56 protein-coding genes and 1 tRNA gene (2 of these 57 running past the window's edge) are annotated in these 57,671 nt (G+C 30.7%); 50 read left to right on the top strand and 7 right to left on the bottom strand.

Annotated elements, in window-relative coordinates:
• From AYC61_RS05670 to yihA, 7 genes are all read left to right on the top strand, one after another.
• Positions 1-805: the 3' portion of a M20 family metallopeptidase gene (locus tag AYC61_RS05670; RefSeq protein WP_066498041.1), read on the top strand. The gene continues 359 nt to the left of window position 1, outside the view; only the last 805 of its 1,164 coding nucleotides appear in the window; its start codon lies beyond the left edge, outside the window; its stop codon occupies positions 803-805.
• 214 nt (positions 806-1,019) lie between these two features.
• Positions 1,020-1,103, top strand: a tRNA-Leu gene (locus AYC61_RS05665).
• A 692-nt stretch (positions 1,104-1,795) separates the two neighbouring features.
• The gene (tig, locus tag AYC61_RS05660) at positions 1,796-3,094 is read left to right on the top strand and encodes a trigger factor (RefSeq protein ID WP_066498039.1); all 1,299 of its coding nucleotides are present in this window, start codon (positions 1,796-1,798) and stop codon (positions 3,092-3,094) included.
• A gap of 52 nt (positions 3,095-3,146) precedes the next feature.
• On the top strand, positions 3,147-3,731 hold the full coding sequence (gene clpP, locus AYC61_RS05655) for an ATP-dependent Clp endopeptidase proteolytic subunit ClpP (RefSeq protein ID WP_066498037.1): 585 nt from the start codon (positions 3,147-3,149) through the stop codon (positions 3,729-3,731).
• Positions 3,732-3,752: 21 nt separating this feature from the next.
• The gene (gene clpX / locus AYC61_RS05650; RefSeq protein WP_066498033.1) at positions 3,753-5,027 is read left to right on the top strand and encodes an ATP-dependent Clp protease ATP-binding subunit ClpX; all 1,275 of its coding nucleotides are present in this window, start codon (positions 3,753-3,755) and stop codon (positions 5,025-5,027) included.
• 507 nt (positions 5,028-5,534) lie between these two features.
• A complete protein-coding gene (lon, locus tag AYC61_RS05645; RefSeq protein WP_420806807.1) occupies positions 5,535-7,871 on the top strand; it encodes an endopeptidase La in 2,337 nt (778 codons plus the stop codon).
• Positions 7,861-8,457: a ribosome biogenesis GTP-binding protein YihA/YsxC gene (gene yihA, locus AYC61_RS05640; protein WP_066498030.1), complete on the top strand. Its 597-nt coding sequence runs from the start codon at positions 7,861-7,863 to the stop codon at positions 8,455-8,457. Before lon ends, yihA begins: the two co-directional genes overlap by 11 nt.
• A 109-nt stretch (positions 8,458-8,566) precedes the next feature.
• Here yihA and AYC61_RS05635 read toward each other — a convergent pair whose 3' ends face one another.
• Positions 8,567-8,728 (bottom strand): rubredoxin, encoded by a 162-nt coding sequence (locus AYC61_RS05635; RefSeq protein ID WP_066498023.1) that lies wholly within the window; start codon positions 8,726-8,728, stop codon positions 8,567-8,569.
• A 174-nt stretch (positions 8,729-8,902) separates the two neighbouring features.
• On the opposite strand from AYC61_RS05635, the gene AYC61_RS05630 reads away from it, so the two are divergent.
• The 4 genes from AYC61_RS05630 (at position 8,903) to AYC61_RS05615 (ending at position 11,894) form a co-directional block, all read left to right on the top strand.
• Entirely contained in the window at positions 8,903-9,292 is a 390-nt protein-coding gene (locus tag AYC61_RS05630; protein WP_066498020.1) for an ATP-binding protein, read from the top strand.
• Between the two features lie 72 nt (positions 9,293-9,364).
• Complete coding sequence (locus AYC61_RS05625; protein ID WP_066498018.1) at positions 9,365-9,955, top strand: nitroreductase family protein; 591 nt, start codon at positions 9,365-9,367, stop codon at positions 9,953-9,955.
• A gap of 184 nt (positions 9,956-10,139) precedes the next feature.
• Positions 10,140-11,498 (top strand): 23S rRNA (uracil(1939)-C(5))-methyltransferase RlmD, encoded by a 1,359-nt coding sequence (gene rlmD / locus AYC61_RS05620; protein ID WP_066498016.1) that lies wholly within the window; start codon positions 10,140-10,142, stop codon positions 11,496-11,498.
• 60 nt (positions 11,499-11,558) lie between these two features.
• Complete coding sequence (locus AYC61_RS05615; protein ID WP_066498013.1) at positions 11,559-11,894, top strand: tyrosine-type recombinase/integrase; 336 nt, start codon at positions 11,559-11,561, stop codon at positions 11,892-11,894.
• Positions 11,895-12,086: 192 nt separating this feature from the next.
• Here the strand turns inward: AYC61_RS05615 and AYC61_RS05610 are convergent, their stop codons facing one another.
• A complete protein-coding gene (locus AYC61_RS05610; RefSeq protein WP_066498011.1) occupies positions 12,087-12,512 on the bottom strand; it encodes a GNAT family N-acetyltransferase in 426 nt (141 codons plus the stop codon).
• 215 nt (positions 12,513-12,727) lie between these two features.
• Here AYC61_RS05610 and AYC61_RS05605 point away from each other — a divergent pair, with 215 nt between their 5' ends.
• From AYC61_RS05605 to AYC61_RS05570, 8 genes are all read left to right on the top strand, one after another.
• The gene (locus AYC61_RS05605; RefSeq protein ID WP_066498009.1) at positions 12,728-12,955 is read left to right on the top strand and encodes a hypothetical protein; all 228 of its coding nucleotides are present in this window, start codon (positions 12,728-12,730) and stop codon (positions 12,953-12,955) included.
• Between the two features lie 877 nt (positions 12,956-13,832).
• On the top strand, positions 13,833-14,615 hold the full coding sequence (locus AYC61_RS05600) for a GNAT family N-acetyltransferase (protein WP_066498006.1): 783 nt from the start codon (positions 13,833-13,835) through the stop codon (positions 14,613-14,615).
• 106 nt (positions 14,616-14,721) lie between these two features.
• Positions 14,722-14,910, top strand: coding sequence for a hypothetical protein (locus AYC61_RS05595; protein WP_066498000.1), 189 nt, complete (start codon positions 14,722-14,724; stop codon positions 14,908-14,910).
• A gap of 119 nt (positions 14,911-15,029) precedes the next feature.
• A complete protein-coding gene (locus AYC61_RS05590; protein ID WP_066497998.1) occupies positions 15,030-16,049 on the top strand; it encodes an ABC transporter permease family protein in 1,020 nt (339 codons plus the stop codon).
• 4 nt (positions 16,050-16,053) lie between these two features.
• On the top strand, positions 16,054-17,337 hold the full coding sequence (locus AYC61_RS05585; protein ID WP_066497996.1) for a hypothetical protein: 1,284 nt from the start codon (positions 16,054-16,056) through the stop codon (positions 17,335-17,337).
• An 18-nt stretch (positions 17,338-17,355) separates the two neighbouring features.
• The gene (locus AYC61_RS05580) at positions 17,356-18,015 is read left to right on the top strand and encodes an ABC transporter ATP-binding protein (RefSeq protein ID WP_082759801.1); all 660 of its coding nucleotides are present in this window, start codon (positions 17,356-17,358) and stop codon (positions 18,013-18,015) included.
• 203 nt (positions 18,016-18,218) lie between these two features.
• The gene (locus AYC61_RS05575; RefSeq protein ID WP_156456364.1) at positions 18,219-18,500 is read left to right on the top strand and encodes a hypothetical protein; all 282 of its coding nucleotides are present in this window, start codon (positions 18,219-18,221) and stop codon (positions 18,498-18,500) included.
• An 857-nt stretch (positions 18,501-19,357) separates the two neighbouring features.
• Positions 19,358-19,906 carry a P-loop NTPase family protein gene (locus tag AYC61_RS05570; protein WP_066497989.1) on the top strand — a complete coding sequence of 183 codons (549 nt, stop codon included), beginning with the start codon at positions 19,358-19,360 and terminating at the stop codon, positions 19,904-19,906.
• A gap of 361 nt (positions 19,907-20,267) precedes the next feature.
• Here the strand turns inward: AYC61_RS05570 and AYC61_RS20615 are convergent, their stop codons facing one another.
• Positions 20,268-20,411, bottom strand: coding sequence for a macro domain-containing protein (locus AYC61_RS20615; RefSeq protein ID WP_242866753.1), 144 nt, complete (start codon positions 20,409-20,411; stop codon positions 20,268-20,270).
• A gap of 112 nt (positions 20,412-20,523) precedes the next feature.
• A complete protein-coding gene (locus tag AYC61_RS05565; protein ID WP_066497988.1) occupies positions 20,524-20,928 on the bottom strand; it encodes a pyridoxamine 5'-phosphate oxidase family protein in 405 nt (134 codons plus the stop codon).
• Between the two features lie 205 nt (positions 20,929-21,133).
• Here AYC61_RS05565 and AYC61_RS05560 point away from each other — a divergent pair, with 205 nt between their 5' ends.
• From AYC61_RS05560 to AYC61_RS20610, 3 genes are all read left to right on the top strand, one after another.
• A complete protein-coding gene (locus AYC61_RS05560; RefSeq protein WP_066497986.1) occupies positions 21,134-21,457 on the top strand; it encodes a winged helix-turn-helix transcriptional regulator in 324 nt (107 codons plus the stop codon).
• Positions 21,458-22,212: 755 nt separating this feature from the next.
• Positions 22,213-22,590: a VOC family protein gene (locus tag AYC61_RS05555; RefSeq protein WP_066497979.1), complete on the top strand. Its 378-nt coding sequence runs from the start codon at positions 22,213-22,215 to the stop codon at positions 22,588-22,590.
• Positions 22,591-22,814: 224 nt separating this feature from the next.
• Positions 22,815-24,266: a (2Fe-2S)-binding protein gene (locus AYC61_RS20610; RefSeq protein WP_082759800.1), complete on the top strand. Its 1,452-nt coding sequence runs from the start codon at positions 22,815-22,817 to the stop codon at positions 24,264-24,266.
• 465 nt (positions 24,267-24,731) lie between these two features.
• On the opposite strand, the gene AYC61_RS20605 is transcribed toward AYC61_RS20610, so the two are convergent.
• Positions 24,732-24,902 (bottom strand): DUF1413 domain-containing protein, encoded by a 171-nt coding sequence (locus tag AYC61_RS20605; protein ID WP_082759799.1) that lies wholly within the window; start codon positions 24,900-24,902, stop codon positions 24,732-24,734.
• A gap of 748 nt (positions 24,903-25,650) precedes the next feature.
• On the opposite strand from AYC61_RS20605, the gene AYC61_RS05530 reads away from it, so the two are divergent.
• The 12 genes from AYC61_RS05530 to AYC61_RS21085 all read left to right on the top strand — a co-directional run bounded on the left by AYC61_RS05530 (position 25,651) and on the right by AYC61_RS21085 (position 40,432).
• A complete protein-coding gene (locus AYC61_RS05530; RefSeq protein WP_156456363.1) occupies positions 25,651-26,160 on the top strand; it encodes a hypothetical protein in 510 nt (169 codons plus the stop codon).
• Positions 26,161-27,211: 1,051 nt separating this feature from the next.
• Complete coding sequence (locus AYC61_RS05525) at positions 27,212-28,351, top strand: YkvI family membrane protein (protein WP_066497971.1); 1,140 nt, start codon at positions 27,212-27,214, stop codon at positions 28,349-28,351.
• 31 nt (positions 28,352-28,382) lie between these two features.
• A complete protein-coding gene (locus tag AYC61_RS05520) occupies positions 28,383-29,510 on the top strand; it encodes an acyl-CoA dehydrogenase family protein (RefSeq protein WP_066497969.1) in 1,128 nt (375 codons plus the stop codon).
• A 15-nt stretch (positions 29,511-29,525) separates the two neighbouring features.
• On the top strand, positions 29,526-30,323 hold the full coding sequence (locus tag AYC61_RS05515; RefSeq protein WP_066497967.1) for an electron transfer flavoprotein subunit beta/FixA family protein: 798 nt from the start codon (positions 29,526-29,528) through the stop codon (positions 30,321-30,323).
• A 12-nt stretch (positions 30,324-30,335) separates the two neighbouring features.
• Complete coding sequence (locus AYC61_RS05510; protein WP_066497962.1) at positions 30,336-31,346, top strand: electron transfer flavoprotein subunit alpha/FixB family protein; 1,011 nt, start codon at positions 30,336-30,338, stop codon at positions 31,344-31,346.
• A gap of 95 nt (positions 31,347-31,441) precedes the next feature.
• Positions 31,442-32,677, top strand: coding sequence for a CaiB/BaiF CoA transferase family protein (locus AYC61_RS05505; protein ID WP_066497955.1), 1,236 nt, complete (start codon positions 31,442-31,444; stop codon positions 32,675-32,677).
• A 261-nt stretch (positions 32,678-32,938) separates the two neighbouring features.
• Complete coding sequence (locus AYC61_RS05500) at positions 32,939-34,552, top strand: class I adenylate-forming enzyme family protein (RefSeq protein ID WP_066497954.1); 1,614 nt, start codon at positions 32,939-32,941, stop codon at positions 34,550-34,552.
• Positions 34,553-34,762: 210 nt separating this feature from the next.
• The gene (locus AYC61_RS05495; RefSeq protein WP_066497952.1) at positions 34,763-35,560 is read left to right on the top strand and encodes an acyl-CoA dehydratase activase; all 798 of its coding nucleotides are present in this window, start codon (positions 34,763-34,765) and stop codon (positions 35,558-35,560) included.
• On the top strand, positions 35,557-36,795 hold the full coding sequence (locus AYC61_RS05490; protein WP_082759797.1) for a 2-hydroxyacyl-CoA dehydratase subunit D: 1,239 nt from the start codon (positions 35,557-35,559) through the stop codon (positions 36,793-36,795). The genes AYC61_RS05495 and AYC61_RS05490 overlap by 4 nt, the downstream gene beginning before the upstream one ends.
• Before the next feature lie 15 nt (positions 36,796-36,810).
• Positions 36,811-37,932, top strand: a complete 1,122-nt coding sequence (locus AYC61_RS05485) for a 2-hydroxyacyl-CoA dehydratase subunit D (protein ID WP_066497950.1) — start codon at positions 36,811-36,813, stop codon at positions 37,930-37,932.
• A 959-nt stretch (positions 37,933-38,891) separates the two neighbouring features.
• Complete coding sequence (locus AYC61_RS05475) at positions 38,892-40,223, top strand: sigma-54 interaction domain-containing protein (RefSeq protein WP_066497944.1); 1,332 nt, start codon at positions 38,892-38,894, stop codon at positions 40,221-40,223.
• A gap of 62 nt (positions 40,224-40,285) precedes the next feature.
• The gene (locus tag AYC61_RS21085; RefSeq protein WP_156456361.1) at positions 40,286-40,432 is read left to right on the top strand and encodes a hypothetical protein; all 147 of its coding nucleotides are present in this window, start codon (positions 40,286-40,288) and stop codon (positions 40,430-40,432) included.
• A 162-nt stretch (positions 40,433-40,594) separates the two neighbouring features.
• Here AYC61_RS21085 and AYC61_RS05470 read toward each other — a convergent pair whose 3' ends face one another.
• Entirely contained in the window at positions 40,595-41,155 is a 561-nt protein-coding gene (locus AYC61_RS05470; RefSeq protein ID WP_066497942.1) for a cupin domain-containing protein, read from the bottom strand.
• 626 nt (positions 41,156-41,781) lie between these two features.
• Complete coding sequence (locus AYC61_RS05465; protein WP_066497940.1) at positions 41,782-43,167, bottom strand: NAD(P)H-dependent oxidoreductase; 1,386 nt, start codon at positions 43,165-43,167, stop codon at positions 41,782-41,784.
• A 204-nt stretch (positions 43,168-43,371) separates the two neighbouring features.
• Between AYC61_RS05465 and AYC61_RS05460 the strand changes: the two genes are divergently transcribed.
• The 16 genes from AYC61_RS05460 to AYC61_RS05390 form a co-directional block, all read left to right on the top strand.
• Positions 43,372-43,959: a TetR/AcrR family transcriptional regulator gene (locus AYC61_RS05460; RefSeq protein WP_242866747.1), complete on the top strand. Its 588-nt coding sequence runs from the start codon at positions 43,372-43,374 to the stop codon at positions 43,957-43,959.
• A gap of 351 nt (positions 43,960-44,310) precedes the next feature.
• Positions 44,311-44,631: an AbrB/MazE/SpoVT family DNA-binding domain-containing protein gene (locus AYC61_RS05455; RefSeq protein WP_066497936.1), complete on the top strand. Its 321-nt coding sequence runs from the start codon at positions 44,311-44,313 to the stop codon at positions 44,629-44,631.
• Entirely contained in the window at positions 44,609-45,343 is a 735-nt protein-coding gene (locus AYC61_RS05450) for an ABC transporter ATP-binding protein (protein ID WP_066497935.1), read from the top strand. Before AYC61_RS05455 ends, AYC61_RS05450 begins: the two co-directional genes overlap by 23 nt.
• Positions 45,340-46,077, top strand: a complete 738-nt coding sequence (locus AYC61_RS05445; protein ID WP_066497934.1) for an ABC transporter permease — start codon at positions 45,340-45,342, stop codon at positions 46,075-46,077. Before AYC61_RS05450 ends, AYC61_RS05445 begins: the two co-directional genes overlap by 4 nt.
• A gap of 991 nt (positions 46,078-47,068) precedes the next feature.
• Positions 47,069-47,638: a PadR family transcriptional regulator gene (locus tag AYC61_RS05440; protein WP_066497933.1), complete on the top strand. Its 570-nt coding sequence runs from the start codon at positions 47,069-47,071 to the stop codon at positions 47,636-47,638.
• A gap of 33 nt (positions 47,639-47,671) precedes the next feature.
• On the top strand, positions 47,672-49,045 hold the full coding sequence (locus tag AYC61_RS05435; RefSeq protein ID WP_066497931.1) for a S41 family peptidase: 1,374 nt from the start codon (positions 47,672-47,674) through the stop codon (positions 49,043-49,045).
• Between the two features lie 415 nt (positions 49,046-49,460).
• Positions 49,461-49,592 carry a hypothetical protein gene (locus AYC61_RS21985; RefSeq protein WP_156456360.1) on the top strand — a complete coding sequence of 44 codons (132 nt, stop codon included), beginning with the start codon at positions 49,461-49,463 and terminating at the stop codon, positions 49,590-49,592.
• A gap of 231 nt (positions 49,593-49,823) precedes the next feature.
• On the top strand, positions 49,824-51,452 hold the full coding sequence (locus AYC61_RS05430) for a DUF4153 domain-containing protein (RefSeq protein WP_242866746.1): 1,629 nt from the start codon (positions 49,824-49,826) through the stop codon (positions 51,450-51,452).
• Between the two features lie 271 nt (positions 51,453-51,723).
• Positions 51,724-52,479 carry an IclR family transcriptional regulator gene (locus tag AYC61_RS05425; RefSeq protein WP_066497927.1) on the top strand — a complete coding sequence of 252 codons (756 nt, stop codon included), beginning with the start codon at positions 51,724-51,726 and terminating at the stop codon, positions 52,477-52,479.
• Positions 52,480-52,646: 167 nt separating this feature from the next.
• The gene (locus AYC61_RS05420; protein WP_066497922.1) at positions 52,647-52,844 is read left to right on the top strand and encodes a 4Fe-4S binding protein; all 198 of its coding nucleotides are present in this window, start codon (positions 52,647-52,649) and stop codon (positions 52,842-52,844) included.
• 16 nt (positions 52,845-52,860) lie between these two features.
• Complete coding sequence (vorB, locus tag AYC61_RS05415; RefSeq protein ID WP_066497920.1) at positions 52,861-53,937, top strand: 3-methyl-2-oxobutanoate dehydrogenase subunit VorB; 1,077 nt, start codon at positions 52,861-52,863, stop codon at positions 53,935-53,937.
• Complete coding sequence (locus tag AYC61_RS05410; RefSeq protein WP_066497918.1) at positions 53,938-54,669, top strand: thiamine pyrophosphate-dependent enzyme; 732 nt, start codon at positions 53,938-53,940, stop codon at positions 54,667-54,669.
• 16 nt (positions 54,670-54,685) lie between these two features.
• Positions 54,686-55,225, top strand: coding sequence for a 2-oxoacid:acceptor oxidoreductase family protein (locus AYC61_RS21665; RefSeq protein WP_066497916.1), 540 nt, complete (start codon positions 54,686-54,688; stop codon positions 55,223-55,225).
• Between the two features lie 6 nt (positions 55,226-55,231).
• Positions 55,232-56,296, top strand: a complete 1,065-nt coding sequence (gene buk / locus AYC61_RS05400) for a butyrate kinase (protein ID WP_338026020.1) — start codon at positions 55,232-55,234, stop codon at positions 56,294-56,296.
• Between the two features lie 15 nt (positions 56,297-56,311).
• Positions 56,312-57,208, top strand: a complete 897-nt coding sequence (locus AYC61_RS05395) for a bifunctional enoyl-CoA hydratase/phosphate acetyltransferase (protein ID WP_066497911.1) — start codon at positions 56,312-56,314, stop codon at positions 57,206-57,208.
• 11 nt (positions 57,209-57,219) lie between these two features.
• Positions 57,220-57,671, top strand: the beginning of a protein-coding gene (locus tag AYC61_RS05390) for an aminotransferase-like domain-containing protein (protein ID WP_066497910.1). It continues 733 nt past the right edge of the window; the window shows 452 of its 1,185 coding nt (coding positions 1-452); the start codon lies at positions 57,220-57,222; its stop codon lies off the right edge, out of view.

The raw sequence follows: 57,671 nt of genomic DNA, 5'->3' as shown, positions 1-57,671 counted from the left end.
GTTTGGTACACCGGCAGAAGAGACTAACGGTGCTAAGGTTGATATGGCTAATAATGGAGCTTTTGATGAAGTAGATATAGTGCTTATGGCACATCCTGCTGATGAGTACTATAAAAGCGGTAAATCATTAGCAATGGAGGCTATTGAGTTTACATTTAAGGGGAAGACTGCACATGCTGCTTCAGAACCTGAAGAAGGGATTAATGCATTAGATGCAGCTATAAATACATTTAATAATATAAACGCTTTGAGAGAGCATATAAAGTATGATTCGAGAATACATGGTATTATTAAAGAGGGCGGAAAGGCAGCAAATATAGTGCCTGATTTAGCAATAGCACAATTTTATGTAAGAGCTACAACTAAAACGTATTTAACTAAGTTAGTAGAAAAAGTCAAAAACTGTGCAAGAGGAGCTTCATTAGCTGCTGGTACTGAATTAGAAATAACAAACTATGAAGCATCATATGATAATCTAGTAACAAATAATATATTAAATAATTTGTTTGAAGAAAAAATTAAAGATATGGGTATAAAAAATATTTTTGAACCTAAGGAAGGATTTGGTTCAATAGATGCAGGTAATGTAAGTCATGTATGTCCAACAATTCATCCATATTTCAGCATTAGTCCAAGGAAAGTTGTAGGACATACGGTAGAATTTGCAAAAGCTGCAGTATCTACATATGCTTATGAACAAATGTGTAAGACTATAGGAGCATTAGTTTTAGTTGCTGTTGATATAATAAAGGACAAGCAGTTACTAGCTGATATAAAAAATGAATTTGTTAATGCACATAAGTAAGCGTAGAGAACAGAGAACTATTATTTTTTGTGAATTCACTTATTCCTACGAATGAAAATGAGTTACAATTTAAGCTTACTGATAGGAACAAGTGAGTAGGATAAAATATTTTCAAAAAAAATGAAAAAAAATGAAAAAATATAAAAAAACTATTGACAAAGCATATAAATAAACGTATAATATTCATTGTCAGTATTGGCAAACAATAATTTTCGCGGGAGTGGCGGAATTGGCAGACGCGCTAGACTTAGGATCTAGTGCCAAAAGCGTGGGGGTTCGAGTCCCTTCTCCCGCACCATAACATTTTAAAGCCAATGGTTATACCATGGGCTTTTTTTCTAATATACAGAGAATATATGTAATGTGTATATTGAGAAATTTTGGTTTACATTTGTAGTGTTACTTTTAAGTCATCTTTTATATATTACTAAAGGAGACTTTTTTAATGTATAAAGTAAATAGATTAAGGATATACACATATTGATAGCGTTTTTTGGTCTATATTAAATATATAGGTAATTATAGACTTTAAAACTGTAAATAATTTGTAATTATTGTAGATATTTATGTCAAGAACTGATTTTAATCTTCCTTAGAAGATTTTGTTTTAAAAATAATAAAATACTTCATATATAGTAGTTAATGGTTGTTGGATAGAAAAAATTTTTATGATATAATGTAATGGTTGATTTTATCCCTTATTTTTAAATTTAAGTTAATAGCTTACTTAGATAAAGAAATGAGTTTGAGTTAATCTATACTTAATTATTAAAGAATAATATGGGTTTACAATACATAAAAAATTTTATTGATGATTTCTACTAATAAATCTTGAAGTTTTATGATGATTCTATATTATAATTAATAGAACTTATACTATGTTTAATATAAATGACATTGTATAAGCTATTTGAATATACTAATAGAAGTATAAATATGATGCGTTCGTAATTAATTAAAAGAATAAAAAACGCAGGAGGAGGAGCTATTATGAGTTCAAAAATTGCAAAAAAAGAAAACAATACAGTTACTCTTAATATTATGGTAGAGTGGGATGAATTTGAAAAAAACATTCAAAAAGCATATTTAAAAAACAGAAAAAAATTCAATGTAAATGGTTTCAGAAAAGGTAAAGTACCAAGACAAATCATAGAAAAGATGTATGGAATTGAAGTATTCTATGAAGATGCAATCAACTTTGTTTTACCAGATGCATATGATAATGCAGTAGAAGAACATGACTTAGAACCAGTAGATAGACCATCAATTGATTTTGAAGAAATTAAAAAAGGTGAGCCTGTAGAATTCATAGTTGATGTAGTAGTAAAGCCTGAAGTCAAATTAAATGATTATAAAGGAATAGAGGCAGAAAAGTTTGAGTATACTGTAACAGATGAAGATATTGACAATGATATTAAAAAAATGCAAGAGCAAAATGCAAGAATAATCGAAGTTGAAGAAAGACAAGTTAAAGATGGAGATATTGTAATAATTGATTTTGAAGGGTATATTGACGGAGAGCAATTTGAAGGTGGAACTGCAAAAAATCATTCATTAACTATAGGTTCAGGTGCATTTATTCCTGGATTTGAAGAGCAATTAATAGGAAAGAACAAAGAAGATGAAGTTGATGTAAATGTTAATTTCCCTGAGGATTATCAAGCAGAAGATTTAGCTGGAAAAGAAGCATTATTTAAAGTTAAAATACATGAAATTAAAGAAAAAGAGTTACCAGAGCTTGATGATGAATTTGCTAAAGATGTGAGTGAGTTTGATACTTTAGCAGAGCTTAAAGAAGATGTTAAAAAAAGACTTCAAGAGCAAGCAGATAGAAAATCAAAGACTGAAACTGAAAGCAGTGTCGTAAAAAATGTTGTTGATAAGGTTGAAATTGATATACCTAAGGCTATGGTAGAAAGCCAAGTTAATATGGAAATAAGAGAGTTAGATTACAGATTAAGAATGCAAGGATTAGATGTTGAGAAATATCTACAATTTACAAATGGTTCTATGGAAGATATAAGAGAAAAAATGGAGCCAAATGCTAAGCAAATTGTTAAAACAGAGCTTGTACTAGAAGAAATATCTAAACAAGAAGGAATTTCAGCGACTGATGAAGAATTAAATAAAGAACTTGAAAAAATGGCAAAACAGTACAATCAGGAACTTGATAAATTTAAGAAAAATATTAAAGAAGAAGATTTAGAATATATCAAATTGGGTATAATTAAAAGCAAGACAGTTGATTTTTTAGTAGAAAATGCTAAGTTTACTAAGGCAGATAAATAAGAATAAAGATTTTTGGTATTAAATCTGCTGTAAAATATAGGAGGGGATTTTTATGGCATTAGTACCTGTTGTTGTAGAACAGACAAATAGGGGAGAAAGGTCTTACGATATTTTTTCTAGACTTTTAAAAGATAGGATAATATTTTTAAGTGACGAAGTAAATGATGCTACAGCTAGTTTAGTAGTTGCACAGTTATTATTTTTAGAAGCTGAAGATCCTGACAAAGATATTCAATTATATATTAACAGTCCTGGAGGATCAATAACTTCAGGTATGGCAATATATGATACAATGCAGTACATTAAACCAGATGTATCAACTATATGTATTGGTATGTGTGCAAGTATGGGTGCATTCTTGTTAGCCGCTGGAGAAAAAGGAAAGAGATATGCTCTTCCAAATGCAGAAATCATGATACATCAACCTCTAGGTGGTACAAAAGGTCAAGCAGAAGATATAAGAATCCATGCAGAAAGAATTATTAATGCTAGAAAGACATTAAATGAAATATTGAGTGAAAGAACAGGTCAATCTCTTGAGACAATCCAAAGAGATACAGATAGAGATAATTTTATGTCTGCAGAAGAAGCCAAAGAATATGGACTGATAGATAAGGTAATCACTTCTAGAAAATAACGTATTGAAAGAGGTGACATAATGTCAAAATATAATGATAAGCAACTGAAATGTTCTTTTTGTGGTAAATCACAAGATCAAGTTAGGAGACTAATAGCAGGACCCAATGTGTATATTTGTGATGAATGTATAATGCTATGTCAAGAAATAATAGATGAAGAATTTGATGATGCAACAAATTTTGAAATGAATGATTTACTAAAACCTATAGAAATAAAAGATGTTTTAGATGAATATGTAATTAAGCAAGACAGAGCAAAAAAGGCATTAGCAGTGGCTGTCTATAATCATTACAAGAGAATAAATAAGAAAGTTTCAAATGATGATGTTGAATTGCAAAAAAGTAATATTGTTATGCTTGGTCCAACTGGTTCAGGTAAGACATTACTAGCTCAAACTTTAGCAAAGATATTAAATGTACCATTTGCTATAGCAGATGCAACTTCATTAACTGAAGCTGGATATGTAGGAGAAGATGTAGAAAACATTTTATTAAAGTTAATTCAATCTGCTGATTATGATATAGAAAAAGCTGAAAAAGGAATTATCTATATTGATGAGATTGATAAAATTGCTAGAAAATCCGACAATCCGTCTATAACAAGAGATGTTAGTGGTGAAGGTGTACAACAAGCTTTATTGAAAATATTAGAAGGAACTATAGCTAGTGTACCTCCACAAGGAGGAAGAAAGCATCCGCACCAAGAATTTATACAGATAGATACAACTAATATCCTCTTCATAGTAGGTGGCGCATTTGGCGGAGTAGAAAAGATTATTCAAAAGAGAATTGGTGAAAAAGGAATTGGTTTTGGAGCTAAATTACAAAGCAAAAAGATTAATAATATAGGAGAACTGTTAAAACAGATTCATCCAGAAGATTTATTAAAATATGGTCTTATTCCAGAGTTTGTTGGTAGACTTCCAGTTATAGTGACATTAGAGAAGTTGGACAAAGAAACTTTAGTTGACATTTTAACTAAGCCAAAGAATGCTCTTGTTAAACAATATAAAGAGTTATTTAAAATGGATGGTGTTGAATTGGAATTTGAAGATGAAGCTTTAGAAGTAATTGCTCAAAAAGCTATAGATAGAGATACTGGAGCAAGAGGATTAAGAGGGATAATAGAAGAAGTTATGATAAATATTATGTATGATATACCATCAAGAGAGGATATCAAAAAATGCATAATTACTAAAGAAACTATTTCTAATGGATCTGATCCAACACTTGTTCTTAAGAGAAAGAATAAATTATCAAAAACTAAAAATAATAAGGAAGAAACAGCTTCCTAAAAGGAACTGTCTAAATAGTTAAAAGGCAATTCCTTTAGGGGTGTTTCAGAATGAATGAAGTTCTAGGCATTGGAATTCTCATGGATAAGACTGTATTTATTGTACTGATTAGTTGGGAGATATTTCAATAATGCAGAAATTCGTCATTTTGAGGCACCCCATTCTTCATATAGGAAATTATAAATTTTTAAGATTGCTTTTATATGTAAGGCAAAGTCTATTTTCAAAATTTTATAGAAGACTTTGTTATTTAATATGTACATACTTTGGTAAAAATATATAACAAACTATTGAAATTAATTGCAATAAAAAGTAATATATTATATATATATTGTACAATAACCATAATTATGGATATAATATTCATTGACTTTAGTGTTATGAATAGAATAAAATTAATAAAGAAATTGAGCAAAAATAGATTAGTAAGTTTTGGTTATAATATTAATTAGTACTTGGTTTAAACCTGACAAAGGAGCTGTTATAATGTCAAAGGATAAATATATAATAAAGTGTCAAAAAAGAACAATACCATTGATTCCGCTTAGAGGAATTTCAATATTTCCATATATGATAGTACATTTTGACGTAGGTAGAGATAAATCAATAAAAGCTTTAGAAGAAGCAATGGTAAATGATTCTCTGATTTTTTTAACAACTCAAAAAAAAGCTAATACAGATATACCTACAGCAGAGGATTTTTACGAAGTCGGAACTGTATGTAAAATAAAACAAATGTTAAAGCTTCCGGGAGATACTATAAGAGTTTTAGTTGAAGGAATTAATAGAGGTAAAATTAGAGAAATTATAAGAGAAGAGCCATTTTTTGAAGTGGAAATAGAAGAATATGTATATGAACTAAACATTAAAGATGATAAAAGCATAGAAGCTATGATGCGGTTAGTAATGGAAAATTTCAATGAATATGTAAAGCTTGAAAATAATATTGCTTCTGATGTAGTTGTTACTATTTCAGAAATTAAAGAAGCAGGTAGATTTGCTGATGTAATTTCATCATATTTATTTCTAAAACCTGAAAATAAACAAAGAATACTAGAAGCATTTAATCCATACAAGAGATTGGAATTAATAAATGTGTTACTAGAAGAAGAACTTGATGTTTTAAAAATAGAAGAACAAATAGCAGAGAGAGTAAAAAGTCAAATAAACAAAGTTCAAAAAGAATATTATCTAAAAGAACAGATAAAAGCAATATATAAAGAGTTAGGTGAAGATGAAGATATAGAGCAGGAAGTTGAAGAATACTTAGAAAAAATTGATAAAAGCAAAATGCCTAAAGATATTAAAGATAAGGCAAAAAAAGAAGCAAATAGACTATTAAAAATGTCACCTTCATCATCAGAGTCAGGTGTAATAAGAAATTATGTTGAATGGTTGATAGAATTACCTTGGGGAAAACAAACTAAAGATAGAGTGAATTTGAAAAAATCTAGAGAAATTTTAGATACAGATCATTATGGACTAAAAGATGTAAAAGAAAGAATACTTGAGTTTTTAGCTATAAGAAAGCTTTCAAATAGCATGAAAGGTCCAATATTATGTTTAGTAGGTCCTCCGGGAGTTGGTAAAACGTCTATAGCAAAGTCTATAGCCAGAGCATTAGGAAGAAAATTTGTTAGAATGTCACTTGGTGGGATGAGAGATGAAGCAGAGATTAGAGGTCATAGAAGAACGTATGTTGGAGCTATACCTGGTAGAATAATATCATCATTAAAAAAAGCTCAATCTCAAAATCCAGTGTTTTTATTCGATGAAATAGATAAAATAAATAGTGATTTTAAAGGTGACCCAGCATCAGCATTACTAGAAGTATTAGATCCAGAACAAAACAATACATTTACAGATCATTTCTTAGAGGTTCCTTTTGATTTGTCAAAGGTTATGTTTATTACAACAGCAAATTCATTATCAACAATTCCAAGACCTTTATTAGATAGAATGGAAGTAATACACGTAACTAGTTATACAGAAGATGAAAAGTTTGAGATAACAAAGAGATACTTAATACCAAAGCAAAGAAAGGCTCATGGATTAACAGAAGAAAATATAACTATTTCAGACAAAGCTACTATGGAAATAATAACAAGCTATACTAGAGAATCAGGTGTTAGAGGACTTGAAAGACAGATAGCAAATGTTATGAGAAAAGCAGCTAAAAGAATTGTAGAAGAAAAAATTGACAATGTTAAAATAACTACTGGAAATGTAAGCAAATACCTTGGAATGCAAAAGTATTCATATGAAAAAGCTGATACAGAACCTAAAATTGGGATAGTAAATGGATTGGCGTGGACATCAGTTGGTGGAGTAACATTAAATATAGAAGTAAGTGTCATGAAGGGTAAAGGAAAGGTTCAATTAACAGGTCAGCTTGGAGATGTAATGAAAGAATCAGCTATGACAGGAATAACATATATTCGTACTATAGCAGAAGAATACGATATAGAAAATGATTTTTATGATGAAATGGATATTCATATACATGTTCCAGAAGGTGCAATTCCAAAAGACGGACCTTCAGCAGGTATAACAATTGCAACCGCAGTACTATCAGCACTTGCGAAGATACCAGTAGATAGTACAGTAGCAATGACAGGAGAAATCACTCTAAGAGGAAGAGTGTTACCAATAGGTGGCGTAAAAGAAAAAGTACTCGCTGCTAAGAGAGCAGGTATAAAAAAGGTACTATTACCTTGGGATAACAAAAAAGACATGGAAGAATTAGAATCAAACGTAAAAAGAAGTATGAAATTTGTATTTGTAAAGGATGTAAAAGAAGTTTTAGAAGAGGTGTTACTAAGGGAGAATAAAAATGAAAATTAAAAAAGCAGAACTTTTAGCTGTAACAGGAAGAAAAGAGCAGTACCCCGAAGAAGGTGTATTTGAGATAGCATTAGCAGGAAGGTCGAATGTAGGAAAATCATCATTTATTAATACATTACTAAACAGAAAGAAATTAGCTAGAACAAGTGGTCAGCCAGGGAAAACTCAAACTATAAATTTCTATAATATAAATGATGAATTTAGATTCGTAGATTTACCCGGATATGGTTATGCAAGAGTGTCTAGAACACAAAGAGAAGCTTGGGGAAAAATGATTGAAACTTATTTGAGCTCACGTGAATCATTAAAAGAGATAATATTACTTTTGGATATTCGTCATGAACCGGGAGAACATGACAGAATGATGTATGAGTGGATTAAAAAAATAGGTTTTAAAGGATATATAATAGCTACAAAAGCAGACAAGATGTCAAAAGGTGCCTGGCATAAGCATACCAGTGCAATAATGAAGAAACTAGAGATTAAAGACAGAAGCTTAGTATTACCTTTTTCTGCATCTAAGAAATTGAATGTTGATAAAGCTTGGGAATTGATTGAGAATATATTAGATTATGAAGAAGAATAAATATTAACCTTAATTATTTGTATAATGCCAAACATTATACAAATAATTTAAGCAGATAGAAAAAGAAATCCTCATAGCTAGGATTTCTTTCTTACAAATTCTATATAAATTATTCTTTTGGTTCAAACATTTCTTTACCTGCACCACATACTGGACAAACATAATCATCAGGTAATTCTTCAAAAGGTACACCAGCATCAATATCTGAATCTGGATCGCCAATAGAAGGATCATAAACCCAACCACATGGCATACATACATATTTTCCCATAATGTTTCCTCCTATTTAAAAATTAAAGCATCAAAATGATGTTTTCATATATAATATTATTAACCCTTATTTTAATTTTCTAAACATTAATTATAAAAATATATTGATTTAAAATAGATTTGTATGGGTAATATATAAAAAGATATAAAATATCAATAAAAAGAGGTGAAAGCAGTGTATTATTTAATCGATGAAAGTGTCTGTAGCTCAATAGAAAATGCCAGAGGTATATTAAAGTGTATAATGGATAGAGTAAAAAGAATAATACCTGATGAAGCTGTACTATTTGATATTAGATTGATATTAGATGAGTTAGTCTATAACGGAGTAAAACATGGTAATGAATTTAAAGAAGAAAAAAAAATAAAGATTAGAATAGAAATAACAGATGACTTTGTAAAAATAGAAGTTTGTGATGAAGGAACAGGTATAAAATGTCGCAACAAAGAATATAATCCATTGGATTTAAAAGATTGCGGACGAGGATTAGTACTAGTAAAAGGCTTGAGTGATGAATTTAGCGTTGATAAGAATAAGGCTGTTTCAATAAAATATATTAAATAATTATTTGTCTGTAATATTTTTATTTATATTTGAGAAAATAATTATATAAATCATTTAGAGAGGTTGTTATAAATGGGAAATATATTACAGGCAGTAAAAGAAAGAAGAAGTATTAGGAATTATAAAAGAGATGAAGTTTCAAGGGAAAAAATAGAGAAGGTCTTACAAGCAGCAAATTGGGCTCCATCAAATGCAAACAGCCAGCCATGGAAATTCATAGTAATTAAAGGCGATTATTCAAAAAAGGTTAGTAGTATATATTATGAATGGGCTCAAGAATATGTACCAAGAGCTGATTATATAGCAGATGAAAACAAATCAGAAATAATGGATTATTCAAAGGACTTTGGAGGAGCACCTGTCCAGATAGTAGTGATATACGAGTTTTTCGAAAATGATGAAAACAGATCAGAAGAAGCACTAATGGCTACATGTGCAGCAGTGCAAAACTTATGTTTAGTTGCATTAGATGAAGGCTTAGGAACAGTATGGATAGCAGGACACGCTACACATGATCCAAGAACAAGAAGTATATTAAAGATACCTAAAAATCATAAAATAGCTGCAATAATCCCAATAGGATATCCAGCTGATACACCAAAGCCTCCAGCTAGAAAAGATGAAGACTTGGATCATAAAACAACATGGATGGGATTTGAATAAGTCGAGTTAGCTCGGCTTTTTTCAAATTTATGACTTGATGTCCTTGAAGCGAAGAGAGTAGGAGATTAGATTTTTGTAAGCTAATAAAAGAAAAAGTATTAAATAAAATGTTTTTACAGGTAATGCTATAAATATGCTATAATTATAAAGATATTACATGAGTAAGCTCACAGAGGAGGCAAAAATGGTAAAGAAAAATGAAGTTATAGAAGCGCAGATTCAAGACGTTCAATTTCCTAACAAGGGTATAGCTATAATAGATGGAAAAAAGATAGTAATAAAGAATACATTAAAAGGACAGACAGTAAAAGCTAGAATAAATAAGAAAAAAGGCAGACAAATAGAAGCAAAAGTTATAGAAACAATAAAAAAAGCTCCATACGAAGGCGAAGCAGTATGTAAACACTTTGGCAAATGCGGAGGATGCAGTTACCAAACAATAGCATATGAAGACCAACTAAAGCTCAAATCAGAGCAAGTACAAAGATTATTAAAAGAAGCAGACATAACAGACTATGAATATTTAGGAATAGAAAGAAGTCCTAAAGATTTTGCATATAGAAACAAGATGGAGTTTACTTTTGGAGATGAAGTAAAAGATGGAGAGCTTGAGCTAGGAATGCATAGAAGAGGCAAATTCTATGAGATAGTAACAGTAGATGATTGCCAAATAGTACACAAAGACTTCATAACAATACTTACAACATTCCTAAACTATTTTAGAGAGAAACAAATACCTTACTATAAAAAAATGACACATAAAGGATATCTAAGACATTTAGTAGTAAGAAAAGCAGTTAAAACTAATGAATATTTAATAAATTTAGTAACAACAACTCAGTTAGATTTTGATTTTACAGAACTAGTAGACATATTAAAAAATTTAAAGCTAGAAGGACAAATAAAAGGCTTTTTACACACACTAAATGACCAACTAGCAGATGCAGTGATAAGTGATGAAACAAGATTAATATATGGACAGGATTACATAACAGAAGAGATACTGGGATTAAAATTCAAAATAACAGCATTCTCATTCTTCCAAACAAATTCATTAGGAGCAGAAAAACTATATTCAATAGTTAGAGATTTTGCAGGCTCAACAAAAGACAAAGTAATATTTGACTTATACAGCGGAACAGGAACAATAGGACAAATAATGGCACCAATAGCCAAAGAAGTAACAGGAATAGAAATAGTAGAAGAAGCAGTAGAATCAGCAAACGAGAATACAAAACTAAATAATCTAAACAACTGTAAGTTCATAGCAGGAGACGTATTAAAGAAAATAGATGAGCTTAAACAAAAACCAGACATAATAGTACTAGACCCACCAAGATCAGGAATCCATCCAAAAGCAATAAAGAAAATAATCAACTTTAATTGCAAAAACATAATATACGTATCATGTAACCCAAAAGCATTAGCAGAGGATTTGAAGGTGTTTAAGGATGCAGGGTATAAGATAGATAAAATTAAGTGCATGGATATGTTTCCGCAGACGGTGCATATAGAGTGTGTTTCAAAGATAGTAAAAAAATAAGTAGAAGCTAAGCGGTTCGGGTGAACCTATAATATACCTTAAGGGTCACCTTATCCGCACATGCTTCTTGGTGAGAAAACTGTCGGACTTATCAAACTATGGCTAGAGTGCCGAGATGAATATACGGACGAATCTTTCTTATTCACTACGGAAAGAGCTGACCACATCACGGAAAGAGCCGTTCAACATCTGACTAAGCGTTTGAGTGAGTTAAGCGGAGTGGAGTTCAGCCCTCACACTTTACGTCACACTTATTGTAAAAGACTAGCGGACAACACGGGTCAAATCGAAGTTGTAGCCGAATTAGCGGGTCATTCCGATATAAACACAACTAGAATTTATGTTAAGCCAGGTAAGGAAGAACTTAAGAAATATGTTAATGATGTAGAGCTATAGGAAGTAAGACTAACTAGGAGCAAGTGGTAAATTAAAGCGGTTTGCTCTTTTTACTTTTTGGGGAACAATATATTAGACACCACCATAAAGGCAGTTTCTTTTCTTAAAAATTATTAGATTTAAGACGTGATTCTCTTTTATTGTGAATCAATTAATTACTTTCTTTATTTCTGTAAATAATACTCTGTTGAACTAAATATTCTTTTTCATAAAATAATGTTTGTGTTCAGAAGGGCAATCATCTAATACACCAAAAACCTCATATCCATGATTTTGATAAAAATCTTTTGCTTGAAAATCAAAGGTATCTAAATGAATTAATTTACAACCGTTCTCTTTTGCAATTGTCTCTACTTCATTTAAAAGCGCCGAACCATACCCATTTTTTCTAAACTCCTCTTTAACCCACAAAACATCAATAGATAGACAATTCCAACAGTATAACATACTATTTATTCCTGCTCTTATATCCCCGTCAATTCCTTTTATAACCCTATTAATTGGTAAAAAAGGTGGCTCTTGAGTAAATGGAACTTTAGATGCATTATATTCAACTATCCCATTATCAACCACTCTATAATCTTCTCTTGTACTTTTCTCAATAATAAAATTTTTCATATTTAGTTTCCCCCAATATAATTTATAAATTTTGTACTTAAAAAATACGATTATTTATTAATACAGTATATCTTATTGACACAATACAAATAAATTATGTAACAAAAAACTATCTAAATTATATCACACACTTCTGAATTTATACAAACTATACAATAATTTCTAAGTAATACTATAGTATATTCTCCGACATACACCTTTAGGGGGTGGTTGATATGAAAACCAACACAATAGAGCTAGGTGTAAATATTAAGAGTTGCAGAGATTGCAAGAAAGAGCAAGAGTTAAGCTTCGAAGCTATTAGATCAGAGCGTGACGTATTCGCTGAGGAAATCGAAGACCTACTTACTAGGATTGATATTCTAATGGAGGAACGCGACGTCGCGGAAGATAAACTCGAAGACGCAGAAATGAAAGTCTATGGGATTAAAAGAAGAAATTAGTTCCCTACAGGAGTATATCGAAGATAGAGTTTGGCGTGAAAATTGGGGAGAGCGTATTTAGCAGCATATACTTGTTAGAACCCTGCGTGCTCTTATTGAAAATTAGACAGAGAATTCGAAAGTCACTTGGAGGAAAACCAGGGACTTTCTTTTTTTGAACTTATTTTAAAAGAGGAAGAGTGGTGGGCTGATAAATCGATATGGTTAGAATATTATGTATAAGTATTGAATGTTACTAAAAGTATAAAAAACAAAACACAACCACCCAAACCATTGATTTATAAATGTTTATAGTTAGTATCTTTAAAGACTACTCTACCCATGTGGAGACGGTGGTAGGACTATATCGCAAAGACACCTTATAATCCTTGAATTCATGCACTTTGCCAGCTTTTTAACTTTAGCTCAAAAGGTGATGATTTTAAGAATAAAGAGCAAATTAATGATGTTAAAGTAAGAGTTGGTATTTGATAGGATGTAAGGGGATATGTTAAATATATTAAAAATATATAGTTTTGTAAAAAGGCTATGAATATCTAATTCATAGCTTTTTGCATGTATAAATGGTATAATTTCCTTATACTATATTTATTTGGCATGATTTAGAATGAGTAACGATAACTTTATAAGATGATTGCAAAAAATATACAATAAAGGAGATTTAGTATTGCAGGCAAATCAACATTTTTGATGATGATCCTGAAATCGCTTCTATAGTTTTCAAAGTATTGGAACAATTTATTCCAAATACCTGTCAGTAAGTCAGGCAAATATATAATGTGTTGAATTAAATGTTTAATATAGAAAAATAAAGGTTAGTGTCAAAGTTTCTTAACAGAAACTTTGACACTAACAAGATATATGAGGGGGGAATTGTATGATTAAAATAAATAAAATAATATCATCAGAAAAAAGAAATAACTTAAGAAAAGAGTATATTAAGACTTTGGTAGAACCTATTGATGGATATTGGGAAACTGTAGTTATTGATAATTCAGAATGTTATGAAATTATTCGCAATGATACAATAGTAGGTCATTTCTCTGTAGATAAAGATAAAACTCTAGTGCAGTTTTATCTTTCAACAGAGCATTATATATATGCATCGGATATTTTGAAATATTTCATTGAGAATAACATTGTAAAAACTGCATATGTTTCCACAAAAGAACCAGATTTCTTATCAGTGTGTCTTGATTATCAAAAAAGTGTACATTCAGATACGTATCTCTTTACTGATAATCAAAATGTAAATACTGAATCGCTTGAGTTTAGAAACTTGTCTTTTAGATTAGCATTAAAAAGTGATATAAATACTATAAAAACCAAATGTGATGTTGCATTTGAAGGTTATTATGAGGGTTTAATTAACAATAATCAATTATTTGTGCTATATGATGATGATACTTTGCTAGGCATAGGTGAGTTTAGAATAATGGCTTCAAATATACATTATGCAGATATAGGAGTTGTTGTAGCAGAAGAATATAGACGTAAAGGAATGGGAACTTACATTATTACAAAGTTAAAAAAACATTGTTATAATAATAATTTAAAGCCTTTAGCATGTTGTGATATTAAAAATATAGCATCTAAGAATACTTTACAAAAATCTGGATTTATATGCAATCATAGAATTATACATGTAAACTTTAATTAGTCTCATTAAAAAATATTAAGTATGCTTACTAAATTTCAAAACATATATACAATGATTAGCCCACAAAGATAGTAAACTATGGCAGGAGAAGTGAAATCAAAAAAATATGGTAACATTTAAAGAGAGGTATAAAGAGGTTGATGATGGTATGAACTTGGGCAGTCTTCTTATTTATGGGAAACATCCACTGAGACGTTTTTTTTTAGTGAAATGGGGATATGGAAGAGTTGAAGTATCAACTGGAAATGTTGGACAAGGTGCTTTAAGTTCATATAGACTTTTTTATGGCTTTTAGTAGATAATAGATATAACAGAAGTAAAATTTGATATGTAATAAACAGGATATCGTATCATTTATTCCAAAAAGTGGTGATGATACGATATCTATTATAAAAAAAGGATGTATGAGGGTGTATGACGAGAAAATTAGTTATGGGTTTTTCTATAATAATTATATTATTGGAATCATTATTAATATCATATATTAGTTACACTGATTTTATTAACTTACAAATAATAACAGCTAATTCGTTGATATCAGACAAATCTGTTACGGTTTTATTTAAAGAAGGAAATGTAACACCACCTTTGCATAAGTTAATTAACCGTTATCCTGATATAGCTATTTTATCGGAACTTTATAATTATCCTGATTTACGAGTATGGGGGATTTGTGGAAATTCCTTTTTAGATAGTAAAACAAATTCATTTATAGAAGGAACGTTTTTCAATAAAGATGATTTTTTCAAGAAAGAATTCAAAGCTGTTGTAGGTAAAAATGTTTTAAATCCAGACAATTGCTTTAAGGATAATAATGGCAAAAAATATTTTGTATTTTATGACAATTATTATGAAGTCATTGGATATATATCCTCAAATATTAGTAATATGCTTGATAATACTGCTTTTGTTAATTTAGATTCATTTGATGTTAAATTACGTGGATTTATTATAGATAGCGCAAAAAGTTCGAGTATAGTTACTGCTGTCAATAGCCTAAAAAAAGAATATGATGTTGATATAATAAGAGAAAATGATAACTTCATAGAAAGGTATATATTTAATGATGTCGATAGACATATATTAAATATTTTAGTAACTATTTTTGCTAGTATACTTACGATTACACTTTTAATGTTTACCTTACGTTATTATAGTGAGGAAATTAAGGTTAAAAGAATAATAGGCATAAGTTTTAAAAGCATTTTGTTTGATTTGCTTAGGAGTGTTATTTTTATAACTGTGATAAATACTGCTTTTGTAGTAACAATATACGCAATTATTTACTATATCTTTTTACAAAATATTCACATAGGTTTTTATTTTCATTCATTAATTATATTTTCATTAATTATATTAACTACTATTTGCTTAGCAATATATGTGTGCATGCTTGTATCAAATAATTTATTTTATAAAAATGGAGTGAAGTAGATATATGAAATATAAAAAAAACAATTATATATACATAGTAGTATGTTTTTGTGTCTTGACTATTGCCACAACAATATTCATGTTTTCTAATAAAAACTATAATAAGGCAGTACATAAAATAATAGATTTTGATAATAAAAATGTTGAATCGATATATTTGCGAGTAACCGATGTATACGATCAAAAGAATCAAAAAAAATTATCAGAATTCTTTTCCCAAAAAAATTCATTGGAACTAATGAAGGAGTTTTCCCACATTGTAAATGAAGAGTTTAATTTTTTAGAATTCGATACACAGCCATTACTGTTAAAGGATAATTTTAGTTATAAAGATGAATTTCGAGAAGATTATGGAAGTATTTCTTTTGGAGTAAACGATCATATTGGTATCTCTTTGCAATCTGTGCAGATAGGTAAAAACGCTTACGACTTTTTTTCATTGCAAAATCAGGTTGCTAGTGGAAAAGGATTTGAAAATAACGGCTTTATATTTAATAACAAAATAATTCCGGCTATATTAGGCCATGAATATTCAGAGTTAATTAATATAGGTGAAACAATAAAATTTAATTATTTATCGAAAGATATATCCGCAAAGGTTATTGGCTTTTTAAAAAAAGATACCTCCATAGGGATTAATAACAAGATTCATTTTCTGGATAGATATATAGTAATCCCTTCATTGGAGTTACATTTTGAACCAGAAAATGAGGCAGATGAAAAGTTTCAAAAAATACTATATTCATTGAAAAACTGGGGATATATAAAGATAAGCGATGGGGAAGATTATTATGCTTATAAATATAAAGTAGATGAAATTAGCAATAAGCTAGGTCTAAAATATGTTTTAAACGAAGGATTTGTTGGTCCGTACATTAATAATATTTCAAATACAATGCATTCAAGCAAAGGAGTATTTTTGATTGTATCTATTTTTCTATTTTTGATATTATCAGTTATTTTCACTTACATATATGTATGGAATTTCAATAGAAATAAAAAGGTGTATGCAATTCACTTAATCTGTGGTTGTAGTTTTCTTAGGCTAAAACTAAGAATATATTTTGAAATATTTATTCAATTTATATTATCACTTGGATTATCTTCCTTTATCAATAGAATTTTACTTGGACAAGATAGTATTTATTTATCTGAGGGTGCATTACTTGAACAGGCAATAAGTCAAACTGTAGTATTATCAACAATTATAATGCTTGGAATATGTATAGCGTTAAATATTTATTTCAACAAAAGTAATATTTATGCTTCTATCCAAAAAGAAGATTAACAATAAAGGAGAATACATATGATCGAATTAATTAATATTAGTAAAAAATTTAAGTATAAAAAATCCGAAATAAAAGCACTGGATAGTGTTAGCTTAAAGATAGATAAGAATGAAATGGTTGCAATTATGGGACCAAGTGGTTCAGGTAAAACAACACTATTGAATATAGTAGGCGGTATATTAAAGCAAAGCAGTGGAGAATATTTATTTAACAATGAACCAGTATTGGGTGACGAATCGTCAATGGCAAAATTCAGAAGTGATAATGTAGGATTTATTCTCCAACATTTTGCATTAATTAAGAATAGAAATATTTTATACAATATAGCATTACCATTAAAATACAAAGATATAGAAAAAAAAGAAATTAAAGAAAAAGTATTAGCTGTTGCTGACACGTTTGGAATTTCTAGTAAACTTGAAATGTATCCTCACATGCTTTCAGGTGGAGAATGCCAACGAGTAGCAATTGCTCGAGCAGTTATTTCAAATCCAAATGTTATTTTAGCAGATGAACCGACAAATTCTTTAGATAATGATAATAAATACGAAGTACTAGATATATTAAAAAAATTAAACAAAAAAGGTATTACTATAATAATAGCTACTCATGATAACACAGTTGCCCAAATTTGTGATAGAAAAATACATATTAATAATGGAAACAATATAAAATAAAATTTTCATAAAAGTTGTGACAAGGAAATCAAAATTTAGCTATTGGTGTTATTTTTATATGTGCAATTATAAACAATATTGTATATGTTGGATTTATGGGAGAAATAAAAGATTTTCAAAGATTGTATAATTATTATTTGTTAATCAAAATTAACATAAGTATAATATATTCTTTTTTAATTTTCATTCTTGTGATGTTTCTGATGTTAAAATCTTTTTTAGAACCATGTAAAGAAATAAAAAAAATTATGTGGGGTGAAAATTATAAACAACTATTAAATATTTTAAAATTGATTTTTTTACCTATGGCATTGGAAAATGCAGAAGTTAGTACAACAATATCAGTTAATAATCAAATAGAAAATAAAGAATTTAAGGTTTTAATTGACAAAAAAGCTTATAATAGTAACGGATGTTATGATCGTAGATACAATAAAGAAATTTATAAACATATTAAGGAATTATATAAATTAAAAGAACAATAAATGATTACTAGAATAGATTATTTTAAGAAAAAGAAAGAGGCTCTAGATAAAATAAAATTCTAAACTGTAATTTATATTTAAAATATAATTTGTAAAAGCTAAAATGTAGCAAGCAAAGGGACGGTTCATTTGTTTGAATAAAATAACAATATTAACAACAATAAGGATGGAGGTGTTAAGTTGTTGTAAAAAATAGCCCATAAAACTTTCAGTATATTAAGTTGAGTCTAAAGGAACAGTTCCATAGTAAGAAAAGTTAATTATGAAAAATAGTAAAGGTGAAATACAAGGAAAAGATAAATAGAATAAAAATTAAAAACATATCGATAGAATTATAAGCTAAAATATTGAAATATCTAAAAAACAAGTAAGAATTAATTGGGATAAACTGCAAGAATAACAGAGGTTACAGTTAATGAGGTAATAAAGTATAACAAATGTATGAACTGTCTCCTTGCATACGGAGCGTCAACTGAATTTGTTAAACAAGTCTAAAATGTCAACTAGGTTAATATTCCATCAATCTAATTACCCCCATATTTCAAATAATAATATAGGGGTAATTAATAAGCAATAATACTAATATGTTTGTAAGATTATTGAGTTATCCTTCATGATTAGTCGTAAATGTAATATCGGACGACTCTAAAGTCCATATTGTATTCACTACAGGAGCAAATACAATTAGCAAAAACACTTAAAGTAGCTTGTAATTTTAAATTTTTTTTAAGTTTTTTCATAACTATCCTCCTTTCATTTGAAAATCTAGCTAATTTCATTTAGGATACATATTAGATAATTTTGCATGTAAATATGTTCCAATATTACAAAAAATATAATGCAAGGGGGTGATTATTTTGAATAAATTTGGATATAGTCGCATTATTATTATTGGCAATAATGGAAGTGGGAAAAGTTTTCTGGCTAAAGAATTGTCTGCTATAACAGGGTTGCCAATTGTTCATCTAGATGTTGAATTTTGGGGTCCTAATTGGGAGCAACCAACGAAAGAGAAATGGATAATGAAGCAAAATGAACTTATATCAAAGGAAAAATGGATTATTGATGGTAATCATACAGGAACAATGGAATTGCGATTTAAATCGGCAGATTTAATCATATTTCTAGATATAAATCGGTTAGTATGTTTGCTTGGTGTATTAAGAAGGTATGGAAAAAAGAGGTCAGATATGCCTCAACATCTTGAAGAAAGATTTGATTTGGAATTTTTTAAGTTCTTAAAAGGACTATGGACATTTAATAAAACAAGAAAACGTACTATAATGGAGTTGCACGAAAAATATTTACACAAATCATTTTTAACCCTTAGAAGTAGGGGCGAAATAAATAATTTATTAAATCAACTGAGAGAAAAAAAGTTGGATACAGAAATACAGATATTGTAATAGGTGATTGTGAAATGTACAAATAAAAATCTGTGCACCCACTGGCGACGGTTCTTTTGGGTGAAAATGGGAATAAGTATTAACGTTATTTAATTAATAGAAAACAGGGATATATCAAAATAGTAAGAAGAATAAATCGGCAGGCATATTTGAAGATAAGGAAAATAGACAAAAATTAACAGAAATACTAAAGCAATATAAAGAAAAAAGTTGGTATCGGAAAGCCGTATGCTGGAAAACGGCATGTACGGTTTGATGAGGGGAGGTGGGTAATACCACTTTTCTACTCTGTAGAAGAAATAGGTTGATTTCAAGATATTTAAGTATTCTATGTAAAATTAATATGAGATTGTATATTCCCTCAGATTTTTAGTTTGGGGGATTTTTTATTCTTTGGAAATCTAAATTCACCAGTAGAAATACAGCAGAATGCAATTGTTTTAATGTCATCATACTTGCTAGCCTTTTCAAGACAGGAGGTATAACATGATGCAAGTAGCCATATTTCTGTATTGCAATTAATGCAACAAGAATATCTTAAGCTTAAATTAATAAGTCCTGAATGTATGAAGACATACAGGACTTATTAACATATTTTCTCATATCTATAGTAATAACTATAGAGTGTATTTTGCAGGAGGATTCCCAGAAAGGTCAGCGATAACTGCCTGTGCATCTTCTAGATAGAAAATTTCAAAGGTTGGATTTTCTGGTGTTTGGTATACTGGTTTTACAAGCTCACTGCTTTCAAGCACAGCCTTTTTAATTTCTATATCAGTGGAGAATACAGCTTTTCCGCTTAACCTGATCCATGCAAATGCTGGGTTTGAAGTTGTAATTTCAATATATGGACACTCTTTAAGTTGTTCAAAAACATCTTTTTGATTACTAGTACAGAAATATAACTTTCCATCTTTCTCAAGCATAAATTGGAAAGGACGCACCTTAGGCTTACCATCTAATCCAATTGTTGCAAAATATTGTACTGGGTTATCACTTAAAAACTCTACTACTTTGTTCATATTTAACATCTCCTTATAAAAGTTATAGATTATTTTTATACATTTTGAAATATTTAAAAATATTAATGAAATTTTTATTCAACTGTCTTGGGTTAATTTGATTTATAGTGGCCACGAGTATATAATAAATGCTATAGTATATTAGTTCAAGTAAGCACTTGAAAGTGCTATAAGTACCTAGAGGTAACTAATAGGAGGTGATTTTGTGAAGAAAGAATTACCACTTTGTCCAGTTGAAACAACTCTCACACTTATAGGAGATAAGTGGAAGGTGCTGATATTAAGAGACCTTATAGATGGAACTAAACGTTTTGGAGAATTAAAAAAATCTATAGGTCCAATTAGTCAAAAAGTTCTTACTCAACAACTACGGTCTATGGAAGAAGATGGACTTGTTGAGAGAAAAGCCTATGCTGAAGTGCCACCAAGGGTTGAATACTCGCTAACAGAAACAGGAAGTAGTCTTAAACCAATACTTGATTCTATGTGGATATGGGGAGAAAAGTACAAAGAGCAGATGAATGAGTGAAAATAAAAAAACAATTGATGAGAAATCAGTATAAAGTGTCATTGGTCAAGTAGTTGCGCTGAATCTTACTATAAGTAACGAAAATAAAGAATATCATTAGATACATTACAAACTGTATTTTGTGGGATATGAGTATATTTAAAAGCTAAATCGTGTAATTAATAAGCAAGGTGAGCATAGATAAAAATTGAATTTTGATACCTTTTAGTAATGATATCTTTAAAACAACACCCTTACATTTTACCTAGTATATGGTAACATATGGGTGTTGTTTAATTATTAATATATTTACTATTAATATTAAAAGGTTTCGTTATGATTGTTTTTGGTCTAATAATAACATTATAAAATTGAAGAAAGAATTATATAATAAATGTAGCTTTTAATGTAGGAAGGTAATTTTATGGATTATGGTGTTCTGTCATTGATGACAGTATTACTAGTTTAATTTCAACATATACTCTTGAGGGTGTGTTTATTTCATTACTATCATGTATTATAGTTTGTGGAATTACAAATAATAAATTTTAGACTATGAAACAGATTGTAATTGAATTCAGATTTAAAAAGACTATACAAAAGATAATAGAGGTCTTGAAAAAAATGAATACTATATGCCAAATCTATGATAAACGGCTAATTTATAAGAAAATATGTAGAGGTAGTTGGTATAAGTGTGCCTATATTATTCTTTTGGAGACATAAAATTATACATGTAAAAAAATTAATAAAACTATTATGAGGAGGAATAATCTATGTTTAAACGCATCGACCATGTAGCATTTATTGTTAAGGATAGATCTAAATCTATAAATTTTTATGAAGAGCATTTTGGCTTCAAGAAATATTATGGACATGATGTGCCTATACCAATAGTAGAAAAAATAGTTTATCTTAAACTAGGCGATACCGTTTTAGAGTTGATACACATACCGACTGGTTCATTAGACAAAGGATTTCATTTCTGTCTTGAGAGCGATAGCTTTGACGAAGATTATAACCGTTTAATAAATGCTGGTATTCCTGTTGAGACTGAACCTCACCCTGTTGGAGCAAGAGAGGCAGGAGAAGAAGGTTGGCGTAGAGTAGTGTTTGTGGGTCCTGACGGAGAATCGATAGAATTTAGAGGATAAAAACTTATAGCATAGTTAAATAGAAATGTTCTTAAAATACTATATAATGGAACCTTATATTAAGGTTCCATTAAAAAACTTATATATCAATCAACACTATTCTTAAACACAGCCTAAATTTAAATAACACTTTTATTGTAATATAAATAGTATCATTAGGTGTTGTTGGTGGTTATGTTTAAATCAAATTTCACAGTACAATTATTGCAATTAAAGGAGATAATATGAACAAGGTAGAAAAGATTAAATTTAAAAATAAGAAAAAAAATAAAGGCTTTGAAATTATATCATTGAAAAATTTTTTTGAATCTGCAAATACCTCTTTCATAAGGAAGCATTTTCGTACTGATTTTTACAATTTGATTTTTGTTACTGAAGGTAAATGTATTCATGAAATTGATTTTTTAGAATATACCATTCAAGCAGGTGAAAGCTTAATTATTTCAAGGAATCGTGTTCATAGATATAGTGAGTTTGATAATGTACAAGGGTATTTAATCATGTTCACAGAGGGGTTTTTATGTGGATTTTTAAGTGATAACACTTCTGAAGTCAAAGATTTGTTTAAGCAAAGCTATATGAATCCACATGTGAATTTTATAGATTTATATGCTTCAACGTTGACAAAACTTTTAGATGTAATACATGATATGTACACATATGCTGATGGTGTTATGAATTACAAGGTAATTGTTTCGGCTTTTAGAACCTTCGCCCTATTAATATTAAACAGTATCTTAGGAAAAGATACCTCACAGAAAAAAAATGAAATTTTTATACAGTTCACTGAATTAGTTGAAGAACATATTGATAAAGAGAAAACTGTAGAAAGCTATGCTAATATGATGCACGTCTCTAAAAAGACAGTTAATTTAATGACACGAAAAGCTATTGATATGTCCGCAAAGCAATATATTATTCAACAACTTATTTTAAAAATAAAACTTAAACTATGTTTTGAACAAAAGAGTATCAGTGAAATTGCCAATGAATTAGGTTTTACAGAATCATCTAATATGACAAGATTTTTTAAAAAATATACAGGCGTTAGTCCTAGAGACTTTAGAAATATGAATAGGGAAGATAATAATAACTGGATAAGGAGTGAGAGTATGGATTTAAATGCTATAAAAGAAGCTATTGAAACAAAGGTGTATCATATCTCTTCCGATGAAAAAGTTCCTCTCCATGAACATGCAACTCAAGATGAAGTATTTTATTGTATAAAGGGTTCAGGGTTTGGCGTATTAGCAGATGGAGAAGTAGAGTTACAGGTAGGAGATGTATTTATTGCTCCTGCTGGAACAATGCATTCTCTTAGAAGTGATGGAGATCTTTATGTAACAGCTTTTCTTATACCTGTAAATAGAATTATTTGTCACTGTAAACAAGTGAGTTATGGTGATATTAGGAAAGCAATGGTTGGTGGTGCTCGTACTATAGAGGAAATACAAGAAATTACAGGAGCCGGAACAGGTTGCGGTAATTGTATTAAAGATATAAAAAAAATATTAGCATTAGCCTGTGGATGCAATAATGTTTCTATTGAAGCCGTAGTTAATGCAGTTAAAGATGGGGCAGATACAGTTGAAAAAGTTGGAGAAGTAACAGGAGCAGGTACTAATTGTGGAAAATGTAAAGCTCTAATACAAAATATAATTGATACAAAGAAGTAATTTAAAAACATACTTCCAGAGGATATTAAGTATGATAGAAAGGTAGCACTGATTAAAATCAATGTTATCTTTTATTAATTTAGTCAAGAAATTAAAGGCTATCCTCTCATAGTTCTTGAACTGGTTATTAAAACCGCCATTATTATAGGTGCGGTGAACCATATCATAACTTCAAAATACGTCAATTGGTAAGAGTAACTGGAGCAAGTAAGTATAATGTAGAGAAAGCATAGCAGACATTGAACCTGTCCCCGCGTCTGTTAAGAGTTACTATATTGGTTTGCAGTTAGATTTCAATAATAACGGTAATGATGGTGGTGACATTGTTGCGTGTCTAGATTTCATGCCTAGTATTGTTACGAACTATGAGGACAATAAATTTATAATAGAATTAATGCAACTCTATATGTATGGTATTAAATAACGCATCATTATTTATAAGTCTTTTCTTTATGTAGAATAATTCTATTTTAGAACATAGACGTTTTTATATCTTTGCTGTCCTGAAGAAGTCTTTTCAACGTAAACAACTCCTACATCTTTTGTCTTAACGTGAATGAACAGCGTTCCCAGTAGCAATCTGTCACTATGAGAAATTCGGTTCCATTCATAACCCTTAAAGTGGAAGTTCTCAATCTAACTCCGTTTGAATTGTCCGAAAGCTCCCAACATATCCGTTCTATATTTTCGGACGCAACTGATGTGCAGTGTGAAGAATTCCATTTGCTTACAGATAGGAGTCCTCGCTTACAAGCATATATGTTATCTGAAGCTAATTCGATTGATGGAATGCTATCACAGATAAAGCCGAAAGGAAAGACCATGGACTCTTTATTCAAAGAGTTTATTCATGTTACTAAAAAGCAATATAACAGCATAGTGAATATAGAAATTCTATTTTCTGCACTAATAAATTTGCCAAGACCAATTCCGGTTGCTATGTTATGTAAACTTTGTTCTATAACGTTTGATACCTTGATGAGCATGAGTGTGGAATGTCGCCCTGGTTTTTATATAGCTGATTCTAGCTCCCTATTGTGAACCTCATGATATAGAACAATTATCTGTGTGTGATCAGTGCATGAGTAGCGATAGCATGTAAAAAAAATGTCGTATTATCAACGCGAATGTAAAGATAGTACTCAGAATTGGAAGTTTGATTTTGATACAATGGATACATTGCGGTATTGGTATACTAATTTAGCCAGGATGTTTGTATGCACGAAAGAAGAGATAGCAATCGAATGCGATTATTTCGTTGCCCAGTTTGGTATCACAAATCAGAATGCAAGAGAATGGAGTAAACACTACTTAGCGCAAAATGAATACCAAAAGACCTACAATGATCACGGCGTTATTCCTAGCGTAGAAACACTGGAAAAATATGCAGAATGGAGAACAACAAAAGCTCGTTATTTATCCAACATGTGATGTAATCACTACGTTCCCAGATTATGCACTTGATAAAAAAGACCCGTTATTAAAAGATTATCTAACTACATCAAACTACTTAATGGGGGTATCTGATGTTCTAGCAAAGTACTTGACTGTAACGTTGGAAGAACAAATTTTACGTTCAAGAATATATAATGTTGATGACTTCCCTGTTCAAGTATATCATTGGAGCGAGCCAGAAGATGAAAGTGGATATGAAAAACATAGCACATATGGAAACATGGTTATTATTAAAAAGGAGTGTTTGCTAGATATATTAAAAAAGCGAAATCAAGCTGTTATATTTGAGGTGTCCATATCTTTCGAAGATGATAGCTATAAATTCTATGGAACTCCAAGTAAGCCAGCTAAAGAAAAGAAACTACTTTCTTTAGAAATAGACAATGAGAGCAATGAGATATCTTGGAGACAGTTGTCATTCAGAGCCGAAGAAGATTAGTTATATTTTAATTATTTATCTTGCTAATTAGAGGCATACGCCGATAATCAAGAGGGACGGCAGACTGCGTAAAAACGGACGAAATAAATACTAATGAAATATAGTGTAACCATTAGAAAATAGCTAATATAATAAAAAGGGACGGTTTGGAGTGAACCCATTTTAGTGTATGATTAGGGTACGTGGAAACACGTCAATTAGTACTAAATTTTGAGTTGAAAATTGAATATAATAGATAGCAAAAGTCCTTGAAATTTATGTTTGAATTCAAGGGCTTTTAGTGTTTATTATTCGAATGAAATTTAACTTGTATAATTTTGAAAAACTACCTTCTATTTTGTTTTACAAATTCAATATACTCTTCAATGTTTTTTTCACTAGGTAAGAAGTCTTTTTCACATATACCTAGTTCTGTTGCTTTTTCAAGCATTTTATTATTCACCGTATAACTAAAAATAAAAAATATTTTGATGTAAAATTAGAAATATTTCATTACTTAAACTTTTTTATCTAGAATTCAAACCTACGAGTAAAAAGTAGCGAGGTTTGTCAACTCTTCGGTGTATTAATGCACCGCTTTAATATGCAAAGTGGCATTCATGCACCAACTTTTATTAATAATTTAAAAGAAATAAGATAAAAGACCATTTTTAGAGGGCTAGATAATTGGCATGTAAATTGCTCATATAATAATTAAGTGCTAAACAATAAACATTTGAAAGACTAACTATTAAAAACAATGAGCAAATGAAAAAATGATATAGATATTGATTTTTATTAAGGACAAAAAGACTTGTTCAATTTTTGAATGATAAAAATTCCGAGGAAAACATTACCACCGTATTTTATATTAAAATATTATATAACTTATTTTTAGCTATTTATCAGACAGAGGCACCACTTTTTTTCAAGACAAAATCTTGATTTCAAAGAGAGTGAGGTATAACTCTATCTAATAAATATATATATATTTAAATTTATTTGTTCATTATTTAACAAAGGATTATAGGCTTCCTTTAATAACCTAAATATATTGATAAGGAGAATAAGGATGAGCAAAGAAAAAAATGGATTAGCATGGGCTGGAATATTTAGTATTGCATCTGTATGGTTTGGTGCACATGTAGGAGGTGGTTTTGCTAGCGGAAGTCAATCAATGAGTTTTTTTATTCGATATGGTAAGTATGCGGCATTATTTTCTATATTATCTATGGTTGTCGTAGGGTTAACTTATCGTGAAAATATGATTATGGCGCGTCATTATAATGCTTACGATTACCACTCATTTGGCAAAGTATTATTTCAACCATATAATAAAATTTTATCTCCAATTTATGATGTTTGCTATATAATGGCAGGAATGTTGGCAGTTAGTGCATCTATTGCTGGAGCCGCAGCATTATTAACTCAAGTCTTTGGGATCACATATTTTTTATCCGTATTAATTACTGGCATATTGACACTATTATTAAGTATGTTTGGATCAAATTTAGTTAGGAAAGCATCTTCTGTTTTAACTATATTAATAGTTGTTTCTTTTTTATTAATTTGCATTCAGGGAATAGGCAAAAACAGTGTGATTTTACATCAAAACTTATCTCTATCTGTTAGCGGATCAACATTTTGGAAAGGAGCTTGGAAGGCTTTAAGTTACGCTGGATTTCAATGTTTTGCATTTTTAGGTCTTTTGGGTGCAACTTCATTGACAAAAACAGACGAAGATTGTACAAAAATAACAGGAATCGGGTTTGTTATTAATGGAGTGATGATTGCACTAACTGTACTATTAATTCAAGCATATATGCCTAATGTTGCAAAAGAAACTTTACCAATATTAGCAGCTACAAAATTAATGGGCGGAGGATATTTAGTTGTAATTTATTCTATTGCTTTATTTAGTGCATTTCTATCTACTGCAGTTGCTGTAGTTTATGGAAATATAATGCTATTTAGTCGCCTTTCTACTGAAAAGGGTCTTAAAATTGCAGATAATAAAAAAGTTTTATCATTGGTTATAGGTGTAATAATAATTTTGATTTCTATGATAGTTTCTTCTGCTGGATTAACAAAGATTATTGCTGTAGGATATTCTTACTTTGGTTACATTGGAATTTTCTTAGTAATTTTGCCATCTTTGACTTATGGACATTATAGAAATAAAAAATATAAAAAGAATAATTGTAATAATTAGCTGAATATTTTCAAGAATAGGGAGGATTATTATGCAAATTACAAATGAAATGAAAGATTTACGAGAATTAGTGGAAAGTTATATGGAAAAAGAAGTAGTTCCAGTGGTAGGAGAATTTGATGCTTCTGGTGAATTTCCTGAAAAAATTTATAAAGATATTTTAGATATGGGAATACACTTGTTGGAGGTCCCTGAAGAACATGGGGGTGTGATGGTTGATCGAAAAACCGAAGTGTATATTGCTGAGATATTAGGCAGGTATGATTGTGGACTTGCTTCAGCTATTGGAGCAAATAATTCTGCATGTAGTACGATAAATTTGTTTGGAACTGCCGAACAAAAAAAACAATACTTTGATATTCTTGTATCTGGGAAACTAGCTGCTTTTTGCTTGACAGAACCAAATGCTGGCTCTGATTCAGCTGCAGTAAGAACAAAAGCCCGTTTAGAAGGAGATGAATATGTATTAAATGGAACAAAATGTTTTATCACCAATGGTGGAGTAGCTGGAGTATACACTGTATTTGCATCTACTGATTTGTCGAAAGGGACAAAAGGTTTATCAGCATTTTTTGTGGAAAGAGATCGTCCAGGTGTATCTATTGGGAAACATGAAGACAAAATGGGAATCCGATTATCGAATACTACTGAGGTAATTTTTGATGAATGTAGAATTCCAAAAGATCATTTAATTGGAGAAGAAGGTAAAGGGTTTGTATATGCAATGAAAACATTAGATACTTCTCGTCCTTTTGTTGGAGCCACTGGTGTTGGACTAGCGCAAAGAGCTATTGATGAAGCAGTAAAATATTCCAAAGAACGTGTCCAATTCGGCAAACCTATTGCTTCTAAGCAAGGATTGCAGTTTATGCTTGCGGACATGCAAATTCAAACAGAAGCGGCTCGTCAGTTGGTATACCATACTACAGAGTTGATGGATGATGGAGAAAATTATTCGATGCACTCTGCTATGAGCAAAGTGATGGGATCAGATATTGCCATGAAAGTGACATGTGATGCATTACAAATATTTGGCGGTTATGGTTATATGAAAGAATATCCTATAGAAAAAATGATGAGAGATGCAAAAATTCTTCAAATATACGAGGGAACAAATCAAATACAACGTGTTGTTATTTCAGGTATAATGCTACATTAAATAGGAGGGATTTAAATGAATATTTTAGTTTGTGTGAAACAGGTTCCTGATACAACGGAAATCAAGATTGACCCAGTAACTAATACACTTATACGTAAAGGGGTGCCTAGTATTGTAAATACCTTTGATGCTTATGCTTTAGAACTAGCTGTTCAACTAAAAGAAAAGGAAGGTGGAAATGTTACAGTAATTTCCATGGGACCAGAACAAGTAAAAACAGCTTTGAAAGAATGCTTATCTGTAGGGGCCGATGAAGCGTATCTAATCAGTGATCGAGCTTTTGGAGGCTCTGACACTTTAGCTACAAGTTATATTTTATCCACTTATATTAGACTTTTGGAGCAAGAAAAAGGCAAATTTGATTTAATCTTTTGTGGAATGCAAGCGATAGATGGAGATACCGGACAAGTGGGACCAGAAATTGCAGAACATCTAGGTTTACCACAAGTGACCTATGCAACAGACATCAAACAGGATCGTGCCCAAACACTAATCAAAAGAGACAATGATCAAGGATATGATTGGATTGAAGTGCAAAAACCGGCAGTAATTACTGTATCTAAAACGGAATATGAGCCAAGATATGCTACCATAAAAAGCAAAATGGCCGCTAATCGAGTAGAAATTCCAGTGTTAACTTCGAAAGATGTATCCATAAACTTAGAAAATTGTGGATTAAAAGGTTCTCCGACAAAGGTAAAGAAAACCTATACTCCAGTACGATCCAAAAATGGCGTAATTATTCAAGAAGAAACAGTAGAAAATTCTATAAAAACTTTAATGTCATTACTAGTAGATTCTAAAGTACTGTAAAGGAGGCAAATCATGAGTGTGAATTCAGAATATAAAAATGTGTGGATTTATGTTGAAACAGAAGATGGAAAAGAAAAAAAAGTAGGATTTGAATTATTACGTCCAGGTAGAGAAATCGCCGATGCATTAGGAGAAAAATTAGTTGCCGTTATAATTGGACATAATGTACAAGAAGTAGCGAAAGAAGCCTTAGAGTATGGAGCAGATGAAATTATATTAGTTGATAAACCTGTATACAATAGGTACTTAACTGATGCAGTTTATTCATGCTTTATACAACTAGTTGACAAATATAATCCAAATACCATTTTAATTGGAGCAACAAGTAATGGAAGAGACTTTGGTCCACGAGTAGCTTGTAAGCTAAGAACGGGGTTGACTGCAGACTGTACTAGTATTGAGTTCAACCAAGAAAGCAATAATGTAACTTGGATACGTCCAGCATTTGGGGGAAACCTTATGGCGAAAATCGAATGTCCAGATCGTCGTCCGCAAATGGGAACAGTTCGACCTGGCGTATTCAAAAAGCCACTACAAAATGGACAAGTAGAGGGAAAAATTATTCAAGAAGACATTTCAATTGCCGAAGAAAACATTCGAACTCGAATACATGAAACTATCAAAGAAGTATCCACAGAAGTAAATTTAGAAGATGCAGAATTTATTGTCTCTGGAGGACGTGGATTGGGAAAAGCGGAAAACTTCTCTTACATTCGAGAATTAGCTGAAGTATTGGGAGCGGCAGTAGGCTCATCTAGAGCAGCAGTAGATAGTGGCTGGATACCACATGCTCATCAAGTAGGACAAACTGGAAAAACGGTAGCTCCTAAAATATATATCGCTTGTGGAATATCTGGAGCAATTCAACATTTAGCAGGAATGTCAGGTTCAGATATTATTATTGCAATCAATAAGGATCCGGATGCACCTATATTTGAAGTAGCGGATTATGGAATTGTAGGAGATCTTTTTGAAGTAATACCACAATTTATTGAAGAATTAAAAAAATACAAAAATAATTAAACCCTAACTATTAAAATCAAGGGAAAATTCAGTTTGAAAAAGGATTATAGGCTGCCTTTATTAACCTAAATACATTATACAAGGAGAAATGAATTATGAGTAATAATCCATATAATTTATTAGATGATGTAAAAATAGTTGAATTAACAACATACGTAGCAGCACCTTCAGCTGGACGTATATTAGCTGATTGGGGTGCTGATATAGTTAAGGTTGAAGCTGTACCGAGAGGAGATACGACACGTTATGCGGTTCCTTTGCCTGGAATGAAATACATTACATACGATGTTCATAATGCAAATAAAAAAAGCATTGCCTTGAATTTGAAGACTCCTGAAGGTAAGGAAGCAATGGATAAATTATTAGCAAATGCTGATGTTTTTCTAACCAACACTCGAGGTCGTGCTCTTGATAAGTTGGGATTAGATTATAAAACTCTTCATGACAAATATCCTAGGCTTATCCATGCACATATGACTGGATTTGGAGAAGGTGGATCAATGGCAAATGATCCGGGATTTGACAATGTTTGCTTCTGGGCATTAGGAGGTGCAATGATTGCTTCTATGGAGAAAGATACTGCTCCTGTGATTCCTCCAAGCTCATTTGGAGATAATTCTACTGCTAGCACTATGGCTGCTTCAATATGTGCTGCATTGTACAAGCAAAAATGTACTGGAGATGGTAGTAAAATTGTTGTATCTCTCTATGGACAGGCTATTTACAATATGTTAGAGCCTATACTTTCGATTCAGTGTAGTGATTTAGATAAATATCCAAAGAGTCGTCTTGAGAATACTCCATTGAATAATACCTATAAATGTAAAGATGATAAATGGATAATGGTGTGTTGCCATGAGTATGAACGTTATTTTCCATATTTCATGAAGATTATAGGTCGAGAAGAGTTAATTGAAAACTCAGAATATAATACATTTGCTAAGGGAAATGAAAATAGTAGAGAAATTGTTCAAATTATTAGTGAAGGCTTTTTGAAATTTACTCGAGATGAGCTAGATGCAATTTTAAGAGAGAATGATATACCTCATTCTATAGTATGTAATGTTTATGAAATATTAGAATCACAACAAGCAAAGGACAATTTATACTTTTCCAAGTTTACTCAGCCTAATGGTGATCAATATATAGAGAGTGCTACACCTGCAAAATTTGGTGGTGTTACACTTCCTCCGAGAAATCGTGCACCATTTTTGGGTGAGCAATCTTCAAAAATTTTAGGTGAACTTGGATATAACGAAGCACAGATTCAAGAAATGATATCAAAAGGTATTTTAATTGAGAAACATCTACATGCTGATCAAGAAAAATAATCATACCATGATTATTCATATAACGTTGATTAATATGTTTCTGAATTATAAGATTCCAGTGAATTCGAAGGTATACCCAGTTGGTATGTCGAGAATTTAATGGACATCTTATAATCATGAGCAGAGAACTAAAATCTATGATTTTATGTGAATCGCTTATTCATTCGAAGAATGAGGTTTATTTGTAAAAGATATTTATTTTACTATGAATAATCTGGGTTATAGTAAGTTGACTTTGTTTAACAAGCAAGGAGGATAAAATTGGATATTTTAAATGTTACTCTTTCAGATGTGTTGAAAAAAAATGCAGAAGATTATCCTGAGGATATAGCTTATATATTTGATGATGTCAGCTATAATTGGAAACAAGTGGATCAAATTACTGACATTATAGCAACAATGATGCTAAAAAAGAATATTCAAAAAGGTACACATGTGGGGGTTTGGAGCATTAATTCTTTCCAACAGGTTTGTATCATGTACGCAGCAATGAAGATTGGTGCAGTTACAGCTGTTTTTAATTATTCGTATAAGCATTTAGAAATGAAAAATGTTTTATCTTATGCTGATATTGAATATTTATTCTATGGAGAATCTACGGGTTCTATTGATTACTTAAAAATTATTAATAAAGTTAATAAGGGTCTTCCTAAGTTAAAAGATCACTTTAGTATTATAAGTATATTTAATGAAGCTACTGAATTACAGAAGTCAGATGATGCTACAGTGTGGCAAAATATAGAAAAACTTAATAAAGTCAAGAGATTGGTTACAACTGAAGATACAGCTTGTATGCTTTTTACTTCTGGAAGTACACAGCTACCTAAAGGTGTTTTACTATCATACTATAGTATACTTAATGATGCGAGAGTACTATCAGATTTAATGCGATGGAATAAAAATAAAGATACTATGCTGATTGGTATGCCAATATTCCATTGTTCTGGGATGACATGTGGATTATTATTGGGATTAATGGTTGGGATGCCTACAATAATAATGCGTAAATATAAATCGGACCAAGCTATGAGACTCATAGAGAAGTATCGTGTTACAGCATTCAATGTGGTACCTTCAATGCTAATGCTTTTAGCTGAGGATCCAAGCTTTGGTAATTATAATATTTCATCATGGAACTCTGGTATTTTAGCAGGTTCAGGTATGACAGGTGAGAAATATCGAGAGCTTATTTCAAAGGTGGATGTTCCTCATTTACAAATAGGATATGGTCAGACTGAAACGTCACCTTTAATTACTTTGTCAGACTATGATGATGATACTATGTTAAAATCAGAAACGATAGGCAAGGCAATTCCGAATATGGAAATACGTATTTGGGACAATGAAGCCAATCGTGAGTGTGATGTAAATGTCAAAGGGGAAATCCAAACAAAAGGTTTTTGCATAATGAAAGGGTATTATAATATGCATCGAAAGAATTTAGAAAAGTATACTCATGATGGTTGGCTTAAAACAGATGATGTTGGGTATCGCGATAAAGATGATTATTTTTATTTTTGTGGACGTGCAAGTGATATGATTGTTCGAGGTGGTGAAAACATTTCTCCAAGTGAAATTGAATGCGTTATAGGACATTATAGTGAGGATATTCTTAATGTTAAAGTTGTAGGAGTAGATATAGGTACTGCTGTTCAGGAAGAAATTGTTGCTTTAATAACAATGAAACCAGATAAAAAAATTGATGCTGATGGGTTAAAGGATTTTGTTAAGAATCATCTTGCTAGCTATAAGACACCTAATTTTATTTTTCAACTAGATGAGTTTCTGATGAATAGTACAGGAAAAATTGATCTTGTATCTATTAAAAAATTAGCAAGAGATAATATAACGAAAATGTTAAGATTAGCAAAATGATGAGAAGATATGATTGTTAAGATATATAACATAAGCTAGGCAGTACCAACCCTATTTAATTCTATTACCGTGTTCTTTGAATGGGTAAGGTTATTATCAGTTTTAAAAAAGGATTATAGGTTGCCTTTATTAATCTAAATACATTATATTATGAAAGAACTTCTGAAGTTCAGAAAATAGTGCTTCCTTCATAGTTAGGAGTAAAGTAGAATGGATACTTCTTATTATTTGGGCGTCGATATTGGTTCAGCATCATCTAAAGCTGTATTAATGAATGAAAATCGAGAGATCATTCAAACAAGTGTGGTGCAATCAGGAACGGGAACTAGTGGACCCAAAAAAGTGATTGATGAGTTGTTTTCGACAACGACTTTATCTATTGAACAAGTTAGCTATACGGTGGCTACTGGATATGGCAGATATTCACTTGAATATGTAGATAAACAATTCAGTGAAATAAGTTGTCATGCCAAGGGAATTAATTTTGTCTTTAAAAATGTAAGAACAGTTTTAGATATTGGCGGACAAGACGTTAAAGCGATTTCTATTGATGAAAAAGGAAAAGTGTTAAATTTCTATATGAATGATAAGTGTGCAGCTGGAACGGGAAGGTTTTTGGAAGTCATGGCACGTATACTGGAGATACCTATTAATGAATTGGCTACTTTAGATGAATTATCGCAAACTCCGGCAACGGTAAGTAGTACATGCACTGTATTTGCAGAATCGGAAGTAATTTCATTATTATCTAAAGAAACTAAACGAGAAGATATTGCTAGAGGCGTACATAATTCTATTGTTAGTCGTGCACTTGGCTTGTTATATCGCACCAATATGGAAAAAGATTTTTCACTAACTGGCGGTGTAGCACAAAATCAAGGAGTAGTTCGTGCTTTGGAAAGAGTTTTAGATCAAAAAGTTTATGTAGCAAAAACACCTCAGCTAATTGGTGCAATTGGTGCAGCGCTCTTTGCTATTGAGTGTGGACAAGAAAGGAGTAGGATATGAGTATTATCAATGAAAGTATGACTTCAAAAGAAATGCTGAATATATTGGTGGCTAAGAATATGGAGGACGCAAGAAAAGCCAAGGAACGAGGTGATTTAGTTTGTTGGTCAAGTTCTATTGCTCCTTGTGAATTTTGTGAAGCTATGGGAATTTATACTGTTTATCCAGAAAATCATGTAGTAGGAATTGCAGCACGTAAGGGAGCACCAGAATTGCTAGAATATGCAGAACGAAAAGGATATTCCAATGATATATGTGGTTATGCTAGAGCAAATTTAGCTTACATGGATGTACAGAAGTGTGTATCGGAAGAGTTGCCGTTGCCAGACTTAGTTTTACTATGTAACAATATCTGCGAAACTTTATTAAAATGGTATGAAAATATTGCCTATGAATTGAATATACCTTTGCTAATTGTTGATGTTCCATATAATCATGATAAAGAAATTACCGAAGAAAACATACAATATGTTGAAGCACAATTTCATGATATCATTCATCAATTAGAAGTAATTTGCAATAAGCCTTTTGATGAAAAAAAATTCCAAGAAGTAATGAAGGTATCTGCACAGAACGCAAAAGACTGGTATGATGCTACTATGCTTTGTTCAGCTCGCCCTTCGCCCTTAAGTGGTTTTGATATGTTTAATTATATGGCGTTAATTGTTTGTATGAGGGGAAAAAAAGAATGTGGAATGACATTTCGAAAGTTAAAAGAGGAACTAGAAGAAAAGATTTCAAGAGGCGAATGTGGATTAAAGAATGCAGAGGAAAAATATAGAATTATGTGGGATGGCATAGCATGTTGGCCATATTTGTCCCATACGTATAAAGTTCTAAAAAAGCATGGAATTAATATGACTGGTTCAACATATCCGTCAGCTTGGGCATTGGAGTATACACCGGGAAATCTATTTGAAATGGCAAAGGCTTATACGGGCATGGGAAATAATCTGTCTTTAGAGGGTCAAATTAATCTTCGAAAAAGTATTATTGAAGAAACTCAGTGTGACGGTGTAATTATGCATATGAATCGTAGTTGCAAAATGTGTGATTTTCTTCAATATGAAGTTGGAAAAGAATTAAATGATAGTTTAAATATTCCTATTACGACTTTTGATGGAGACCAAGCTGATCCAAGAAATTATTCTAAGGCACAATATGAAACACGCATGGAAGCTTTAGTAGAAATGATGAGTGAAAATATTCCTTCTAGAAATAGTTCTGGAAATTAAGTAAAGGAGAATGAAATGGAGATAAATCAAATTATTAATAATTTTATACAAATTGCTAATTCACCAGACAAAGCTATTAAACAATCCTGTGAAAGGAATCATAAAAATGCAGTAGGTTGTGTTGCACCTTATGCTCCAGAGGAAATAATCTATGCTGCTAATTGTATACCTGTGGGGCTATGGGGAGGAGAGGTTGAACTTAGAAAAGCTAGAACTTACCTTCCAGCATTTGCTTGTTCAATAATGCAGTCTGTGATGGAATATGAAACTAAAGGAACTTACGATATATTAAAAGCAGTTTTAATTCCTGCAATGTGCGACACTCTAAAGTGTTTTGGACAGAAATGGAAGGGAGCTTGTCCAGCTATTCCCTTTGTTTACCCACAAAATAGACGAGTAAAAAGTGCAGAATTGTTTTTGGAAAATGAATACAAGTCTATCACTAAAAAATTAGAAGATATTTTAAATGTGGATATTACCGAAAAAGCATTAAAAGAAAGTATAATTCTTTACAACGATTATCGCTTAGCTATGCGTGAATTTACAGAAATTGCTGCTGTGCATACAACTACTATTTCCCCTACTGTGCGTCATCAAATTATCAAAGCATCTTATTTTATAGATAAAAAAGAGTATTTATGCTATATTAGAGAGTTAAATGAGAAGCTTCGATTACAACCAGTAGAACATTCAAAGAATAAACGAGTTGTTGTTTCTGGAATTATGTTAGAACCCAAAGGTATTCTTAGCCATTTTGAATCATTAGGCATTGATGTGGTTGGAGATGATTTAGCACAAGAAACTAGACAGTTTATGACAGATGTACCTTTCGCAGGAGATGCTTTAAAGAGCTTGGCAAGGCAATGGATAAACCATAATGCTTGTTCTTTGGCTTTTGATCCATATAAGCAACGTATTCAGCATTTAGTTGACTTAGTTCATCATTTCAAAGCTGATGGAGTGGTATTGGCATTAATGAAGTTTTGTGATCCGGAGGAATATGATGTACCAATTATCATGTCAAAGATGAAAGAAGAAAATATTCCTTTATTGGTAATTGAGATTGATCAACAAGCAAAAGCCTTTGAACAAATTAATACAAGGTTGCAAGGTTTTGTAGAAAGCATGGATGATTAGTGAATTATTGTAAATTATTTTGTTGGAAAAGTTGGTTTTATAATAAATGCTGGGGTGATTGTTCACCTCAGCATTTTATTTTTAAAAAAGTAAATGTACTTCTTAAAAATGTATGCTAAAATATCGTTGTTCAGAGAAATATTATAAAGGAGACATATCAACAAGTGCATAAGTATCATTAAAAAATCTAACATGAGCGTCTAAAAAGTTTTCCATCTATTATTAACTTTACATATCCTCAGTCAAATTCACATGTCTTGCTAAGTTCATATTCTTGCCTATTATATACTTCTTTCCTTTCTTCTAATTTTGATTATCATAAACAAGAATTATTTGTAATTTATCATATAATATTAAAGATTAGTGTAAGATATTACTTTCTTATACTAATCTTTAATATTTTAATGAAAAGAAGATTTTTAGATGAGCAGTTAAATACTTCTCAGTGTTATAAGAAATCGCTAGAAAATATAGTAATAAAGTAGTCTATATTTTTGAAGGAAGGATATAGATGGAATCAGATAGATAAACTTTCAAATAATCTACTCTATTTATTTGCAAGGGATGTGGCTGGTAAAAGCACTCATGTGAGACTTTGGAGAGTTAATTGTGTTGTGTTAAAAGGCTATTATATTTATCTAGGACTTCAATATTAAGCACTGTGGTGGTATTATTAAACTATGAGTATAAGTGTGTAGCTTCGCTCATGCGTTCTATTTTAATGGGCACATAAAGCAAATAATTGTGAGAGGAGGCTGGGACATATCGCCTTTCAAAGTTGAGAAAGTCATTACATCTTTTAGTGAGAATATATTAGGCTGGAAGGTTAATGACATTCTTGATGATATTTTACATCAAGGAGTAGTAGTTCTTTTTATTATCAATGTCAGGTAAATAGAAATAATAGATATATTTAAATACCCAATTTGTAATTTTTGTTTTTTGAAAGGAGATTACCAATGAAAAACGACTTTATAACAAACGAAAATATGATTAAATGCATAGATGAGAGCAATGATGGGATAATGATTAGTGATGCAGAAGGAAGAATTTTATATGCAAATGAAAGCTATTTAATTATGACGAAATTAGATAAAACTATTTTAGGCCATTACATTGATGAATATGTATCAAAAGGAATTATTACTAAATCTACTTGTTTATCCTGTATTAAATATCAACGTACATATACTCATGTACACCATGAAAAAAATGGGGTAGAGATTATTACGGTTTCAAAACCAATTTTTAAAACAAATGGTAAATTAGAGCATACAATTACTAATGTTAGGGATATTTCTAGTTATGTTAATTTAAATCAAAACTTAGTCGAAGTAAACGAAAAAATTGCTCATTCATCAAATGATATAAAATGTGGTGATCAAGAAATTATAGCTAATTCTCCAGAGATGATGCAGGTTATTGATTTGGCAAAGACAGTAAGCAAAGTAGATGCAAGTATATTAATTTTAGGTGAGACAGGAGTTGGCAAGGATGTTGTAGCTAGATATATTCATAAAAATAGTTCAAGAGCCGGTAATCGATTTATTACGTTAAATTGCGGAGCAATACCTGGTGAACTTATGGAGTCTGAGCTATTTGGTTATACACCAGGAAGTTTTACAGGGGGATTAAAAGAAGGGAAGAAAGGAATTCTTCATTATGCACAAAACGGAACTCTCTTTCTGGATGAAATTGGTGAATTGCCTCAATATTTGCAGGTAAAACTATTACGAGTTTTGGAGAACAGAGTATATTCACCTATAGGTAGTGTAGAAGAAGTTCCTATTGATACTCGAATTATCGCAGCAACAAATCAAAATATTAAAGAACAAATTCAGAAGAATAAATTTAGAGAAGATTTATATTATCGATTAAATGTTGTGACTATTAATATTCCGCCTTTACGAGAAAGACAATCTGATATTATTCCCTTAGCTGTACATTTCCTAAAGCGTTATACAAGTAAATATGGAATTACAAAAAAGCTAGGATTAGATACATTAATTCAATTACAACAGTATGATTGGTCAGGAAATGTTCGTGAATTAAAGAATATGATAGAAAAAATGGTGATATTAAGTCAAGGAGACACTTTGGATTTTCCTTCTAATAATAATATGAATAGAAAAGAGATGTCAAAGTACAAATTAAAGGAATATATGGAACGTATGGAGAAAGAATATTTATTTAATGTGAAAAAATTATTTTCAAGTACAAGACAAATGGCAGAAGCCATTGGAGTTGATCATTCAACAGTAGTTCGTAAATTTAAGAAGTATAATTTATAGCTTATAGCTTAGTAACATAGCTTAGCACCCAAAGGGGACGGTTTCAATCCGGATGTTAATAAATGGGAAAAGTTAAAAAAGGTCTGTTACTTCCTGATGCTACTAAGCCTAATAAAAGTGTTGGTAGGTCTAAAGAAGCAATACTAAGTGAAGATAAAAAACTTAAGAGTAGTGACCCATATATCTATAAACAAGACTATATAATTTAAGAAAAATCTAGCAATTTAAACCGTACTCAAATCGTACACTTAAATGGGTTCACTCCAAACCGTCCCATCTTATAAAATTATGTCTTCTTGCCATAAAAAAAACAGCCTCCCATGATAATTTGATCTTACACTAGAAAGCTGTTTTTGCAGATTCTTTTGATATTATTGGCCGTACTTTTTTTCAGCAGCTTCTGCATCTTCTTTTGTTTCATGAACCGTACCACGTGGATGCTCAGGTGGCGCATAGATAGTATACAATTTAAGCGGTTTATTACCCGTATTGATTACATTGTGCCATTTACCAGCAGGTATCATGATTGCATAATCATCATAGACTTCTTCTTGAAAATCCAACTTATCTTTACTATCGCCCATTTGAACAATTCCTTGACCTTCTTCAATACGTATGAATTGATCAACTGTGGGATGAACTTCTAATCCTATGTCCTCACCAGGCTTAATACTCATTAATGTAACTTGCAAATTATCTCCTGTCCATAAAGCGGTACGAAAAGTATTATTTTGCTTAGTAGCTTTCTCAATATTTACTACGAACGGATCTGGCCCATAATCCTTCAATTCAATAAACCAATAGTATGGGTTATACATTGGTGGATTAACCCAGTAAGGACATGGATACCTTCTATAAACATTATATATATTATTTAAGTTATACATTGATGTGTCAACGTAGTATGGATATGGCTCATAACCATTATACATATTGGTCATTCCTTTCATAGGTTTTAATATATCATATGCTCTATTTTAAGAAATGTACTTCAATTTAAAAAAATTGAGGTTGCAAAAATATTATCTGACACAAATATATGTAATGATTGAAAAAGCTCCTTAAGGGCAAACAAAGGGACGGTTCATTTGTTTGTATAAAATACCATATAAACTACAATAAGGCTAAAAATATGGTTCAAAAAATATATACAACATAAAACTTTCAGTATAGTTATTAAGTCTTAAGGGAACGGTTCAATAGTAAAAAATTAAAGATGAATAATAGTAGAGGTGATATATAAGAAAAGATAAATAGAATTATTAGAAAATAAAAACATTTTAATAGAAATATGGACTTAAATATTAAAATACCTAAAAAAATAAATATAATTGAGATAAACTGCAAGAATAATAGGATGTATGGTTGATAAGGTTTAAAATCTAGAATTAAATATAATTAATAAAAACCCCTTAATCTTATATGATTTTAGGGATTTTTGTTATATATAAATAAACGAAAATTTACTTCAACAAAAATGCAAAACAAATTTAGTATACTTAATACACATTTTAAAAAAATAAATAAATACAATAATGTTACATGAATTGCAATGCCACTAAATAGTTGTATCTTCTACAATTCTTTTTAGTGACCTAATCATTCCAGGTTTTATTTGGTTAGAATAAATTTCTTTTCTTATGGAAGGAAATTTACACAACAGCATAAATATAAAATTTGTTATTCTAGAATTATAATTTTTTTGTGGAAAATCATATACATTAAGTGCTTTATAAGCCTTGTAATCAGCGATAAATGGAAATCTTATCTTTCCCCATACTTCATCTCTAAACATCTTCATACCTGCTACACCAAGAAAAGTGGCGGGCTTACTGTAATTTATAGTTGATAATTTAACAAGGTTATGTGAAAAGGCATGTAATTGTTTATCGATTTCTATACTGGTATCATATTCATCAGTGACGAAGCCAACTAAATTGGATCCTTGCCACTCCGTATAGGCTTCTAATATCTGTTTTAAATTAGGTGTTTGACTTAAAGCACCAGATATTATAAACCCTATTTGTTTACCTGAAAGAGATGGAGTGTGAGTATTAAAAAAGCTTCTGTCAAAGAATCTTTTCCATGTAGAAGATAAATGTCTGTATATAATGTTACCAGCAAAAACTATTATATCCGCAGTTTTTAATTTGCTATTATAAAAATCAATAAAATCATCTTTACCAGTGTAAACACACTCATAGTTATAACCACATTTTAAGCAACCTAAGCAGCCTCCTTTAATATCTATATCTTGGAGATTAACTAATTCTATAGTTTGTGAAAATGAGTTTTTGAATTTATTTATCATGTTTTTCAAATTAATATTTTCTAAAGAATCAGTTACTATAACTACTTTTTTCTTTGAAACATCTATTTTGTCAGGAATAATTTCTGGAATATATTCTATTGGAGAATACTCTATTGGACTGTAGTTTTTTAAAGTAACTACTTTATTTTCTATTGCATTAAAATAGTTCTGGGCGAATTTTAATAGATTTTTTCTTATATCTTCTTTCTTTAAATCATACATATGCAGTGAAAAATAATCTATATAATTCATATTTAAATCATCACAAATAGAATTTATGTAATTTACTGCAGTATGGTCATAAAAGTGAATTGATGTAGCAAGAACTGAAGTATATTTTTCTTTGAAAGCATATTCAACATTTCTTTCGAAAATTAATTCTATAAAGCGTTGGTAATTTGAATGAACAGTGAATACGTAAAGAGGGAATGCCCAAATAACTCCATCACTAGATTTAACGTCGCTAATTATACTCTCAAAAACCTCTTTATCCTTTTCTATTTGATTAATCTTTTGTGAAATATTAATTATTTTCAATTCATGTTGCTTAAATCTTTTTTGAATGTAGTTAATATACTGCATAGTAACGCTTATATCACCTTTGGGACTTCCATTTAGAACTACGATTTTCATTTAAAACATCTCCTTTATTTATTATTTTATTTAAGACATTCTTTTAGAATAGTAGGTTTTTTAGAATATATTTATTACATTATGTTGACACTGTAAACATTAATTTGATTATACAACAATAAGTTTACGGTGTCAACTTATTATGTTATAATTAGCATCAAGTAATATTTAAAATATATGCTAAGTTTAGGGAGGCAGGAAGCAGTGGGTAGAAAATATCATCATGGTGATTTAAAACAAGAACTTATACGCAATGGATTATCACTGTTAAATAAAGAAGGTATTGAGGGATTCTCGTTAAGAAAAGTTGCAAGTATGTGTGGGGTAAGCCATAATGCTCCCTATAAACACTTTAAAGATAAGGATGCACTTATTAATGAAATTATTAAAGAGGTTTGGAAAAAATTTCATATAACATTACTAGAGGTAACTGAGCTATATCATAATGAACCTAAATTACAAATTGTTGAAATGGGAAAAGCATATGTGAAGTTTATGGTGGAAAATCCAGAGTATTTAAAGTTTATGTTTTTGTCAGATAATCCATATCCGATAAAAATAGAAGATGATAAATTTCCAGATATTAAAGATAGTGCCTTTGGAGTTTTTAGAGGCAGCGCAGAAAGATACTATAAGGAAATAAAATTGGATGAAAATTTATATATGGAAAAGACATTAACACTGTGGAGTATGGTTCATGGAATAGCAATATTAATTATTAAAAAGAGTATTGAGTATAAAGGAGATTACTTAGTGTTAGTAGAAAGAATGATTAAAACTAACATTAAATAATGAGTGTCAATGATCATTTATAGCTACAAAACTTTTAATAAAAAGCTACTAGAAACAGATAAGGGGACAGGGACTTGTCTGGCTAGAGAAATTAACTGTTAAATAGCAAGTATCAGGGGTTAAAGTGGGAAAACTACAATTCCAACTTTAACCCCTTTCCTCTGTGGCAATATCTACTGAGTGGAGAAGTAAATAATAAACACAAAGCTCACTTTAAACTGTCCTTACTTGCATGGGTCGTATTAATTATGTTTTTTCCTATTGCAAAAAATTCTAAATAGGTGTAAGATATGTTATATAAGTTATACAAGTTATACAAGTAATACATATCTCGAGATAAAGGAGGCCATTATGAAAAGTAAAACAAAAGAAAACAATAAATATATGGGTTCAGTCAAGGTTGGTCCCAAAGGTCAAATTGTGATTCCTAAAGAGGTTAGGAATATGTTCGACATAAATCCAGGTGATACTTTACTTTTGCTTGCCGATTCCAAGAAAGGCATTGCTATTGAAAGATATGGCGTGTTTGCCAAGATTGCTGATGCTATTTTCGCTGGTAAAGCGAAAGAAATCTATCCAGACCATACCGAAGAGGAATCATTAACCTTTGCAAAATCCATAAAAGGAATGAAAAAGGATGGTGATGATAATGAAGGCAATTCAAACGATTAACCTTACAAAAGAGTATAAAAATAAAACCGCTGTTGATGCTTTAAATCTTGAAATAGAGCAAGGTGAGCTTTTTTCCTTGCTCGGAGTGAACGGCGCTGGAAAAACAACTACAATAAAAATGCTATCTTGTCTTACAAAACTGACAAGTGGAGATGCGTTATTGCTGGGTGACAGTGTAATCGCAAACCCGATAAAAGTAAAAGAAAAAATCAATGTATCTCCTCAGGAAACTGCAGTTGCCCCAAATTTGACAGTACGTGAGAATCTTGAGCTCACATGCGGTATTTATGGGCATAATATTAAAACTTCAAAACAAAAGGCAGAAGAAACTATTATATCATTTGGACTTTCAGAAATTGCAAATTGCAAAGCAAAGACTTTATCTGGTGGATGGCAGAGGCGCTTATCAATTGCAATGGCTTTGATTTCCGAGCCACAAATACTGTTTCTTGACGAGCCGACACTTGGACTTGATGTTCTTGCCCGTCGTGAACTTTGGAAAATTATCGAAATGTTAAAAGGTAAGATTACAATTATTCTTACAACTCATTACCTTGAAGAAGCGGAGGCTTTGTCTAATCGTATAGGAGTAATGGCAGAAGGAAAACTTGTTGCAGTTGGAACCACAGAAGAACTAATGAATAAGACTGGTGTAGATAAATTTGAAGATGCGTTTATTAAACTTTGTAAGGAAGGAGGCAATGTTGAATGAAAACATTTGCTTTTGCTTTACGTAACACAAAAGAGATCATTAGGGATAAGCTGAATTTAGCTTTTGGAATCGGATTTCCTGTTATTCTTCTTTTACTTCTATCGCTTATTCAATCTAATATTCCTGTTGAACTGTTTGCAATAAAACAACTTGCACCAGGAATCGCTGTGTTTGGACTGTCTTTTATTTCATTGTTTTCGGGAATGCTTATTGCAAAAGACAGAACAAGCTCGTTTATGCTTCGGTTATTCACATCTCCTATGACAGCAAGCAATTTTATAGCAGGATACACGATACCACTTATACCAATGGCTATTATACAAATTATAGTTTGCTTTATTGTTGCATTGATTTTAGGACTTGAAATAAGTTTTGATTTGTTGTTGACTATCGTTGTATTGATTCCTGCAGCAATACTATTTATTGCTATCGGTCTTTTATGTGGAAGTTTATTCAACGATAAACAGGTTGGTGGAGTTTGCGGTGCATTACTTACAAATTTGAGTGCGTGGCTTTCAGGTACTTGGTTTAACCTTGATTTGGTAGGTGGAGCATTCAAAACTATTGCTTATTTGCTTCCCTTTTCTCACGCCGTTAATGCTGGCAGATATGCTCTTGCAGGAGAATACGCTAAAATTATACCTGATTTGATTTGGGTTATTGGTTATGCTGTTATCGTGTTATTTGTTGCAGGTTCAGTTTTTACAAGAAAAATGAATAGCGATAATACATAAAAAAATAAAGAGGGTTAGATTAGCAGTAATAATCTTTTGACTGTTATTAGTTACTCTGACCCTGTAGGGTTTTCTATTTAATTATTTAAGTCGTATTCATAGAATATGAAAACTTTAAGTCTCAAACAAAGGGACGGTTCATTTGTTTATATAAAATACCATATTAGCTACAATAAGCATTGAAATATTCAGATCAAAAAATATCCAACACAAACCTTTAGTATAGTTATTAAGCTTATCTATATATTTTTCGTTTAAAAAATATGTTCCATCTGATGTCACTGCACTTGGGCTCCCGCTTTATTGTAAGGGAATCAATTTTTCTTGGAATTATATTAAATCCCATTGAAATCTAAATTTTTTGATTGTTTCATAAGCTGTTACGATACCTCTTTTTGGTACAGCAAGAATGATAGAATTGTCATTTTTGATTTTCTAAGCTCTAATGCCAGCTTATTTATAAACAAAATATCCACCTCTTTAATAAACATAAATATTGATAAAAAATTAAAATTCTAGTATTTACATATTTAGTTTAGGTTTAAAATATAGAATTATTCAAAATATAAGATGATTTATTTGGTATTTTAACAAGGGGATAGTTTGAATTTGGGTGACGAGTGTGTCAATAATAATTAAGTTAAGAAACAAACTAAGGTAATATAATTGCTTTTGTAAAAATAAATTTTTTATTATAGTATTACCTAATTAACCTAATGTTAAGAACATAAATAATTAGTTAAAAGTTAACTATAAAATTATTATCCTGTAAATAGTAGGTATTTATGTTTTAAAGTGTAACAAAAATTATCTCTTTTGACGTTAAATAAAGATTAGTTAACCGGCGGTATTTTACAGCTTATTTATGGATAAGACGAAGAAGATCTATAGCAAAGAGTTAAAAACTCACACTTTAATTATTAACTATATATTTACAAATATATATCATTATGATATATTAAATTATGATATATATTATGGAGGTGTTTAAATGCCCAAAATTAATAAGACGCAATATGCAATATTAGGAGTTCTAAGTATATCTCCAAAGTCGGGATACAATATTAAGAAATTTATTGAATCAAGTATAGGATACTTTTGGAATGAAAATTATGGACATATCTATCCAATACTAAAACGTCTTGAGCAAGAGGAATTGGTAGTGAAGAAAACTGAGTTAAGTGAGACAAGACCAAATAGTAATATTTATTCAATCACAGAGAAAGGAAAGAAAAAATTACTGGACTGGTTATCTGAACCTATTCAAAAAAGTCCTGTGCGTGATGAAATGCTATTTAAACTGTTTTTTGGAGCCAATGTTTCTATAGAAGAGAATGTTCAAAGAATTTTAGCTGAAAAGGAAAAAGCCATCCAATATCTAAAAGCATTGGATTCGATTGAACGTAGTTTGCATCATGACATTCAAAATAACCCTGATAAATCAAATGAACTTATGTTTCGCCTAATGACCTTGCGAAGAGGTCAATATAATTATCAAACACATATAACGTGGTGTGATGAGTGCCTAGAAATATTACACAAGATGAAAGAGAGGAGTTAGTTCAAAATAAAAATTTTCAAAGGGGGATAATTTATGAAGAAAATATTAGTTGTATTTATAATGTTAATTTTAATATTTACAGCCAGCTGTACAAAGGAAACTACTGTTACATATTCTTCAGAAAGGAATAACAGGTGGATTGAAGATATAAATTACTTACAAGAGAATTTACCTAAGGTACATGGAGGTTTATATTTAAATATTTCTGCAGAAGAGTTCAATGAACGTATTGAGAAGTTAAAACAAGATATTCCTAAGCTTGATGAGATCGAAATTCAGATAAGGTTAAAGGAAATTTTTACTTTAGTCGGTGATGCACATTTAATGATAGCTAATTTCGAGTCAGACATTCAAAAAGTTTTTTCACTAAAAACCCTTTATAATATCTACTTTCAACCAGGTTTAGAAGAAGTTTATCCTATTAAAACAAAATGGTTTGGAGATAATTTATATACTATTGAAATAGATTCCGAGTATAAAGAAGCTCTTGGAACAAAGCTGGTTAAAATAAACAATAATTCAATTGAAAAAATTATGGAGGAAATAAACAAACTGATATCCCATAATAATGAATGGAGATTAAAGTTTTTAAATCCAATGTATATAATACATCCTAAAATTCTTAAATATTTTAATTTTGCTGATGATAAGACAATATTTACCTTTGAAGAAGAGAATGGTGAACAAATTGATATAGAAATAAAGGTAAAAGATATTGATAATGTTAAATTTGTTTCTGTATTAGACAAAGTAGATAACAAACCTATATATATGAAGAAAAATGATTTTTTCTCATATGAATATTTACCCGAAGAAAAAATATTATACTTTGATTTTAATATTTATTGGGATAAAAATAGAGATAACTTCTTGAAATTAGCGCAAAAAGGAGCTGGAAAAGGAATAAAGTATATTCCAAGAGATGAAACTGTTGAAGAATTACCTGATTTTTACAGCTTGACAAATAAAATGTTCAGCGAATTTGAGAAAAAAGAAATAGATAAATTCATAATTGATATGCGTGATAATAATGGTGGTAGTTATGAATTTGGAGGTACTTTAATAAATAAAATAAAAAATATAGATAAAATAAATAGGAAAGGTAAACTATTTGTAATTGTTAATAAGGGTTCATTTTCTGCACCTGTATATGATGTTGTAAGATTTAAGGAAGAGACTGAAGTAATAACTATTGGAGAACCGACAGGGGAAATGCCTTTTAAAAATGGTGGAGCATGCTACTTAGAGCTTCCAAATTCTAAACTTGATATTTTTTTCTCGAGGTGGCTATTTACTCCATTAGATGAGAATGTTGATACTTTCACACCAGATATTATTGTAAATACATCCTTTGAGGAGTATCAGAAAGGTATTGACCCAGTATTTGAAACGATCAAGAATTATTAATGCCCACTAGACTAGCTAACTTTTTTAAAAAAGTTTAAATTGATAAATAGGCATAATAAAAACCTTTTTATAAGTACAATCAAAATTAAAAGGATATAAATTCAAATTCGTAAAAAATAAATAAAAACAGGCTATGCTATTAGCCTGTTTTTACCTAATGAAGCAATTTACGAATAAACCACCATGAATCTAATTGTACTTTAATTATTTTTTACCCACTGTGGGCGGTCATTTTAGGTGATATGAAAATAAATATTAATGATATTCAATTAAAGGAAAACAGGTATATATCAAAATAGTAAGAGGAATAAACGTAGGCAATATTTGAAGTGATGAAGAAGTAAGACAAAAATTTATAGGAACACTAAAGCAACATAAATAAAAAAATGGATACGAGTTATATTGTTATTGTTTAATGAGTAATCACGTTCATTTATTGATAAAAGAGGGCGAAGAATCTATTTCAATGATTATGCACGAATTAGGTCAAGCTATGTATATTGGTACAATATTAAATATGAACGCTGCCAATCTGATGATATTTTAGAATACTCTAAAGAATAAATGTGAATTTTTGAAGAAATCAGGTCTAAATAGTATATAATTAAGATAAGAATTATAGCGTAGGAATAAAAATATTATTTAAAGAAAGGGGATGTGAAATATTAAGATTAAAACATTAGCAAGGAGTACTATAAAAAGTCTTTATCAAAGTCTTAGAAGATTTCCTGTAACTATTGCAGTTTCAACAACCCTAGTGATAATGCTTATAATCATAATGGAGCAAAGATATAATTTATCTAGAGATACTCGTGATATGCTAAACCGTGTTTCTATGGTTATTGCATTAGGAATTCCATTATCATTATGTATCAAGCTTATATTTGAAAAAAAGAATATTAGGAAAATACTTCAGTGCTTTACTTATGTTCTTGGAGCAGGGGTTTTGGTATTATATTATTTTTTCTTGCTGAAAGATTTTACTATGGTAAGTATAACTCGTTATATAGGGGTTAGCATTTTTTTATACTTAGCATTTTTATATTTACCATGGATTGGAAACAAAGAAAACTATGAATTTTATGTCATAAAAGTATTTTCAAGCTTTTTCCTGACGGTTATTTATTCTGTAGTATTATATGTAGGACTTGTTGCTATAATTTTTACAATAGATAAGCTTTTTGAGATACATTTTCATAGTGAAATTTACTACTATATATTTCTTATAGTGACGGGAATATTTGGAGTGTCACTATTTTTGGCTAAGATACCACAGCATAATTGTAGAATTCAAACGGAAAATTACCCTAATGGTCTTAAGAGATTACTCATATATATTGTTATTCCATTAATTATAGTATATACAGCTATATTGTATGTATATTTTGCAAAAATAATAATAACAACTAATTGGCCTGTTGGACTTGTGTCCCATCTGGTTCTGTGGTATTCGGTTATATCAATTGGAGTGATATTTTTAATATATCCTTTGATTAATGATAATAAATTAGTTAAGCATTTTACATTTTGGTTTCCTAAGGTTATTATCCCCATTATTATTATGATGTATATTTCTATGGGAATTAGGATCAAGGCATATGGTATAACTGAAAATAGGTATTTTGTACTTGTACTAGGATTATGGGTTTTAGCGATTATGATTTATTTTTCCTTTGCTAAGAGGTTTAAAAATATTATTATACCTATATCCCTTTCAATTATTGTATTGAACTCGGTTTTTGGACCTTTAAGCAGCTATGCTATATCTAAATTTAGTCAAAATGATAGGCTAGAAGATATATTGGTAAGGAATAATATGATAAAAGATGGTCAAGTGGTAAAGGTACAAACCGATATATCTACAAAGGATAAGTCGGAAATAAACATGATATTGAAGTATTTTAATAGGGAACATAGCTTGGATGATGTTAAATATATTCCAGCTGATTTTAAACTAGATGATATGGATATTGTTTTTGGGTTCCCATTTAACTATGAAAATGTCACTATAAGAGATAAATATTTTCATTATAATAGTCATGAGAGAGAAAGAATGTTAAAAGTAAAGGATTATGATTATCTTATTGATATGGATAAATTATTAAAGAAGGTAACAATTGAAGATTCTATCCAGATTTACTATAATGCAAATGAGTTTACATTTAATATAGTTGATAATGCAAATATGGTTTATAGTAAAAAGCTTGATGAATATGCTAGAATAATTGATAAAAAATATAATGGCATGACAAAAGATATAAAATCTGAGGGAATGACATTTACAGATGAAAATGAAAATATAAAGATTATGTATGTATTTAATTATATTTCAGGTATGAGAAAAAAATTATCAGATGAAATAGAAATAAAGAATATGGATTTTTATGTACTTGTTAAATTTAAGTAATTTTATAGGATAAATCAAAGAACTACTGTTGTACAAACAAAGGGACGGTTTGGATTAGAATAGGCTTAATAACTATGCTGAAGGTTTATGTTGAAAATTTTAAAACTAAACAACTATATCCTTATGATACAATTCTATTCAAATAAATGAACCGTCCCTTCGTTTTTATAAAAATTAAAAATATTTAGCGTAAAAAAGCACTTGAAAACCTTTTCATAAAATGTTATTATAAATGAAACGGGGTTTTATATAATGAAAGGTAAGGTGTATAGTGGAAAATAAATCAGGTCTGTTAAATAAAAGCATAGATATATTGGAATGCATATATGAACAGGGTGGAAAAGCAAGAATATGCAATATTGTAGAGCAGTTAGGATATAATAAAAGTACAGTATATAGAATACTTAATACATTAAAAGATAGAGGTTATATATTTCAAAATGAATCTAAATTTACTTATGAGATTGGTCCTAAGTTTTGTAGATTTTCGCAGTTATATCAACAGAATTTACACTTTGTAGATATACTTAAACCATATGCAAAAAAGATAAGTGAAAAATACAACGAATGTGTAAGCATTTCTGTATTAGACAGGTCTTCATTAACTCAGCCTATGCAGATATCAGTCTATAGAACTAATCAATCTAGCAATGCTTTGGGTTTTAGACCTAATCTAGGACTTGCATCTTTATGCCATGCTTCTGCGAGTGGTAAGTGCTTTTTAGCATTTGAAGATCAGTTTTATTTAGATCGTTACTATGGATGTGATTTACCTAGGTATACTAAATATACAATAACGAATTGGGACGAATTAACAAAAGAACTTATTGAAGTAAGAAAATCAGGTTTTGCCACTGAACATAACGAATATGAATTAGGGCTAACTTGTGTAGCAGTTCCAATATTAGATTCTAATAGGAAGTTATTGGCCAGTGTCAGCCTTACTGGATCAACTGCAAGAATTGAGAGTTTTGATGAAAATGAGATAGTAAAAGATTTAAGAGAATTAGCAAATATAGTATATTAATTTATTCCTTGCTTAAGTAAGGAATAAAAAAATATAGAAATAATGAAACTGTGTTTCATATAATAAAACGTTTTATATTGAAAGTTCCCTAAATACCAAAATGGGAATAAAAAAATACTTTCGTATATGAAACGTAGTTTCAATTAATAAAACAAAGGAGGATAATTATGGATAAAGTGAAATTAGATATTGATAGGTGTAAAGGTTGTTATCTATGTATAGCAAACTGTAAGCTTGGTGCAATATCTAAAGCTGATAAACCAAATAAAAAGGGAGTTATTCCTGTAAAGGTTGATCAAGAAAAATGCGTACAATGTGGCAACTGTTATACAATGTGCCCTGATTTAGTATTCGAAATATTATAAAAGGAGACTTTGGATAATGAAGACAAAGATTATTAAAGGAAATGAAGCATTGGCAGAAGGTGCTATAAGAGGTGGTTGTAGATTTTATGCAGGATATCCGATAACACCACAATCAGAAATTCTAGAGTGGATGGCATGGAGACAGAAAGAAGTAGGAGGTGTGTTTGTACAAGGTGAGTCAGAAATAGCTAGCGTAAATATGGTGTTTGCTGCTAGATCACTTGGAGCTAGAGCAATGACTAGTTCATCTGGTCCTGGATTTTCACTTAAACAGGAAGGCATAGCTTACTGGGTGTCAGCAGGAGTACCAGCTGTAGTAGCATGTGTGCAGAGATTTGGAATTGGCGATGGATTTATTAGTGCAGGACAAGATAACTACTGGCAAGCTGTTAAAGGTGGGGGTAATGGAGATTATCATTTAATAACACTTGCACCAAATTCAGTACAAGAATGCATGGATATGGCTTACGAATCATTTGAATTAGCTGAAAAATGGATGCATCCAGTATTAATTTTATCAGATGGTACTATTGGTCAGATGATGGAGCCTTGCACAATGCCACCTATGAAAGAATATGACATGGATCAGCCTTGGGCAGCGAAAGGTACTGCAATAGGTGAAGGAGAGAATAAAGTAATAACTGATATTACATATTTCCAAGATATTGACGAATGGAATGCAGGATATATTAAAAAAATGCGTAAAATTCAGCAAGATGAGCAGAGATGGGAAGAATTTAATGTTGAAGATGCTGATGTAGTATTAGTTGCATATGGTATTTCTTCAAGAGTTGCTCAGAGATCAGTTGAGATAGCTAGAAAAAATGGAATTAAATTAGGATTAATCAGACCAATTACTTTATGGCCTTATCCAAGAAAAGCATTCGAGAAGATAAATAAGAATTGCAAAGGAATTGTAACATTAGAGATGAATATGATGGGTCAAATGCTAGAAGATGTAAAAATTGCAGTTAGTTGCAAATTTCCTTGTTATGCACTTGCTACAGCTCAGAAAGTTGCTCCTACTGATGAAGTAATTGATTTTTGCCAGAAAGTAATGGCTGGTGAAGTAAAAGAAACGGAGGTATTTTAAATGGCAAACAGATCTAAAAAAGCACCTGCAATAATGAAGTGCGAAAATAGATTTTGTGCAGGATGCGGACACGCAATTTTTGATAGAATTTTAGGAGAAGTATTAACTGAAATGGACATTATAGGTGATACTATCGTATGTTCAGATATTGGATGTAATCATATGTTTCAATTTTCAATGGCAGTTGACGTAATTGTACCTCCACACGGCAAAATGGGTGCTGCTCTTACAGCTCAAAAAAGAGTAAGACCTGATAAATATGCTATGACAATAGCAGGAGATGGTGGAGCTTACGCTATTGGATTAGCTGAAACAGTTGCTGCTGCTACAAGAAATGAAAACGTTACAATGTTTGTTATGAACAATACTTTATATGCAATGACTGGTGGTCAAGCGGCTCCTACTACACAGTTAGGTCAAATTTCTGCTTCAACTCCTAAAGGAAGAACTGCAAAAGACCACGGTCTTGATTTTGACGTATTTAATGTAATGCGAAATTTAGATATTGCATATCTTGCAAGAACTTCTATAGCAAATCCAGCTGAAATAAGAAAAACTAAAGCGGCGGTAAGAAAAGCTATTGAGAAACAAAGAGATCATAAAGGGTTTTCATTAGTAGAAGTTTTAGTACCTTGCCCAACAAACTGGGGTCTTAAGCCAGTAGATGCTATGAAGAGAATTGAAAATGAGCTTATGGTTAGATACGAAATGGGTGAAATAATAGACAAATAAAAAAGGGGTAGTGGATATGTTAAATGAAATTGTTTGTGCAGGATTAGGAGGACAAGGAGTTTTAACTGCTGGAAAAATAATGATGCATGTGGCTGCGGAAAAAGGATTAAACACAACTTGGTTTCCTTCATATGGAAATGAAATGCGTGGTGGAGCTGCTAACTGTAATGTGATGATAAGTGATGAAAAAGTTGCTAGTCCTTATGCTGATCATCCAGATATATTATTTGCAATGGCAGAGAGAGCTATAGACACATATATGAATCCAATGAAAAAAGGTTCAATAATTATTGCAAACAGTACAATTATTCCTGAAGACAAGGAATATAGAGACGATATAAAAGTTGTAAAAGTACCAGCTACAGAATTAGCTCAAAAGCTTGGAAATGAAAGATCTGCAAATATAGTTCTTTTAGGTGCAATGATCAAGCATACAAGTATTTTCTCAAAAGAAGACTTCGAAAAATATATGTGCTCATATTTTGAAAGTCAAGGAAAAGGAAAGAGAAATGAACAAAATGTAAAGGCATTTGAAGCCGGATATGACTATATATAAGAGGTTTTGAAAATGAGAATATTAATAATTAATCCAGGTGGAACATCTACAAAGATTGCAGTTTATGATGATGAAAAGGAAGTTTTTAAATACAGTATAAAACATTCAGGAGAAGATTTAAAAGGTTTTGCTTCTGTATTCGATGAATATGAATATAGAGTAAATTTGATAAAAAAAGTACTTTCTGAAAATGGATATGATTTGAAATCCATGGATTGTATATCAGGAAGAGGGGGATTAATGAAGCCTATTCCTGGTGGTACGTATGAAGTTAACGATTCTATGATAAATGATATGAAAAATGCAATAAATGGTGAACATGCATCAAATTTAGGCTGTGTAATTGCCAAGGAATTAGCAGATGAAATTGGCGTAAGAGCATTTGTAGTTGATCCTGTGTCTGTAGATGAAATGCATGACATATGCAGAATAACAGGTTTATCTGATATAATTAAACTTAGCTGGTTTCATGCTTTAAATCATAAAGCAGTAGCAAGAGAAACGGCTCAAAAACTAGGTAAAAAATATGAAGAATGTAATTTTATTGTAGCGCATCTTGGTTCAGGAATATCAATTGTATCTCATAACAAAGGTAAAATGATTGACGGAAGTGGTGGACGTTCTGATGGTCCTTTTTCTCCAGAAAGATGCGGAGGATTACTATCGTATCAGCTTGTAGAGCTTTGCTATTCAGGTAAATATACGAGAGAAGAATTTATAAAAAGAATAAGCGGCTACTGTGGAATGTATGACTATCTTGGAACTAAAGATATGATTGAAATTGAAAAGAGATATGATAATGGTGATGAAAAAGCAATATTAGTATTAGATGCCTTTATGTATCAAGTATCTAAAGAGATATCAAGGTATGCAGCAAGTCTATATGGAAATGTTGATAGAATAATACTTACAGGCGGAATTGCATATTCTGAACGTGTAGTTAGAGAAGTAATTAAGAGAGTAAAATTCATAGCACCAGTTGAAGTAATACCAGGTGAAATGGAAATGAAAGCGCTTGCCCTTGGTGCACTGCGAGTATTAAGATGCGAGGAAGAACCTAAAGTATATTAATATGTGGAGGAGCTAATGATTAAAAATTTTGATGAATTAATTAAAAAAGTTAGTAAGATTAAGCCTAGCGTTGTGAGTGTAGCTGTCGCTGAAGATGAGGCTGTTATGACTGCTGTACGAGACGCTGCAAGATTGGGCTTTATTGAACCAATTCTAGTAGGAAATCAAGAAAAAATAGATGAAATTGCTAATAAAATCGAATTTACAAATTATAAAGTAATTGACTGTCATAATGAAGAAGAATCAATAAAAACAGCTGTTAAACTCGTGAGAGATGGCAATGCAAAAATATTGATGAAGGGATTAGTCAATACAGCTACTTATATGCGTGGAGTGTTAAATAGAGATTATGGATTAAGAACGGGAAGATTATTGAGTTTGTTAGCAGTTTATGAATTGCCGCAGTATCATAAATTAATATATTGTACAGATAGTGGTATAAATGTATCTCCAGACTTATCTCAAAAAAAAGATATAATGACTAATGTACTGTTGGCAATGAAAAATCTCGGATTCGAAAATCCAAAGACTGCAATATTAACAGCTAATGAAATGGTGAATCCAAAGGTTAAATCTACTGTAGATGCTAAGGATTTAGTAGATATGGTGGACAAGGGTGAAATACCATCATGTATTGCAGAAGGACCAATTGCATTTGATGTAGCATTTGATGCATATGCTGCAAAACACAAAGGAATTGATAGTAAAATTGCCGGTGATGTAGACCTGCTAGTATTTCCTAATATCGAAACTGGTAACGTTTTAGGTAAATCATGGCTTAAATTTAATGATGCCAAATGGGCAGGAATAGTTCTAGGTGCAAAAGCTCCGGTAATACTTGGTTCAAGATCAGATACACCTGAAATAAAAATTAATTCAATAGCGTTGGCATGCTTATCAGCGGATGAATAGGAGGTAATGAAATGAGATTTTCAATTAAAATGGATAGGTTAAAGGCTTCAGCAATAAGAGCTGTACAGAAAAAAATAGTTAGCAAGCCAGGAGTAATATCATTTGCTGCGGGTTTGCCTGATCCGGATTTATTTCCGATGGATGATTTAAGACAAGCAACTTTAAATGTAATAGACAATAAAGGAAAGACAGCTTTTCAATATGGACTTACAAAAGGCTATGCTCCATTACTAGAAAAACTAGCAGAGAGATTAAATGAAAAAGAACTAATTAATTGTACTAAAGAAAACGTTACCATGACTACTGGTTCTCAGCAAGGATTATCACTTGCTGCTATGATGTTTATTGATGAAGGCGATATTGTATTGACAGAAAGCCCTAGTTATCTTGGTGGGATTAATGCATGTAGACCTTATGGTGCAGTTTTTATGGGTGTTGATACTGATGATGAAGGTATGGTAAT

The organism is Abyssisolibacter fermentans, from assembly GCF_001559865.1.
Taxonomy (GTDB): Bacteria; Bacillota; Clostridia; order Tissierellales; family MCWD3; genus Abyssisolibacter; species Abyssisolibacter fermentans.
This window is presented reverse-complemented; position numbering and strand designations above follow the sequence as displayed.

What these genes read in the sequence shown, in the direction of transcription:
- tig (WP_066498039.1), top strand. Translation starts at nt 1,796, where the DNA reads ATGAGTTCAAAAATTGCAAAAAAAGAAAACAATACAGTTACTCTTAAT.
- clpP (WP_066498037.1), top strand. Translation starts at nt 3,147, where the DNA reads ATGGCATTAGTACCTGTTGTTGTAGAACAGACAAATAGGGGAGAAAGG.
- clpX (WP_066498033.1), top strand. Translation starts at nt 3,753, where the DNA reads ATGTCAAAATATAATGATAAGCAACTGAAATGTTCTTTTTGTGGTAAA.
- yihA (WP_066498030.1), top strand. Translation starts at nt 7,861, where the DNA reads ATGAAAATTAAAAAAGCAGAACTTTTAGCTGTAACAGGAAGAAAAGAG.
- AYC61_RS05635 (WP_066498023.1), bottom strand. Translation starts at nt 8,728, where the DNA reads ATGGGAAAATATGTATGTATGCCATGTGGTTGGGTTTATGATCCTTCT.
- AYC61_RS05625 (WP_066498018.1), top strand. Translation starts at nt 9,365, where the DNA reads ATGGGAAATATATTACAGGCAGTAAAAGAAAGAAGAAGTATTAGGAAT.
- rlmD (WP_066498016.1), top strand. Translation starts at nt 10,140, where the DNA reads ATGGTAAAGAAAAATGAAGTTATAGAAGCGCAGATTCAAGACGTTCAA.
- AYC61_RS05615 (WP_066498013.1), top strand. Translation starts at nt 11,559, where the DNA reads ATGCTTCTTGGTGAGAAAACTGTCGGACTTATCAAACTATGGCTAGAG.
- AYC61_RS05610 (WP_066498011.1), bottom strand. Translation starts at nt 12,512, where the DNA reads ATGAAAAATTTTATTATTGAGAAAAGTACAAGAGAAGATTATAGAGTG.
- AYC61_RS05605 (WP_066498009.1), top strand. Translation starts at nt 12,728, where the DNA reads ATGAAAACCAACACAATAGAGCTAGGTGTAAATATTAAGAGTTGCAGA.
- AYC61_RS05600 (WP_066498006.1), top strand. Translation starts at nt 13,833, where the DNA reads ATGATTAAAATAAATAAAATAATATCATCAGAAAAAAGAAATAACTTA.
- AYC61_RS05595 (WP_066498000.1), top strand. Translation starts at nt 14,722, where the DNA reads ATGGTAACATTTAAAGAGAGGTATAAAGAGGTTGATGATGGTATGAAC.
- AYC61_RS05590 (WP_066497998.1), top strand. Translation starts at nt 15,030, where the DNA reads ATGACGAGAAAATTAGTTATGGGTTTTTCTATAATAATTATATTATTG.
- AYC61_RS05585 (WP_066497996.1), top strand. Translation starts at nt 16,054, where the DNA reads ATGAAATATAAAAAAAACAATTATATATACATAGTAGTATGTTTTTGT.
- AYC61_RS05580 (WP_082759801.1), top strand. Translation starts at nt 17,356, where the DNA reads ATGATCGAATTAATTAATATTAGTAAAAAATTTAAGTATAAAAAATCC.
- AYC61_RS05575 (WP_156456364.1), top strand. Translation starts at nt 18,219, where the DNA reads ATGTTAAAATCTTTTTTAGAACCATGTAAAGAAATAAAAAAAATTATG.
- AYC61_RS05565 (WP_066497988.1), bottom strand. Translation starts at nt 20,928, where the DNA reads ATGAACAAAGTAGTAGAGTTTTTAAGTGATAACCCAGTACAATATTTT.
- AYC61_RS05555 (WP_066497979.1), top strand. Translation starts at nt 22,213, where the DNA reads ATGTTTAAACGCATCGACCATGTAGCATTTATTGTTAAGGATAGATCT.
- AYC61_RS20610 (WP_082759800.1), top strand. Translation starts at nt 22,815, where the DNA reads ATGAACAAGGTAGAAAAGATTAAATTTAAAAATAAGAAAAAAAATAAA.
- AYC61_RS05530 (WP_156456363.1), top strand. Translation starts at nt 25,651, where the DNA reads ATGCAGAATGGAGAACAACAAAAGCTCGTTATTTATCCAACATGTGAT.
- AYC61_RS05525 (WP_066497971.1), top strand. Translation starts at nt 27,212, where the DNA reads ATGAGCAAAGAAAAAAATGGATTAGCATGGGCTGGAATATTTAGTATT.
- AYC61_RS05520 (WP_066497969.1), top strand. Translation starts at nt 28,383, where the DNA reads ATGCAAATTACAAATGAAATGAAAGATTTACGAGAATTAGTGGAAAGT.
- AYC61_RS05515 (WP_066497967.1), top strand. Translation starts at nt 29,526, where the DNA reads ATGAATATTTTAGTTTGTGTGAAACAGGTTCCTGATACAACGGAAATC.
- AYC61_RS05510 (WP_066497962.1), top strand. Translation starts at nt 30,336, where the DNA reads ATGAGTGTGAATTCAGAATATAAAAATGTGTGGATTTATGTTGAAACA.
- AYC61_RS05505 (WP_066497955.1), top strand. Translation starts at nt 31,442, where the DNA reads ATGAGTAATAATCCATATAATTTATTAGATGATGTAAAAATAGTTGAA.
- AYC61_RS05495 (WP_066497952.1), top strand. Translation starts at nt 34,763, where the DNA reads ATGGATACTTCTTATTATTTGGGCGTCGATATTGGTTCAGCATCATCT.
- AYC61_RS05490 (WP_082759797.1), top strand. Translation starts at nt 35,557, where the DNA reads ATGAGTATTATCAATGAAAGTATGACTTCAAAAGAAATGCTGAATATA.
- AYC61_RS05485 (WP_066497950.1), top strand. Translation starts at nt 36,811, where the DNA reads ATGGAGATAAATCAAATTATTAATAATTTTATACAAATTGCTAATTCA.
- AYC61_RS05475 (WP_066497944.1), top strand. Translation starts at nt 38,892, where the DNA reads ATGAAAAACGACTTTATAACAAACGAAAATATGATTAAATGCATAGAT.
- AYC61_RS21085 (WP_156456361.1), top strand. Translation starts at nt 40,286, where the DNA reads ATGGGAAAAGTTAAAAAAGGTCTGTTACTTCCTGATGCTACTAAGCCT.
- AYC61_RS05470 (WP_066497942.1), bottom strand. Translation starts at nt 41,155, where the DNA reads ATGTATAATGGTTATGAGCCATATCCATACTACGTTGACACATCAATG.
- AYC61_RS05465 (WP_066497940.1), bottom strand. Translation starts at nt 43,167, where the DNA reads ATGAAAATCGTAGTTCTAAATGGAAGTCCCAAAGGTGATATAAGCGTT.
- AYC61_RS05455 (WP_066497936.1), top strand. Translation starts at nt 44,311, where the DNA reads ATGAAAAGTAAAACAAAAGAAAACAATAAATATATGGGTTCAGTCAAG.
- AYC61_RS05450 (WP_066497935.1), top strand. Translation starts at nt 44,609, where the DNA reads ATGAAGGCAATTCAAACGATTAACCTTACAAAAGAGTATAAAAATAAA.
- AYC61_RS05445 (WP_066497934.1), top strand. Translation starts at nt 45,340, where the DNA reads ATGAAAACATTTGCTTTTGCTTTACGTAACACAAAAGAGATCATTAGG.
- AYC61_RS05440 (WP_066497933.1), top strand. Translation starts at nt 47,069, where the DNA reads ATGCCCAAAATTAATAAGACGCAATATGCAATATTAGGAGTTCTAAGT.
- AYC61_RS05435 (WP_066497931.1), top strand. Translation starts at nt 47,672, where the DNA reads ATGAAGAAAATATTAGTTGTATTTATAATGTTAATTTTAATATTTACA.
- AYC61_RS21985 (WP_156456360.1), top strand. Translation starts at nt 49,461, where the DNA reads ATGAGTAATCACGTTCATTTATTGATAAAAGAGGGCGAAGAATCTATT.
- AYC61_RS05430 (WP_242866746.1), top strand. Translation starts at nt 49,824, where the DNA reads ATGGAGCAAAGATATAATTTATCTAGAGATACTCGTGATATGCTAAAC.
- AYC61_RS05420 (WP_066497922.1), top strand. Translation starts at nt 52,647, where the DNA reads ATGGATAAAGTGAAATTAGATATTGATAGGTGTAAAGGTTGTTATCTA.
- vorB (WP_066497920.1), top strand. Translation starts at nt 52,861, where the DNA reads ATGAAGACAAAGATTATTAAAGGAAATGAAGCATTGGCAGAAGGTGCT.
- AYC61_RS05410 (WP_066497918.1), top strand. Translation starts at nt 53,938, where the DNA reads ATGGCAAACAGATCTAAAAAAGCACCTGCAATAATGAAGTGCGAAAAT.
- AYC61_RS21665 (WP_066497916.1), top strand. Translation starts at nt 54,686, where the DNA reads ATGTTAAATGAAATTGTTTGTGCAGGATTAGGAGGACAAGGAGTTTTA.
- AYC61_RS05395 (WP_066497911.1), top strand. Translation starts at nt 56,312, where the DNA reads ATGATTAAAAATTTTGATGAATTAATTAAAAAAGTTAGTAAGATTAAG.